This is a genomic window from Streptomyces sp. TP-A0356, from assembly GCF_001417775.1.
Lineage (GTDB): Bacteria > Actinomycetota > Actinomycetes > Streptomycetales > Streptomycetaceae > Streptomyces.
In genome coordinates this window covers 225734-282296 of the sequence record NZ_BBZJ01000013.1, presented here as the reverse complement: position 1 = coordinate 282296, position 56563 = coordinate 225734, and the positions used below count along the sequence as shown (strand labels likewise).

General features: G+C 71.7%; 51 protein-coding genes and 1 pseudogene. 16 read left to right on the top strand and 36 right to left on the bottom strand.

Going from position 1 to position 56563, the window contains the following annotated elements:
* Positions 1-146: 146 nt before the first annotated feature.
* Positions 147-1034: a RimK family alpha-L-glutamate ligase gene (locus ASC56_RS04615; RefSeq protein WP_055489887.1), complete on the top strand. Its 888-nt coding sequence runs from the start codon at positions 147-149 to the stop codon at positions 1032-1034.
* Positions 1035-1051: 17 nt separating this feature from the next.
* On the opposite strand, the gene ASC56_RS04610 is transcribed toward ASC56_RS04615, so the two are convergent.
* The 10 genes from ASC56_RS04610 to ASC56_RS04565 form a co-directional block, all read right to left on the bottom strand.
* The gene (locus tag ASC56_RS04610; RefSeq protein WP_055489886.1) at positions 1052-1666 is read right to left on the bottom strand and encodes a hypothetical protein; all 615 of its coding nucleotides are present in this window, start codon (positions 1664-1666) and stop codon (positions 1052-1054) included.
* Entirely contained in the window at positions 1614-2462 is an 849-nt protein-coding gene (locus ASC56_RS04605; protein WP_055489885.1) for an FkbM family methyltransferase, read from the bottom strand. Before ASC56_RS04605 ends, ASC56_RS04610 begins: the two co-directional genes overlap by 53 nt.
* Positions 2459-2677: a Trm112 family protein gene (locus ASC56_RS04600; protein WP_055489884.1), complete on the bottom strand. Its 219-nt coding sequence runs from the start codon at positions 2675-2677 to the stop codon at positions 2459-2461. Before ASC56_RS04600 ends, ASC56_RS04605 begins: the two co-directional genes overlap by 4 nt.
* The gene (locus tag ASC56_RS04595) at positions 2674-3582 is read right to left on the bottom strand and encodes a hypothetical protein (RefSeq protein WP_055490167.1); all 909 of its coding nucleotides are present in this window, start codon (positions 3580-3582) and stop codon (positions 2674-2676) included. Before ASC56_RS04595 ends, ASC56_RS04600 begins: the two co-directional genes overlap by 4 nt.
* A gap of 15 nt (positions 3583-3597) precedes the next feature.
* Positions 3598-4332 (bottom strand): bifunctional 2-polyprenyl-6-hydroxyphenol methylase/3-demethylubiquinol 3-O-methyltransferase UbiG, encoded by a 735-nt coding sequence (locus tag ASC56_RS04590; RefSeq protein WP_055489883.1) that lies wholly within the window; start codon positions 4330-4332, stop codon positions 3598-3600.
* On the bottom strand, positions 4329-5624 hold the full coding sequence (locus ASC56_RS04585; RefSeq protein ID WP_055489882.1) for a condensation protein: 1296 nt from the start codon (positions 5622-5624) through the stop codon (positions 4329-4331). The genes ASC56_RS04590 and ASC56_RS04585 overlap by 4 nt, the downstream gene beginning before the upstream one ends.
* On the bottom strand, positions 5621-10084 hold the full coding sequence (locus tag ASC56_RS04580; protein WP_055489881.1) for an alpha-(1->3)-arabinofuranosyltransferase: 4464 nt from the start codon (positions 10082-10084) through the stop codon (positions 5621-5623). The genes ASC56_RS04585 and ASC56_RS04580 overlap by 4 nt, the downstream gene beginning before the upstream one ends.
* The gene (locus ASC56_RS04575) at positions 10081-10806 is read right to left on the bottom strand and encodes a class I SAM-dependent methyltransferase (RefSeq protein WP_055489880.1); all 726 of its coding nucleotides are present in this window, start codon (positions 10804-10806) and stop codon (positions 10081-10083) included. Before ASC56_RS04575 ends, ASC56_RS04580 begins: the two co-directional genes overlap by 4 nt.
* Positions 10803-11954 (bottom strand): glycosyltransferase family 4 protein, encoded by a 1152-nt coding sequence (locus tag ASC56_RS04570; protein WP_055489879.1) that lies wholly within the window; start codon positions 11952-11954, stop codon positions 10803-10805. The genes ASC56_RS04575 and ASC56_RS04570 overlap by 4 nt, the downstream gene beginning before the upstream one ends.
* 302 nt (positions 11955-12256) lie before the next feature.
* The gene (locus ASC56_RS04565; RefSeq protein ID WP_079102287.1) at positions 12257-13279 is read right to left on the bottom strand and encodes a DUF3068 domain-containing protein; all 1023 of its coding nucleotides are present in this window, start codon (positions 13277-13279) and stop codon (positions 12257-12259) included.
* Positions 13280-13523: 244 nt separating this feature from the next.
* Between ASC56_RS04565 and ASC56_RS41070 the strand changes: the two genes are divergently transcribed.
* The 5 genes and pseudogenes from ASC56_RS41070 to ASC56_RS37565 all read left to right on the top strand — a co-directional run.
* Positions 13524-13676, top strand: a complete 153-nt coding sequence (locus ASC56_RS41070) for a hypothetical protein (protein WP_199835900.1) — start codon at positions 13524-13526, stop codon at positions 13674-13676.
* A 3-nt stretch (positions 13677-13679) separates the two neighbouring features.
* The gene (locus ASC56_RS04560; protein WP_055489878.1) at positions 13680-14924 is read left to right on the top strand and encodes a helix-turn-helix domain-containing protein; all 1245 of its coding nucleotides are present in this window, start codon (positions 13680-13682) and stop codon (positions 14922-14924) included.
* Positions 14925-15038: 114 nt separating this feature from the next.
* Complete coding sequence (locus ASC56_RS04555) at positions 15039-15812, top strand: IclR family transcriptional regulator (protein ID WP_055489877.1); 774 nt, start codon at positions 15039-15041, stop codon at positions 15810-15812.
* Positions 15809-16654, top strand: coding sequence for an SMP-30/gluconolactonase/LRE family protein (locus ASC56_RS04550; RefSeq protein WP_055489876.1), 846 nt, complete (start codon positions 15809-15811; stop codon positions 16652-16654). Before ASC56_RS04555 ends, ASC56_RS04550 begins: the two co-directional genes overlap by 4 nt.
* Before the next feature lie 57 nt (positions 16655-16711).
* Positions 16712-16975: pseudogene (locus ASC56_RS37565) on the top strand (alpha-N-arabinofuranosidase); the annotation flags it as partial.
* Positions 16976-17067: 92 nt separating this feature from the next.
* Here ASC56_RS37565 and ASC56_RS04545 read toward each other — a convergent pair.
* The 11 genes from ASC56_RS04545 to ASC56_RS04495 all read right to left on the bottom strand — a co-directional run bounded on the left by ASC56_RS04545 (position 17068) and on the right by ASC56_RS04495 (position 30502).
* On the bottom strand, positions 17068-18225 hold the full coding sequence (locus ASC56_RS04545; RefSeq protein WP_234376845.1) for an NAD(P)/FAD-dependent oxidoreductase: 1158 nt from the start codon (positions 18223-18225) through the stop codon (positions 17068-17070).
* 10 nt (positions 18226-18235) lie between these two features.
* Positions 18236-18943, bottom strand: a complete 708-nt coding sequence (locus ASC56_RS04540) for a TetR/AcrR family transcriptional regulator (protein WP_055489874.1) — start codon at positions 18941-18943, stop codon at positions 18236-18238.
* A 167-nt stretch (positions 18944-19110) separates the two neighbouring features.
* Positions 19111-19845, bottom strand: coding sequence for a LysM peptidoglycan-binding domain-containing protein (locus tag ASC56_RS04535; protein WP_055490166.1), 735 nt, complete (start codon positions 19843-19845; stop codon positions 19111-19113).
* A 357-nt stretch (positions 19846-20202) separates the two neighbouring features.
* Complete coding sequence (locus tag ASC56_RS04530) at positions 20203-21828, bottom strand: histidinol-phosphate transaminase (protein ID WP_055489873.1); 1626 nt, start codon at positions 21826-21828, stop codon at positions 20203-20205.
* A gap of 129 nt (positions 21829-21957) precedes the next feature.
* Positions 21958-23136 (bottom strand): aldose epimerase family protein, encoded by a 1179-nt coding sequence (locus ASC56_RS04525; protein ID WP_055489872.1) that lies wholly within the window; start codon positions 23134-23136, stop codon positions 21958-21960.
* Positions 23137-23220: 84 nt separating this feature from the next.
* Positions 23221-24465 carry a multiple monosaccharide ABC transporter permease gene (gene mmsB / locus ASC56_RS04520; protein WP_055489871.1) on the bottom strand — a complete coding sequence of 415 codons (1245 nt, stop codon included), beginning with the start codon at positions 24463-24465 and terminating at the stop codon, positions 23221-23223.
* Complete coding sequence (gene mmsA / locus ASC56_RS04515) at positions 24462-26021, bottom strand: multiple monosaccharide ABC transporter ATP-binding protein (RefSeq protein WP_055489870.1); 1560 nt, start codon at positions 26019-26021, stop codon at positions 24462-24464. The genes mmsB and mmsA overlap by 4 nt, the downstream gene beginning before the upstream one ends.
* Before the next feature lie 42 nt (positions 26022-26063).
* The gene (gene chvE / locus ASC56_RS04510; protein WP_055489869.1) at positions 26064-27170 is read right to left on the bottom strand and encodes a multiple monosaccharide ABC transporter substrate-binding protein; all 1107 of its coding nucleotides are present in this window, start codon (positions 27168-27170) and stop codon (positions 26064-26066) included.
* Positions 27171-27219: 49 nt separating this feature from the next.
* Positions 27220-28185 carry a hypothetical protein gene (locus ASC56_RS04505; protein ID WP_055489868.1) on the bottom strand — a complete coding sequence of 322 codons (966 nt, stop codon included), beginning with the start codon at positions 28183-28185 and terminating at the stop codon, positions 27220-27222.
* Between the two features lie 123 nt (positions 28186-28308).
* The gene (locus tag ASC56_RS04500) at positions 28309-29313 is read right to left on the bottom strand and encodes a zinc-binding dehydrogenase (RefSeq protein WP_055489867.1); all 1005 of its coding nucleotides are present in this window, start codon (positions 29311-29313) and stop codon (positions 28309-28311) included.
* A gap of 31 nt (positions 29314-29344) precedes the next feature.
* Positions 29345-30502, bottom strand: a complete 1158-nt coding sequence (locus tag ASC56_RS04495; RefSeq protein ID WP_055489866.1) for a mandelate racemase/muconate lactonizing enzyme family protein — start codon at positions 30500-30502, stop codon at positions 29345-29347.
* 288 nt (positions 30503-30790) lie between these two features.
* Between ASC56_RS04495 and ASC56_RS41065 the strand changes: the two genes are divergently transcribed.
* Positions 30791-31582 (top strand): hypothetical protein, encoded by a 792-nt coding sequence (locus tag ASC56_RS41065; protein ID WP_055489865.1) that lies wholly within the window; start codon positions 30791-30793, stop codon positions 31580-31582.
* Positions 31583-31715: 133 nt separating this feature from the next.
* Here ASC56_RS41065 and ASC56_RS04485 read toward each other — a convergent pair whose 3' ends face one another.
* On the bottom strand, positions 31716-32150 hold the full coding sequence (locus ASC56_RS04485) for a MarR family winged helix-turn-helix transcriptional regulator (RefSeq protein ID WP_055489864.1): 435 nt from the start codon (positions 32148-32150) through the stop codon (positions 31716-31718).
* A gap of 100 nt (positions 32151-32250) precedes the next feature.
* Between ASC56_RS04485 and ASC56_RS04480 the strand changes: the two genes are divergently transcribed.
* The 3 genes from ASC56_RS04480 (at position 32251) to ASC56_RS04470 (ending at position 35193) form a co-directional block, all read left to right on the top strand.
* Complete coding sequence (locus ASC56_RS04480; RefSeq protein WP_055489863.1) at positions 32251-33273, top strand: NADP-dependent oxidoreductase; 1023 nt, start codon at positions 32251-32253, stop codon at positions 33271-33273.
* A gap of 230 nt (positions 33274-33503) precedes the next feature.
* Positions 33504-34367: a hypothetical protein gene (locus tag ASC56_RS04475; protein ID WP_055489862.1), complete on the top strand. Its 864-nt coding sequence runs from the start codon at positions 33504-33506 to the stop codon at positions 34365-34367.
* Positions 34368-34401: 34 nt separating this feature from the next.
* Positions 34402-35193, top strand: coding sequence for an EI24 domain-containing protein (locus tag ASC56_RS04470; protein ID WP_055489861.1), 792 nt, complete (start codon positions 34402-34404; stop codon positions 35191-35193).
* Here ASC56_RS04470 and ASC56_RS04465 read toward each other — a convergent pair.
* The 3 genes from ASC56_RS04465 to ASC56_RS04455 form a co-directional block, all read right to left on the bottom strand.
* Positions 35180-36442 (bottom strand): hypothetical protein, encoded by a 1263-nt coding sequence (locus tag ASC56_RS04465; RefSeq protein ID WP_055489860.1) that lies wholly within the window; start codon positions 36440-36442, stop codon positions 35180-35182. The genes ASC56_RS04470 and ASC56_RS04465 overlap by 14 nt on opposite strands.
* A 305-nt stretch (positions 36443-36747) precedes the next feature.
* Positions 36748-37719 (bottom strand): aldose epimerase family protein, encoded by a 972-nt coding sequence (locus tag ASC56_RS04460; protein ID WP_055489859.1) that lies wholly within the window; start codon positions 37717-37719, stop codon positions 36748-36750.
* Positions 37720-37729: 10 nt separating this feature from the next.
* On the bottom strand, positions 37730-38632 hold the full coding sequence (locus tag ASC56_RS04455) for an SGNH/GDSL hydrolase family protein (RefSeq protein WP_055489858.1): 903 nt from the start codon (positions 38630-38632) through the stop codon (positions 37730-37732).
* A 239-nt stretch (positions 38633-38871) separates the two neighbouring features.
* Between ASC56_RS04455 and ASC56_RS04450 the strand changes: the two genes are divergently transcribed.
* A complete protein-coding gene (locus ASC56_RS04450; protein WP_055489857.1) occupies positions 38872-39366 on the top strand; it encodes a DUF3145 domain-containing protein in 495 nt (164 codons plus the stop codon).
* A gap of 70 nt (positions 39367-39436) precedes the next feature.
* Here the strand turns inward: ASC56_RS04450 and fabF are convergent, their stop codons facing one another.
* From fabF to ASC56_RS04425, 5 genes are all read right to left on the bottom strand, one after another.
* A complete protein-coding gene (gene fabF, locus ASC56_RS04445) occupies positions 39437-40708 on the bottom strand; it encodes a beta-ketoacyl-ACP synthase II (RefSeq protein ID WP_055489856.1) in 1272 nt (423 codons plus the stop codon).
* A gap of 120 nt (positions 40709-40828) precedes the next feature.
* On the bottom strand, positions 40829-41077 hold the full coding sequence (locus tag ASC56_RS04440; RefSeq protein ID WP_030545387.1) for an acyl carrier protein: 249 nt from the start codon (positions 41075-41077) through the stop codon (positions 40829-40831).
* Between the two features lie 102 nt (positions 41078-41179).
* A complete protein-coding gene (locus ASC56_RS04435) occupies positions 41180-42211 on the bottom strand; it encodes a ketoacyl-ACP synthase III (protein WP_055489855.1) in 1032 nt (343 codons plus the stop codon).
* 16 nt (positions 42212-42227) lie between these two features.
* On the bottom strand, positions 42228-43142 hold the full coding sequence (locus tag ASC56_RS04430) for an ACP S-malonyltransferase (RefSeq protein ID WP_055489854.1): 915 nt from the start codon (positions 43140-43142) through the stop codon (positions 42228-42230).
* Between the two features lie 89 nt (positions 43143-43231).
* Positions 43232-44437 (bottom strand): CdaR family transcriptional regulator, encoded by a 1206-nt coding sequence (locus ASC56_RS04425; RefSeq protein WP_055489853.1) that lies wholly within the window; start codon positions 44435-44437, stop codon positions 43232-43234.
* Positions 44438-44520: 83 nt separating this feature from the next.
* On the opposite strand from ASC56_RS04425, the gene ASC56_RS04420 reads away from it, so the two are divergent.
* Entirely contained in the window at positions 44521-45174 is a 654-nt protein-coding gene (locus tag ASC56_RS04420) for a pirin family protein (RefSeq protein WP_107309177.1), read from the top strand.
* On the opposite strand, the gene ASC56_RS04415 is transcribed toward ASC56_RS04420, so the two are convergent.
* Together ASC56_RS04415 and ASC56_RS04410 are read right to left on the bottom strand one after the other, a co-directional pair.
* The gene (locus tag ASC56_RS04415; RefSeq protein WP_055489851.1) at positions 45171-45989 is read right to left on the bottom strand and encodes a serine hydrolase; all 819 of its coding nucleotides are present in this window, start codon (positions 45987-45989) and stop codon (positions 45171-45173) included. The two genes, ASC56_RS04420 and ASC56_RS04415, sit on opposite strands and share 4 nt — an antisense overlap.
* A 19-nt stretch (positions 45990-46008) precedes the next feature.
* Positions 46009-46479: a GNAT family N-acetyltransferase gene (locus ASC56_RS04410; RefSeq protein WP_055490165.1), complete on the bottom strand. Its 471-nt coding sequence runs from the start codon at positions 46477-46479 to the stop codon at positions 46009-46011.
* A 93-nt stretch (positions 46480-46572) separates the two neighbouring features.
* Here ASC56_RS04410 and ASC56_RS04405 point away from each other — a divergent pair, with 93 nt between their 5' ends.
* Together ASC56_RS04405 and ASC56_RS04400 are read left to right on the top strand one after the other, a co-directional pair.
* Positions 46573-47046 carry a MerR family transcriptional regulator gene (locus ASC56_RS04405; RefSeq protein WP_055490164.1) on the top strand — a complete coding sequence of 158 codons (474 nt, stop codon included), beginning with the start codon at positions 46573-46575 and terminating at the stop codon, positions 47044-47046.
* Complete coding sequence (locus tag ASC56_RS04400; protein ID WP_055489850.1) at positions 47046-48062, top strand: aldo/keto reductase; 1017 nt, start codon at positions 47046-47048, stop codon at positions 48060-48062. The genes ASC56_RS04405 and ASC56_RS04400 overlap by 1 nt, the downstream gene beginning before the upstream one ends.
* Before the next feature lie 60 nt (positions 48063-48122).
* Here the strand turns inward: ASC56_RS04400 and ASC56_RS04395 are convergent, their stop codons facing one another.
* From ASC56_RS04395 to ASC56_RS04385, 3 genes are all read right to left on the bottom strand, one after another.
* Entirely contained in the window at positions 48123-48977 is an 855-nt protein-coding gene (locus tag ASC56_RS04395; RefSeq protein ID WP_079102284.1) for a DUF4429 domain-containing protein, read from the bottom strand.
* Between the two features lie 66 nt (positions 48978-49043).
* A complete protein-coding gene (locus ASC56_RS04390; protein ID WP_055489848.1) occupies positions 49044-50261 on the bottom strand; it encodes an alpha/beta hydrolase in 1218 nt (405 codons plus the stop codon).
* A 231-nt stretch (positions 50262-50492) separates the two neighbouring features.
* A complete protein-coding gene (locus ASC56_RS04385) occupies positions 50493-51134 on the bottom strand; it encodes a TetR family transcriptional regulator (protein ID WP_055489847.1) in 642 nt (213 codons plus the stop codon).
* A gap of 112 nt (positions 51135-51246) precedes the next feature.
* On the opposite strand from ASC56_RS04385, the gene ASC56_RS04380 reads away from it, so the two are divergent.
* Both ASC56_RS04380 and ASC56_RS04375 read left to right on the top strand, forming a co-directional pair.
* On the top strand, positions 51247-52875 hold the full coding sequence (locus ASC56_RS04380) for an MFS transporter (RefSeq protein WP_055489846.1): 1629 nt from the start codon (positions 51247-51249) through the stop codon (positions 52873-52875).
* Between the two features lie 259 nt (positions 52876-53134).
* Positions 53135-53470: a hypothetical protein gene (locus ASC56_RS04375; protein WP_055490163.1), complete on the top strand. Its 336-nt coding sequence runs from the start codon at positions 53135-53137 to the stop codon at positions 53468-53470.
* A 115-nt stretch (positions 53471-53585) separates the two neighbouring features.
* Here ASC56_RS04375 and aceE read toward each other — a convergent pair whose 3' ends face one another.
* Positions 53586-56333, bottom strand: a complete 2748-nt coding sequence (gene aceE / locus ASC56_RS04370) for a pyruvate dehydrogenase (acetyl-transferring), homodimeric type (protein ID WP_055489845.1) — start codon at positions 56331-56333, stop codon at positions 53586-53588.
* Between the last annotated feature and the right edge of the window lie 230 nt (positions 56334-56563).

Genomic DNA, 56563 nt, shown 5'->3' with positions numbered 1-56563 from the left:
GGCGGTAGGGGGGCCCGGTGCAGGGCCCCCGCCCAGCCGGTCGCTCCGGACGGTGGTGGACACAGCTGGTGGACACACTGGTCACCCAGGTCGGCCCCGCGTTGTTAGCCTGCGCGCAGCGCAGTCGTACGGACAGGAGTCCAGTCGTGCCCCGCACCGCCGCCCACGTCGCACTCGTCACCTGCCGCCCCGGTCCTGAGGTCTCGGTCGACCCCGATCTGCCGGGGCTGGTGGCGGAGTTGAGGGCGGCCGGGGCCGCGGCCGACTCCGTGCACTGGGACGACGAGGACGTCGACTGGGCGGCGTACGACCTGGCCGTGATCCGCTCGACCTGGGACTACAGCTGGCGCGCGGCGGAGTTCACCGCCTGGGCCGAGCGGTGCGGCAGGGCCACCCGGCTGGTCAATCCGGCGGACGTCGTGCGCTGGAACACCGACAAGCGCTACCTCGCGGACCTGGCCGCCGCGGGCGTCCCGGTCGTCCCCACGCGCTACCTCGCTCCCGGTGACACCGTCGAGCTGCCCGAGGACCGGGAGTACGTCGTCAAGCCCACCTCCGGCGCGGGCGCCCGGTTCGCCGCCCGGTACACGCCCGGGGAGCACGCCACCGCCGTACGGCAGCTCGCGCGGATGCACGCGGAGGGGTTCACCGCGATGGTGCAGCCCTATGTGCGGGGCATAGACGTCAGCGGGGAGCGGGCGCTGCAGTTCTTCGGCGGGCGGATCCTGCACGCCAGCCGGAAGGGCGCCGTCCTCGCGCCGGGCACACCGTACGACGAGAAGAAGATGGCTCACCCCCGTCTGGAGGCCTGGACCCCGACCCCGGCCGAACTCGCGGTCGCCGAGCGGGCCCTGGCCGCCGTACCCCACACCGGGGAACTGCTCTACGCCCGCGTCGACCTCGTGGACGGCGAAGACGGCCGGCCGTGCGTGATGGAGCTGGAACTGGTCGAACCCAACTTGTTCCTCGGCCTGCACCCGGGATCGGTGCCACGGGTGGTGAAGACGATCCTGGCCGCCGCCCGGCAGCGCTGACGAGCCCCGCCGCGCGGTCACGAGACGCCGCTCGTGTCGCTGACGCCCACCCGCTGCAGCAGCCCCCATGTGAACTCCGCCGCGCACTCGTGGCGTACACCCGACGTGTCCGGGGCCGTGAAGGCCAGGCCCCAGCGGGTGGGGGCCGTGCCCTCCAGCGGCCGGGCCGGGGCGAAGGCGCGGGCCACCTCGTCGACCGTGCAGGACCACGGGGTGAGGTCCTCCAGGGTCTCCAGCTCGGGGGCGGGCGCGCCCGGCGCCCGCACCAGCCACTCGTTCCACACCACCCCGTTCGGCGCCACCAGGACCTCGAAGCGCAGGTCCGGCCAGAGCGGCACCGGCCACCGCAGGGCGTCGCAGGCCAGGTCGCCGATCCGGCGGGGCGTCCGGGACTCGGGCTCGCCCAGGACCGAGCGGTACCGGGAGGCGGCGGAGCGGGCGTGCGGGGAGTGCAGCATGGCCTGCCAGCGGCGGTTCGCCCCGCGCATCTCGGCGATGGAGACGCCCAGCTCACGGCGGGCGTCCTCGACGAGCTCCGGGTTGTGGTCGGCCATGCGGCGCAGCAGGACCAGCTGGAAGTCAAGGGGCGTGAAGGGGCCGGTGGGGCGCTTCGCGGGCGGCATGCGGTCCATCCTCGCGTACGCCACCGACACCGGCCTCGGCACCGGGGCGGCGCCCGTCCGGCAGGAACAGCACCGAGTTGACGTACCGCGGGCCGCGCAGCGGCAGCACCCGGCGCAGCAGCCCGTGCGCGACGACGTACGACCTCCTCGCCTGGTGGGCCTCCAGGAGCCGCGGGTTCAGCGGGAGCCAGGAGCGGGACGGAAGGACCCAGCCCGCGTAGCCGAGGCCCGTGAGGAAGTCGACGACCGGGGCGATCGGCTGGATGCGGGACTCCAGCTCGACGAAGAGGAAGGGGCGGTCGCGCCTCAGGATCCCCCTGGCCCCGCGCAGGACGGCCAGTTCGCCGCCGTCCACGTCGATCTTGATGAAGCCGACGTCGCGCAGCCCCAGCCCGTCGAGGGTGACACAGGGCACCTCCACGGCACGGGCGTGGATGTCCCGGCGGACCAGGGACGACACGCCCCGGTCGCCCTCGTCGCCCGGCGGCAGCCACAGTCGGACCGTGCCGCCGCGGTCGGAGGCCGCCGCCGGGATCACCCGCACGTTGGCCGGGGACGTGGCGGCCAGCAGCCGGGCCAGATGGGGGACCGGTTCGACGGTCACCACCCGGCAGGCCCGTCTGGCCATGCGGCGCGTCCAGGGGCCGTACCAGCCGCCGACGTCCACCGCCGTGCGGCAGCCCGGCGGGCACAGCTCGGCGAGGCGGGCCAGCTCCGGCTCGAAGCGCGGGTACACGAGCCGCGCGGTCGCCGCGACCAGACGGACGGGCAGCAGCCGGGCGAGGCGGGCGGCCGTCGTCGTCACGGCGCCATCCGCTTCAGCAGCCGCTCGTGCTCGTCCTCGCTCACCTGCTCGCCCGAGGTGGGCAGCAACTGCGGGATCCCGTCCACGATCGGGTAACGGCGGTGCAGCCGCGGGTTGTAGAGCGCCTCGGAGGCGTCCTCGGTCAGGAGCAGGCGCAGCGGGCCCTTGTCCAGCGGGCACGCCAGGATCTTCAGCAGCGGGTCGTCGGGGTTCATGGCTCAGTCAACTCCTTGGCGCGGACGGGAGGTCGAGGCGGCGCGGTGTCGTGCTTGGGCATCGTCAGCAGGACCGTGACCGCGAGGGCCGTGCCCGCCAGGCGCAGGGCGAGCCGCAGCGGCTCGTGCGGCAGCGCCTCGCCGAAGGAGAGCGTGCCGAGCACCGCCGTGAACAGACACGTCACCGTGGTGCACACCGGCACGATCAGCGAGGCCCGGCAGCGCTGCAGTGCCGCCTGCGACATGACGAGCCCGAAGCCGCCGGTGAACAGGAGCAGATAGGGATAGGGGGAGCGCAGCGCACCGACCAGTGCGCTCCCGGGCCCGCCGGCGGTCAGGTAACCGGACACGCCCTTGATGGCGAGCGAGCTGACGCCGTACAGCAGCCCCACCGCCACGCCGTACTCGACGCCGGTCGTCGGCATCCGGTGCCGGTGGCGGGCGCGGCGCTCGGCGGCCCCGTACAGCCACACGCCCATCGCCAGGGACGGCACGCAGACCGTGAGGATCAGCGGGTACGGGGCGCTGCGGCTCACGGTGTCGGAGCCCTCCCGCAGCGACAGCACCACCATCAGCAGCGCGAGCAGGATGGCACCGAGCGCGTATCTCTCCCGCCCGGTCGTCTCCTCCCCGAGCAGCCGCGCCGACAGCAGCACCAGCAGCACCAGGCCGGAGACGAAGATGCCCTGGGCGGCGGCGATGGGCAGCGTGCGGTAGACGGCCAGCTGCGCCCCGAACCCGGCGGCCAGCGCCAGCGAACCGCCGATCCACAGGGGGCTGCCCAGGACCAGGCGCAGCAGCCGGGCCGGGCGGCGGAAGTCCACCTCGGGCAGTGCCGCGAGCGCCTTCTTCTCCAGGACGAACCCGGAGCTGTACAGCACGTTCGCCAGCAGGGCCGCGGTCACTCCCCACCACATGGGCTAGGTCCTCCGCGCGTGCAGCAGCAGGATGGAGGCCGCCGACGGCAGCGCGCAGGCCAGGCGGTCCAGCGGGCGCAGCGGCCCCGGTACGCCGTGGAAGGGCGCGCCCTTCAGCGCCACGACCTCGAAACCCGACGCGGCCACCAACTCCCGCAGCGCGCGGGCGGTGCACAGCCGCAGATGTCCTACGACCTCCCTGCCCGGGCGGCCGTGGATAGCACGCAGGCTCACCTCCGAGAAGACGGGCTGGACGCCCGCGAGCAGCAGGGCGCGGTTGTACCAGGCGGCGAGGTTCGGGGTGGAGAGCATGAGGTGGCCCCCGGGCCGCAGGACGCGGCGGATCTCGTCGAGGGCCGAGTCCGGGTCGACGAGGTGCTCGATGACCTCGCTGAACAGGACGGCGTCGGCGGCGCCCGTCCGGAACGGCAGTCCGCCGTCGGTGAGTTCCCCGCGGACCGCGTACGGCAGCCGGGTGTGCGCCCGTCTGAGGGCGTCCTGGGACCAGTCGACGCCGACGATACGGTGCCCGGCGAGGAAGGGGGCCGCGGTGGCGGCCGCGGTGCCGTCGCCGCAGCCGATGTCGAGGACGGTCTTCACCCCGCCGGTGGCCGGGCCGAGGGCGGCGGCCAGCGCACGGGCCTGGCGCACGCTGCGGGGCGTGCCGGAGGCGACCGGGACGGAGGGGTCCTCGTAGAAGTCGCGCAGTCCGCGGCGGGTGGGGGCGGTGGTGGTCACGGGGCCTCCTCGGTCGTGTGCAGGTAGTGCTCGAAGAGGTCGCGCAGATGGGCGCCGTCACCGTGGCCGAGCAGGGCGCGGGACCAGCGCAGGGCGAGATGGAGGCGGCCGGCGGTGGAGGCGGTGGTGACGGTGAGGCCGCGGGGCATCCGGGCGGGCGCCGAGAACCAGACGGCGTGGGCGCGGCCGGCTTCGGGGCCGAAGTCCAGGGGGTAGGGGATGCGGCCGATGTTGCTGAGCAGGGTGGTCGAGGTCCAGGGGGTGGCGGCGCGGCGGAGGGCGCGGGTGACGGCGGCGCGCCAGGCGACGGGCAGGACGGGGGCGGTGAGGAGGGCCGCGCCGTGGCCGAGTTGGGGGCGGGGGAGGGACTTGAGGGCGCGGGTCCGCCGCGCGGTGCGGCGAAGGAGGGCGGGTAGGTCGGTCGGGGTCAACTCGTCCGGTGCGAAGGGGACTTCGACGAGACGGGTGCCGTTGCCGATGGGCATGGTGGTGTCGCGGGGGCGGTCGTCCACGGGCATGGTGATGCGCAGGGGGCGGGGGCGGGCGCCCTGCTCCCTGTTCCAGTGCGCGATGGTCAGGGCGGTGGCGACCATCAGCTGGTCGTTCACCGTGTAGGGGGCGGACCTGGGGCGGCGGGGGAGGGGGAGTTCGGTGACGAGGAGGCCGTTGCCGGGGGTGGGCTCGGGGGCTCCCCGGGCCACCCGGGCGGGCGGGATCCAGGTGGAGGGGGTGTCCTGTGGCTCCTGGACGTTCTCGGGCGGGCGTACTGGGGGCGCGGCGGGGGAGTTGTCCCGGCCGCCGTACAGCTCCGCCGCGGTGGCCAGGATGCGCAGGCAGGCCGGGCCGTCCAGGGCCGTGTGGTTGACGGTGAGGACGAGGACCGTGCCCTCGCCCGCGACCGCGGGACCCGCCACCACCTCCAGGCGCACCGGCGGGGACAGGGTCAGGGGCGGAGCCTGGGACAGTGACCTCGTCCGCGCGTTCCGCAGGGCGTCCTTGCCCGGGGCCGGGAAGCTCACCACCTCCACCTCCGGGCCGGGGGTCAGCTCCCATGCGTAGCGGCGGCTGTACCAGTGGCCCGGAGCCTGGCGCATCAGGATGCGGGGATGGTGGTGCAGGGCCTGGGTGAACGCCGTGCGCAGACGGGCCGGATGGAGGCGGCCGGGGAGGTGGACCTCGATGTGGACCGTCTCCGGCTCCTCCTTCTGGAGGCAGTGCCGGGACACCTCGTCCACCACCGGGAACGGGATCCGCTCCGGGTGGCTGCGTATCGGATGCTCCACGGTGGTCATGTGGTCGTGCCTCCCCCGGTGTGGTGGGCGTCCTTCTCCCCGCCGTGCTCCTCCGGCGGTGTGGCCCGCAGCCTCGGCCGGCGGAACGGCGGGTGCGCCGTCGGTGGTTCGGGCTCCGGGCGGCCGGGACCGCGCGCCGAGATCGTGGCGCCCGAGATCGTGGCGCCCGAGGCCGGTTCGTCCGAGGCCGGTTCGTCCGAGGCCGGTTCGGGCGCCGGAGCCTCGGGCGGCTTCTCGCCGAGGCCGAGGGGGCTCGATCCCGGCCGTCGTCGCGGCAGTGGCTCCGTCGGCGCCTCCGCGGCGGCGGGCGGCCCGCCGACCCCGTCCGACGCGCCCCCGGGCACCGGTCCCGTCGGCCCCTCTGCGCTCACCAGCCCCGCGAACAGACCGATCAGCGCCAGGAGTTGGGCCGTCCGCCCGAACGCGCCCTCGCTCGCAGCCGTCGGCGCCCCCGCTCCCGTAGCCGCCGCGATCCCCGCCCCCATGAGCGCGAGGAACGCGATCGGCACGAGCAGGGTGTGCCGCTTCCGGGCCACCAGCGCCAGCAGCGGGACCAGGAGCGCGAACGGCCCCGCGATCACGGCACCGACCAGCGTCAGTGCCACCGTGCCGAGCCAGATCCCGCCGCCCGGCGGCATCGGCGAGGGCCCGTCCGGGTTCGGGGAGCGGCGCCGCCACAGCACGAAGAACGCGAGCACCGCCACCGCGGCCCCGCCGCCGATCAGCCCGGCCTGGTACGTCGTCGCGGGCGCGTACGACAGCTTGACCGTGCCGCCCGCCCCGGCCGGGATCCGCCAGCCCTGCTGCCAGCCGTCGAGCCGTACCGGAGTGAGCTTCCTGCCGTTCAGCGTGGCTTCCCAGCCCTTGTTGTAGTTCTCGTACGTCGTCAGGTACGAGGCCGCGCCCGAGCCGACCGTCACCTCGCGACGGTCGCCCAGCCAGTCGACGATCCGCAGCTCACGGCCGGCGGCCCCCGGCTCGGTGACCGTGCCCCGGGTCAGCGTCACGTCCGTCACCGTCAGCGGACCGGCGTCGCCCGCCTCCACCCGGTGGGTGCCCGGGCCGAGGTCCAGGGAGGTGTCCGCCCGGTTCCGTCGGCACAGCGTCAGGTCGATCCTCCGCCGCTCGACCAGGTCCCGTACCGTCCCCTTCGCGCTCGTCGCGTACAGCTGTCCGTCGACCGCCAGCGCCGGGCCCTGCCCGCACGGCAGCGAGAACGTCCGGGTGGCCGACGGCTGGGGCGTGCGGTACTGCTCCAGGGCCGGGATGTACGCCTCCGTGAGGCCGACCGGCAGTTGCAGGTCGTCGTCCGCGACCGGGTTGTGGACGGTCACCGGTGCCGTCTCCACGATCGTGATGTCCAGATGGTCGGTGGTGATCGGGTCGAAGCGGACCCAGCCGTTCTCGTCGACCCCGGCGACCGTCGCGCCGTCCGGGGAGCTGATCTCCACCTTCGTGGGGCGGCTCGACAGACCGCCCGCGGGAGCCAGCACGATCGAGCCCACCGGCTGCTTGTCCGGCCAGCCGAGATGGATCGTCGGCCGGTCCCCGGCGATCCACGCCGTGGTCAGGTCACCGTCGGTGAGGTTGCGCGCCGACAGGCCGGGGCCCAGGTCCGCCGTGGAGTCCGCCGTCGCGGTGATGCGGCTGCGCTGGTCGGGCGCCACCTGGTACAGCAGCTTGTCGAGCGCCTCGCCCGCGACCGGCACCGCGCTCGCCCTCACCTCGTACGTCCCCGCCGCCGCGGTGGAGAAGAGCCGGTGCAGGCCCGCCTCCGTGCCCGTCGGGGAGAGCCCGGTGGGGTCGGCGGCCCGGTGCAGCGAGACGATCTGGGCACTCGCCTCGGTCTGGTCGGCATCGGTCGGCAGCCGCAGAAGGCGGGTCACCTGGACGCCGGGGATCTTGATCTCCGAGAAGCCCGCACCCGTCAGTCCCGGCTTCCGCGCCACCGAGTCGAGGATCGTGATCTTCAGCCAGGTCGTCCTGCCCGGGCGGGCCTTGACCGTCTGTGTCATGCCGTTCGGCCGGAGCCGGCCGGTGACCGAGCCCTGCGCGGTCTCCACCCGGACCCGGGTGGCCGCCGAGCGCGCCCCTCCCTGCGGCAGCGGTGTCACCGTGAAGGACGACGGCATGTCCAGGGACCCCGTGAACACGATCCGCAGCCACTGCCCGTCCGCCGAACCCGGTGCGCCCACCGCCCAGGCCGTGTCCGGGTTGCCGTCGAAGGCGTTCACCGGGTCGTACTGGGGCAGGTGGAAGAGCCAGTTGCCGCTGGAGGACGCCGTCACCGAGCGGGCGCCGCGCAGTTCCGCGACCGTCTGATGCTCAAGTCCCGTCAACGGCAGGATCTGGTGCGGCTGTCTGCCCGCGTCCTGGACGCTGCCGGGGGCGTTCCTCTCGTCGCGTGTGTAGGTGTACGAGGTGTTGGCGTCGACCAGGCCGAATCGGGTGTCGGCGCGCCGCAGTCCGTCGCCCACGATCTGCACCCCGGAGGTGCCGAGCCCGGGGTGGTCGCCGGTGAGCACGGCGGCCCGGCCGCGTACGGCCGGGTCGGCGGCGAGCGGCAGCAACGCCTCCGGGCCGCCGGAGACGACGGCGGTGCCGGCGACCGGCATCAGCCGGGCCTGCCCCGGCCGCGGTACGTCCTTGCTCACCGGCTCGTAGATCTCCACGGCCCGGAGGCGCGGATAGAGGCCCTCGATCTGCAGGGGGGTGCCGTGCGCGATCCGGCCGCCGGTCATGACCGGTCCGAAGCCGGTCACGCGCTGGTACCCGGACTGCTCCAGCGTGCGCTTCACGGTGGTGGTCGGTACGTACCCGATCTGGCCGGGGTCGAGGTCGTTGCGGACGACGACGTAGTACAGCCCGGCCCGGCCGAGGTAGTCGGCGAGCCCCGGGACCTCGCCGCCGGTCGTCAGCGCCTGCTCGACCGCGTCCATCGCTCGCCGGTTGCCCGCGGTGCCGAAGGGTACGTAGTCACGCTCGGCCCAGCGGGAGCCGGCGAGCACGTCGAGGGGCTCGTCGACGGGGGAGCCCCAGGTGTAGAGGCCGTGCGCGGTCGCCGGCACGACGAGGGCACGGGAGTCGGGGGAGTACTTCCCCAGCCAGTCGGCGGTGGTCCGCCAGTACGCCGGGAGCCGCTGGAAGGAACCAGGCTGGAGGATCGAGCCGTTCAGGTACGGCCAGGCGAGCCCGGGCAGGACCAGGACCGCCGCGATGAGCGGGGCGAAGCGGCGGCCGCGGAGCGGGCGGGCGCCGCGGGGCTCGGCGGCGACGCCCACGACATGCGCGAGACCCAGGACCAGCGCGAGCGCCGATCCCGTCTGGAACTTGTAGATGTTGCGGAAGGGGGACAGCGGGCCGTCCAGCCACCCCTGCACGGTGCCGTGGAAGGGCGCGCCGAACGCGCCGCCGTATCCGGCCAGCGTGACGGTCGCGACGACCAGCACGGTCAGCACCAGCCAGCGCCGCTCCGGCATGTCCCGTCTCGCGAGACCCGCGAGGCCCAGCCCCGCCCCGAGCGCCGAGCACACGACGACGACCACCGAGGACACCACGGTCCAGCCCGCGGGCAGCCAGGCCTGGCCGAAGTGGAGGTAGGCCACCCAGTTCCCGGCGCCGCGCAGCGACTCGGTCGCCGACATGGTCGCCGTCGTGGTCTGCGCGTTCTCCACGTACGGAAGGAAGTTCTCCCCGTAGACGCCGAGCAGCAGCAGCGGGATCACCCACCAGGCGGTCGCCAGGACCACGCCGAGCACCCACCAGCCGATCAGCTTGCGCTGCCGTGGTCCGCGCGGGCGGGACAGCAGATACAGGCCGGCCGGGAGCAGGGACGCCAGGGTCGAGGCCGCGTTGACCCCGCCCATGAACGGCACGACCAGCGCCGAGCGGAAGGCGGCGACACGGGCGCCGTACCGCTCGTCCGTCAGTGGCAGCAGCACCCAGGGCAGGAAGGCGCCCGGCAGCGCGGCGGCCGACGTCGAGCCGACGACGATCGTGAACACCGGCCACAGCGCGTACGCCACCGCGCCGAGCAGCCGGGACGCGGGGGTTCCGACGCGCAGCCGCTCGGCCAGCCTGAGCGCGCCCCAGAAGGCGACCGACACGATCAGCGACATCCACAGCCGCTCCGCGAGCCACACCGGCAGCTGGATCAGCCGGGCCGACCCGTAGTACGGCAGCATCGGCCAGAGGTAGCCGGCGTACTGGTCCTGGAGGCCACCGAAGCCGCCCCGGTCGTGCCACAACTGGCCGAGGCCGGACAGGAACTGCCCGGGGTCGACGGTGACGCCGAGCTTGGTGTCGAAGGTCTGGCGCCCTGGATGCACGGCCAGGAACAGCACCGACACCACGGCCCAGAACCCCAGCAGCCAGCGCCGCGAGCGCGGGCCCTCCGGCGGGCCCGAGGTCGCCGCGGTGGTGCGGACGGCTGCCGGGGGAGGGGCCTGGACCGTGGTCATGGGGGACACCGCCGGAGGATGAGAAGGAGGTTCCAGGTGGCGAACTCGCGCAGCCCCGGCGCCTTGGCGACGGCGGACGCGAGGAACGGCCAGTAGCGGGAGCGGGCCGAGACGACCGTGACGTCGTCGCGGGCGCGCACCTGCCGCAGGGTGGGGCCGACGTGCACGGCGAAGAGGTTCTCGCCGAGGATGTGCTTGGCGGGCTTCCCCGTGCGGCGGAGGTAGCGGGCCCGGGCCCGCTCGGCGCCCAGGTAGTGCCAGGGCGCCCACTCGTGACCGCCCCAGGGGGAGAGCCAGTTGGTGAACGACACGTAGATCAGTCCGCCGGGCCTGGTCACCCGAACCAGCTCGCTGAGGAAGGTCCCCGGATCGGCCACGTGCTCCAGCACGTTGGAGGAGAAGGTGACATCGGCGGTGCCATCCGCCAGGGGCAGCAGATAGCCGTCGGCGACGACCGCTCCGGGGGGCGGCTTCGGGCCCAGCTCCCGCACGTCCGGTTCGAAGAGGTACGCGTGCGCGCCGCGCCGCTGGAACTCCTCGGTGAAGTACCCGCCACCGCCGCCGACGTCCACGACCGTGCGCTCGCGTACCGGGCCGTCGTACGCCTCCACCTGGTCGGCGGCGTCGCGGGCGAGGAGCGAGTAGCAGCCGACGGGGTCGTCCTGCTCGTGCCGGAAGGCACGGAAGAGGGTGAGTGAGCGGCGTATGGAGGGGTCCTTCACGGCGCGAGGCCCCTGACCGCCTCCGCCGCCACCGCCTGGAAACGGCGGACCGTACGGTCCCAGCGGTAGCGTGCCCCGTGCCCGCGGGCCGCCTCGCCCATGAGCCGGCGGCGGTCGTTGCTCAGCGCGAGGGTGCACCAGGCGGCCGCGAAGGACGACTCCCCGCGTGCCAGCACCCCCGTCTCACCGTCCACGACCGAGTCCCTGAGGCCGGGCACGTCGAAGGCGATCGCCGGGGTCTGGCGGACGGCCGCCTCCGTCACCACCAGGCCCCAGCCCTCGACCGCGGAGGGGTGCAGCAGGATCCAGGCGGCGCACAGCAGCCGGTGCTTCTCGGCCTCCGGGACATGGCCCGCGAACCGCACGCCGGGACCGGCGAGTTGTTCCAGCCGCTCCCGTTCGGGGCCGTCGCCGATGATCACCAGGCGCCCGCCGGTGACCGGACGGACCCGCTCCCACAGCCGCAGCAGCAGATCGATCCGCTTGTACTCGACGAGCCGTCCCATCGCCACGAACAGCGGCTCGGGGGCCTTCGCGGCGAGCGGCCCCGGCTCCTCGACGCCGTTGTGCACGACCCGGATCCGCTCGTGTTCGACGCCGATCGCGCCCAGCGCGTGCGCGGTCGACGGGGAGACGGCGACCACCAGGTTGTGGCGCTGCGCACCGGACAGGGCCCAGTGCTCCAGTCTTCGGCCGATCCGCGCGGCGGGCGCCAGCGGCCCGCCGAACCGCATCCGCCACAGGTCCGTGTGGACGTGGTTGACCAGGCACAGGGTCGGGCCGTCGTGCCACAGCGGGGTGAGGTACGGCATGCCGTTGCACACCTCGACCAGCAGGTCGCAGTCGCCGATCTGACGCTGGAAGGCGGGCCGGGCGCGCAGATAGTGGCCCAGGTCGCCGCCCGCGGAGACGACCCGGTAGTCGCGGTACGAGGCCGGGCCCCCGCACAGCAGGGTGACCTGGTGGCCGAGGCGGGTGAGGCCGTGGGCGAGGCGGTCGACCAGCAGTTCGGAGCCGCCCGCCGCCGGGTTGCCGAGGTCACGGCGGGCCAGGAAGACGATGCGGCGCGGCTGTGGGGGGAGCGCCTGGGGGTGCTGCGCGGCACGCGGGAGGGCGGCGCGCAGCGAGGACGGTACGTGCTGGGGCATGGGTGCTCCAACTCGTCTCGGGGTGCGGAACTCAGCGTGGGGGGGAGGGCGCGATGCGGATCGGCCGTCCGGCCGGTGCGTGCGGTGCGCGGCCCCCGGCCGGTGCGGGAGGCGGCCGGGGCCCGCGGTGCGCGGTCGGTCGGTACGGATGGTGCGGGGGTCGGGGTGGGGCGGGTGATCCGTTCGGTGCTCGCGGTGCGGTCTCGCGTGGGGGGTCTGAGCTCTTGCTGTCACGCCGGTGTGGGCAGGCTGTGCTCGGGTGGGGTTGGACAGTTTTCGCCCAGCGGTCCGCCCGGGGCTACTCACGGGGGTGACAATTTCCGGGCCTTTTGGAGCTGACGCCTCATCACATCGTGCGTCCGGTGCCGGGACGATTCGGAAGTTCCGGGCTCCGGCCGCCCTCGTACCAGCAGAACGGTGCCCGCCGCCGCGAGGATGAATCCGGTCACGGCGGCGCCGATCGGCAGGGTCCCCCCCACCAGCCGCAGCCGGCCGCTCTCCTGCCGTGCCTGCCTGACCTGGTCCTTCTGCGTGGCCGTGGTGAAGGCGATCTTCCGGCTGTCGAGCAGGACCACCGCGTCCTTCTTCGCGCCCGGCGCGCGCAGCGTACGGCGCGGACCGACCTGGGCGTAGATCACCCGCCCGGTGCGCTGGTCGACGACGAGTTCGATGCCGTGGTTGGCGTACCACTCCTCGGCCAGCACCTGGCTGCTGCCGGGCCGCCCGACGAGCGCGCCGGGCACCAGCCGCGTGCCGACCCTGGCCGGGGCGACCGTGCCGGTGAAGCGGTAGCCCGTGTATCCCTGGATGCCGCGGGTGCCGCCGTAGTGCAGCGTGACCGTGGAGCCGAGGGAGTTGTCCCACCACTGGTAGGCGTGTCGGCCCACGTCGAAGGGGAACTTCAGATACGCGTCGCCCTCGAAGTAGGGCTTCTCGTGGCAGCAGTGCACCGGCTTGTTCGTGGTGCGGTTCGTGACCCAGCGGCCCGGCACGAACTCCAGCGCGTCATGCGGGTCGGCGGCCGGCAGCGACTTGTCGGTGTCCACCGTGGTGGTCACGTCCCAGACGGCGTTCCCGCTGCGCTCGCTGTCGGTGACGTCACCGCGCACCCGCTGGGTCACGGTGATGCGCTGACCGGAGACGGTCTGGACCTTGTCCGTGGCGAAGACGCTGCCGGTGCCGGTGTACACGGCCGTGGTGTCGATGTCGATCGGATTGACGGCGGCCCGCGGTGTCACGTACCAGGCGAGCAGCGGGGCCAGCACCAGCAGGAAGGTGCCGAGACCCAGCGGGACCAGCGAGAACGGTGGGACTCTACGGCGCATCCGGGCACTCCAGTGGCGTGGGCGGCTCGACTCACGGGGCGGTGCGGGTGGGCCGACACCGAGGGGGATGGTGCGCGTGCGGTCTGGGCCGGGAACCGTAGGCCCCCCTTGACGGAGTGTCAATGCGTTGCCGAGACTGGGCACTTGCCGGTGGGGGCCGGCAGGCAGGGACCGCGTGACGCCCGACCACGTCCGCGCGGGGTGCCGGGGTGGGGACTACCTCGACAGAGAGGCTGACCCCGCGATGTCCAGAATTCTCGCCGCCGTACTCACCATGACGGCCGCGGCCCTGCTCGCCGTGGGAGCCGCGCTCGGCATCGTCGCGGCACTGGAGGCGACCCCGAAGCAGCCCGACACACCGCTGATCACGTACCAGAACGCCGGCCAGGAGCGCTGAGCCGTGACCGCCCGCCCGGGGACCGTCACGGCCCGCTCCGCCTGGCGTGACGTGCCCCGCGCCCAGGTGGGGGAGTTCGCGGCGCTGGCGATGGCCGAGGCGCCGGCGCTCGCCGAGGAGATACTGCGCGAGATACGCCGTGAGTACCCGCATCTGCCGGAGGTGCTCGACGACTCCGGCGAACCCATGGCGCTGGTCGGGATCCGCCGTGCCATCGAGGTCTTCGTCCAGCACCTGGAGTCGGCCGAGGGCGGCCCGCGGGTGCACCCCGAGGTCTTCCAGGAGTTCGGGCGGGGCGAGGGCCTGGAGGGCCGCAGCCTCGACTCCCTGCAGGCGATCTACCGGCTGGGCGTCCGGCTCGCCTGGCGGCGCTTCGCGGACATCGGACAGCGGGTGGACATCCCGCCACCGGCGATGTACGAGCTCGTCGACGCCGGATACGAATACCTGGACGGCCTCGTCGACCAGTCCGTGCGCGGCTACGCCGAGGCGGCGGCCCGGCGGGCGGGCGAGCGGCTGAGGCTGCAGCGGCGGCTGATGGAACTGCTGCTGGCCGAGCACCACCGGGGCGACCCCGCGGACGCGCTCGCCGAGCGGGCGGCGCGGGTGGGGTGGCCGCTGCCCGGCAAGGTCGCCGTGGGAGTGCTGCTGCGCCCGGCCCGGGAGGCCGTGGCGCCGGCGGTCGGGCAGGGCGTGCTCCTCGACATGGAGTACGAGCGGCCGCACATGGTCGTACCGGAGCCGGACGCGGCGGGCCGGCCCGAACTGCTGCACAGGGCGCTGAGCGGATGGGCCGGGGCGATCGGGCCGCCGGTGCCGCTGGCCGACGCGGCGAAGTCGCTGCGCTGGGCCGAGGCCGCCGTAGGCCTGATGGAGCGGGGACTGCTGCCCGGCGGGGAGGTGCTGCACTGCACCGAGCACACGGAGGCGCTGGTGCTGCTGCAGCCGGAGGAGCTGATCGACGACCTGGCGCTGCGCTGTCTGGCGCCGCTGGCCCACTGCGGGCCCACCCATGCGCGCCGGCTCGCGGAAACGCTGCTGGCCTGGCTGGAGACCCGGGGCGGAGCCCCGGAGGTGGCCGCCCGGCTGGGCGTGCACCCCCAGACCGTCCGTTACCGTCTGCGCCAGATCCGGGAGCTGTGGGGGGACGAGATAGACGACCCGGACCGCCGCTTCGAACTGGAACTGGTGCTGCGCGCCCAGCGCCTGCGAGGTGAGCTGAGAGACCCCGCAACCCGGCGCCGGTGACGGACCGCACCGCACGCCTGGCACGACCATTGCCCGGCCAAGCCCACTATGACTAGCCTGTGTTCGTCATGCCGATCGCCAGTTGAGATTTCGAACATAGAGAGGGGGCCGGTCGTGGGGCGCCTCGTACCTGCCGTGACCCGGGCTCTCGACATCCTGGAGCTCTTCCTCGACGGGGACGGGACACTCTCCGCCCCCGACATCGTGCGCAGGCTCCAGCTGCCGCGCACCACCGTGCACGAGCTGGTCACCACGCTCGCGGCACGGTCGTACATCGTCCAGGTGCCGGGGCAGCCGGGACGCTACCGGCTCGGCGTGCGCCCGTACCAGCTCGGCAGCCGCTACGCCGAACAGCTGGATCTCGCCGCCGAGGGCCAGCAGGTCGCCCGGTCCGTCGCCGAGACCTGCGACGAGACGGTCCATGTGGCCATCCTGGAGGGCACCGACGTCATCTACATCGCCAAGGTCGACTCCACGCACGCGGTGCGCATGGTGTCGGCGGCCGGCCGCAGGCTGCCCGCCCACTGCACCTCCGTCGGCAAGATGCTGCTCGCGTCCCTTCCCGAGCCGGAGCTGGCCTCCCGCATCCCGGACGGCGCCGAGCTCGTCGCGATGACCCCCAACAGCATCACCGACCCGGCGGCCCTGCGCGAGACCCTGGCCGAGATCCGCTCCCGCGGCATCGCCGTGGAGAGCCGCGAGTCCAACCCCGACGTCAGCTGTGTCGCCGCCCCGGTGCGCGACCGCACCGGGCAGGTCGTCGCCGCGCTCTCCATCTCCGTGCCGATGATCCGCTGGAGCGACGAGCGCCGAGCCGAGCTGGAGCGGCTCGCCGTGAAGGGCGCGGCCGAACTCTCCGAGCGGCTCGGCCACCGGAGCGCCGCATGACGGGGTACGAGGTCGCCGTACGGGCGCAGGCGACGCTCGGCGAGGGGCCCACGTGGGACGCCGAGGCCGGGCGGCTGATCTGGGTCGACATCCTGGGCTCCCGGGTGCACACGTACGACCCCGCCTCCGGAGGCCGCACCGTCATGGCGACCGAGCAGCACGTGGGCGCCGCCAAGCCGCGCGCCGGCGGCGGCCTGGTGGTCAACCTCCGCGACGGCGTGGGCCTGTACGGCCCACGCGGCGGCGACTTCCGCTGGCTGCACCGCGAGCCGGTCCCCGGCCGCCGCGCCAATGACGCCGCCGTGGCCCCGGACGGGTCGCTGTGGGCGGGCACCATGCGCTACGACGAGGCGCCGGGCGGCGGCACCCTGTCCCGGATCACTCCGGACGGCACGGTCCGCGCCGTGCTGGACGGCGTCGCCGTCAGCAACGGCACGGGCTGGAGCCCCGACGGCCGGCTGCTGTACTACATCGACTCGCCGACCCGGCGGGTCGACGTCCTCGACGTCGGGGACGACGGGATCCCGGTCGGCCGGCGCCCGCTGGCCCACATCAGCCGCGGCTTCCCGGACGGGCTCGCCGTCGACGCCGACGGCTGCGTCTGGGTCGCCCTGTGGGACGGCGGCGCGGTCCACCGCTACACGCCGTCCGGCGACCTGGACCGCGTCCTCGACCTGCCGGTGCGCCGCCCCACCGCCTGCGCGTTCGGCGGCGCGGACCTGGCCGACCTGTACATCACCACGGCCCGTACGGGGCTGGACGCGCCGCATCCGCTCGCCGGCTCGGTGCTCGTCGTCCCCGGCGCCGGAAAGGGCCTGGCGCAGCCCGCGTTCGCGGGCTGACCCCGCCGTCCTGTGTGCACAGCCCGCCGTCCCGCCACTCCTCCCTGCGAGGACCCCATGGCCCGCTGTGCCCGCTTCACCCTCGACCCCGCCTTCACCGTCGGCGAGGTCAACCCCCGGCTCTTCGGATCCTTCGTCGAGCACCTCGGCCGTTGTGTCTACACGGGCATCTTCGAACCCGGCCATCCCTCGGCCGACGAGGCGGCCCTGCGCACGGACGTGCTGGAGCTGGTCCGCGAACCCGGCGTCACCACGGTCCGCTACCCGGGCGGCAACTTCGTCTCCGGCTACAGGTGGGAGGACTCGGTGGGGAAGGCGGAGACCGTCGCCGCGGCCTCGTCGACAGCCGGCGCGGCGGCAACGGCGGCTACCGGCCGGCCCGTCCTGGGAGAGCCCGTGGTCCCGGGTCGCTGTCAGGAGCGGTCCCCGCTCATCATGGCGACCAGGTTCGGCACGGCGTCGGGACCGAAGAGGAGGTCCAGGTTCTCGGCCGACTGGGTGGCGGCGTCCTCGGCGCGTGGGAACAGCGCCTCTTCGTAGGCTGCCAGGGCCGTCTCGGGGGCGCCGGGGTGGGCGGCGAGCGCCGTCGCCAGTTCCGCGCCGTCCTGCAGGGCCGCGTTGGCGCCCTCGCCCGCGAAGGGGGACATCAGATGGGCCGCGTCGCCGAGGAGGGTCACGCCCGGGGTGCGGTCCCAGCGGTGACCGACCGGGAGGGCGTGGATCAAGCGGGGGGTGAGTGCGCCGTCCGCGTCGGCGATCAGCGCGCGCAGACGGGCGTCCCAGCCCTCGAACCGCGTCAGCAGGGTGTTCTTCGCGCCTTCCGTGTCCGTGAGGTCGACGCCCGACAGCCAGTCCTCGGGTGCCTTGACGGCCGCGTACGCGTGGATCGAGCCGTCCGTCTCCAGGTGGGTGAGGAGTCCCACGCCGTCGGCGAGCGCGAACGCCATCCCGCCGCCGAGGAGTTCGGCCGTCGCGGGATGCCGCACGGCCGCCCGGTGCAGGTCCGTCTCGACGAAGGAGATGCCGCTGTAGGCGGGAACGGCCGGGGAGAGCAGCGGGCGGATCCGCGACCAGGCGCCGTCCGCGCCGATCAGGAGGTCCGTGCTGAACGCCGTGCCGTCCCCGAGTGTCACCTCGTGGCGTCCGTCGCCCAGGGAGCGCGCGCCGGTCACCTTCGCGCCCCAGCGGACCGTGCCCTCGGGCAGCGAGTCCAGCAGGATGCGGCGCAGGTCGTTGCGGTCGACCTCGGGGCGGCCGCCCTCCTCGACGTCCTTGAGGCGGACCGTGCCGTCCGGGTCCAGGACGCGTACCTCCTCGCCGCCCGGATGGACGATCGCGCGGAACTCCTCGAAGAGCCCGGCGGCCCGCAGCGCGCTCTGTCCCGACTCCTCGTGGATGTCGAGCATGCCGCCCTGGTGCCGGGAGGTGGGTGAGGCGTCGCGCTCGTAGACGGCCGCCTCGATGCCGTGGACGTGCAGCACACGGGCCGCGACGAGTCCGCCGAGACCGGCGCCGACGACGGCTATGGGGTGGTGGGCGGGGGAGGCGGTCATGGGGGGTGTGGCGGTCATGGTGGTCTCCTCAGGGAGTACGCGGGGTGGTGGGCGGCTCGGGTGCCGCCTGGATGCCACTGATCAGCACCTGGAAGCCCCAGGTCAGGCGTGCCTCGCCGGTTCCGGCCAGCAGGACGGCGCCGAGCGCGGCGATCTGTGGGTGCCGGTCCGGTGAGGCGTCCAGCAGGGCCCGGGTCAACGCGTCCCAGTCGTCCTGTGCCTCGGGAGTCTCGCCCCGGGTGGAATGCTCGGCCGCGCTCGCGGTCGCGAACTGCAGCAGCAGGTCGAGGCCCCAGGAGGCCTGCTCGGGCGTGAGCCCGCCCTCGGCGAGCAGCGCGAGGATCGCCTCCACGAGCTCCAGGTAGTTCTCCCCGGAGGGACGGGCCGCCAGGGCCGCCCGGGCCAGCGCGGGATGCTCGAAGAGCACCTCGACGTACGACGTCAGCAGCCGGATGAGCCGTTCGCGCCAGTCGCCGGAGGCGTCGGCGGGGGACAGGTCGACCTCGCCGAGCAGCCGGTCGAGCACGGCCGCGTGCAGCTCCGCCGTGTTGCGGACGTAGACGTACAGGGAGGCCGGACCCGTGTCGAGCTCCTGCGCCAGGCGTCGCATGGTGACCCGGTCCAGTCCTTCGGTACGCATCAGCCCGACCGCCGTGTCCACGATCCCGTCCCGGGTCAGGGCGGGCTTGGCGGGCCGTTCGCGGCGGCTGCGGGGAGCTGGGGAGTGCGCTGTCATGCCCTCACCGTAGCGAACATGTTCGTTACGAACAATGTTCGCCACGAACATGTTCGCGCGCCCGTGGACCCCCGGGCCCCCGGACGAAGGCGGCCGGAGTGAACGGAAGGACCCGCGCCCGTCATCCGGACGCGGGTCCTTCCCGCAGATCGACCGTCGCGCGACCGTCAGTAGGCGCTGTTGACGTTGTCGATCGAGCCGTAGCGGTGGTACGCGTAGTTGCACGCGGCGGTGATGTTGGCGACGGGGTCGTAGATGTTCGACGAGGTGCCCGGCACGTGGTACGCGTTGAACGTCGGCTGGATCACCTGCAGCAGGCCGATGGAGGGGTGGCCGGCGGCGGCGTTGGAGTCCCAGTTGTTGATGGCGTTCGGGTTGCCCGAGGACTCACGCATGATGTTGCGGTGGATGCCGCTGTAGCTGCCCGGGATGCCGTTCTGCGCCATGATCGCCAGCGACTGTCTGATCCAGCCGTCCAGGTTGTTGGCGTAGGTCTGGCCGCCGGCGGGCGGCGCGGCGGGCGCGGGCGAGGCGGCGGGCGCCGACGCCGCGGCGGGCGCGGGCGAGGCGGCGGCCGGGGACGACCCGGCGGGCAGGGTCAGGACCTGACCCGGCTGGAGCGTGTAGGGGCTGGAGAGGTGGTTGGCCGACGCGATGGCCTGCCAGCCGCCGGGCACGTGGAGGGTGCGGGCGATCGAGGCGAGGTGGTCGCCGGGCTGGACGGTGTAGGTGGCCGTACCGGCGGACTGGGCCTTGGTGGCGGTGACGGCCGGAGCGGCGCTGGCGGCCTGGGCCGTGCCCAGCGCGACCGTGCAGGCCAGGGCGAACGTGCCGACGGTGACGGCGCCACCGGCGTAGAAGCGGCGCGCCCGGGAGGAGCGTTTGGCGGCGTGAAGGGGCATGGTGCGGTCCTTTTCCGGGAAATTCATCGCCCGCAGTTGCCGGTTCCCTCGACAAACAGCACCGCATTTCGATTGCGGTGCCCTGCGGCGGGGACATTCTTAGCCGCCGGGAATAACGCGACAATTACCGTTCTTACTATGCGGGCTAGTTTTTCTCCGGAGGCCGACCGAGGGTCGGTCGCGGGAAAACTGGAAGTTAAGGACCGTTTAAAGCACTAAGGCGCTTCGTAAGTGAATTGCGTCACGCACTTCGGGAAAAGAGGCCCAATGGCGGGAATAGCGACTTAGCGAGGTTTTCGGATTTTCCCGAGCAAATCAGACATAACAGGGCGACCGGCCCGTGTGGGCCGGTTCCGCTCAGCCGACCTGGTTGTACATGGCGCCCGCCGCCGGCCAGCCCGTGGGTTCGGGGACCGGGTCCGGCTGGGTGCGGCCGCGGACCTGGGCCGCCGTGAGGCCGCCCGCGGCGGGCGTCCCGCGGCGGTTCTGCGCGGCTGCCGCCAGTCCGGGCATGCCCGTCTGCGGGACCGGCTGCAGCCCGGCGGCGGGCGCCGGGGCGATGCCCGGCGGCATCGCGGGGAACGGGGGAGCCACGGGCGTGGCGGCCGCCGCCGGTGCCGGCATCGGGGCGGGGGCCGGGGCCGGCATCGGAGCGGGCGCCGGGGGCGGCATGGGGGCGGGGAACGGCGTCGCCGGGGCGGGAGCCGGCGCGGGCGCCGGGGCCGAGCCCGGGGCCAGCGGCATCGCCGCGGCCTGGGAGGCCAGCTCCCGCATGCCCGCCCCGTTGGTCTCGCTGACGAGCCGGTCCACTGCCGCCGTACCCGAGCTGTAGCTGGTCCCGGTGCCCAGCTCGGATACGGCGGCTCCCCTCCTGGTCCCGTAGAGCACCTGCTCCAGGGCGGACACCAGGCGACGCACGTCCACCTGGGGGCGCACCACGAGTCTCAGGAAGCGGCTGGATGAACCGATCTTGTTGCCGCACTCGCGGACCAGGATCCGGTGCTCGGTGAGCAGCCGGTCCCGGACCACGGTGCCCTCGGCGCCCAGGGGGAGGCGCACGAAGAGGAAGTTGCCCTGGGACGGATAGACCGTCAGGCCGGGCAGCTGGGAGAGCTGGCGGGCCATGTCCAGACGGTCCCGGCGGATCTGGTACAGGCTCTCCATGTACTCGGCACCGTGCTCCTTCAGCATGAACACCACGTGCTCGGCGAAGGAGTTGAGGTTCCACTTCGGCAGCATCGAGCGGACCCTGCCCGCGAGCGCGGGATTCGCGACCAGATAGCCGAAGCGTATTCCGTGCAGGCCGAAGTTCTTGCCGAGGCTGCGCAGCACGATGACGTTGGGCCGCATCACCGCGTCCTGCACGACACTGGGCTCGTTCTCCGCGTCGGCGAATTCCAGGAATGACTCGTCGATCACCACGAGATCGAGATCGGCCATCGCGTCCATGAACTGCACGAGCGTCTGCCGGTGCACGAATCCGCCGTCGGGGTTGTTCGGGTTGCAGACGACTGCGACACGGGTGCCGCGCTTGCGGATGAACTCGGCGTACTGGGCCAGGTCCAGGGCGAACCCGCTGGACTCCTGGAGCGGGAACATGTCGACACGCTTGCCGGTCTCCATGGGCTGGTCGGTCCAGCGGCCGAAGGTGGGGACGGGGACGGCGAGGGACTCGCGGACCAGCAGGTGGTCGATCCAGGTGATCAGCTCGGTCGAGCCGTTGCCCATGGCCACGCACTGCGGCGGCAGCTGGAGCAGGTTGCACAGCTCGGCCGTGATCGTCTCGGCGCTGCTCGGGTAGTAGGTGACGATCTCGCGCAGCCGGCCCGCCATCGCGTCGAACATGGCGGGCGTGGGGAAGTACGGGTTGCAGGGGATGCAGAAGTCCACCGGGCCGACGCCGTCGCTCTCACGTGTCAGCGCGGCCATCGAAGGGCTGTGCGCTGCCGTGCTGCGGAAGAGCGAGGTGACGTTGTCTGCCAAGGGAACCTCCGTCTGCGGGCGGCCCGTGCGGGGGAACACGGGCCACCCACTCATACGGATACGGAGGTGGCGTTGTTCAACTGGTGTGAAGGCTTTGTGACTTCCGGAGCCCGCCGCTCCGGCGGTGCCTCAGGCGCTGAACGAGTGGATCGTCGTCGTCCGGTAGGTCTGTCCGGGCCGCAGCACGGTCGACGGGAAGTTCGCGTGGTTGGGCGAGTCCGGGAAGTGCTGGGTCTCCAGGCAGAGGGCGTCGCCCTGGCGGTAGGTGTGGCCGCCGGTGCCGGTCAGGGTGCCGTCGAGGAAGTTGCCCGAGTAGAACTGCAGCCCCGGCTGGTCGGTGGCGATCTTCAGGGTGCGGCCGGAGGACGGGTCGTGCAAGGTCGCGACGTGCTCCGGCCTGCGGGTGATGCCCTTGTCGAGGGCCCAGTTGTGGTCGTAGCCCTTGGCCTGCACCTGCTGCGGGTGGCCCGCCCGGATGTCCCGGCCGATCGCCTTGGCGTGACGGAAGTCGAAGGGCGTGCCGGCGACCTTCGCCAGCTCACCGGTGGGGATCAGGCCCGAGTCGGTGGGCGTGTACCGGGAGGCGGCGATCGTGAGCTCGTGGTCCTCGATCGTGCCGCTGCCCTCGCCGGTGAGGTTCCAGTAGACGTGGCTGGTGAGGTTGACGACGGTGGCCTTGTCGGTGCCGGCCTCGTAGTCGATGCGCCAGTCTCCGTGGCGGGTGAGGGTGTAGGTCACCTTCGCCGTGAGCGTGCCCGGGTAGCCCATCTCTCCGTCGACGCTCGTGTAGTGCAGGTGCAGGCCGACCTCGGAGCCCTGGGTGAAGGGCTCGACGTCCCACACGTGCTTGTCGAAGCCCTTCGCACCGCCGTGCAGGCTGTTCACGCCGTCGTTGACGGAGAGCTGGTGGCTCTTGCCGTCGAGGGTGAACCGCCCCTTGGCGATGCGGTTTCCGTAGCGGCCGATGAGCGCGCCGAAGTACGGGCTCTTGGCGACGTAGGCGTCGAGGTTGTCGAAGCCCAGCGAGACGTTCCGGTGGCGGCCGTGCCGGTCGGGGATCTCCAGGGACTGGACGATTCCGCCGTAGGAGAGGACCTTCAGGCGGGTGCCGCCGTTCTCCAGGGACCAGCGGTGGACCCTGGTGCCGTCGGCGAGCTTGCCGAAGAGTTCCTTCACGGGCCTCCTGCTCCCCGCAGCGCTGCCCGAGGTGCCGTCCGCGGCCTGGGCCGGGCCGGCGGTGCCGACGGTGGCGGCGGCGAGGCCCGCGGCCGCTGCCCCCGCGATGACCGTGCGTCTGCTCATATCCATCTGCGGCTCTCCCCTTCTTCGGGTTCTTCGGGTTCTTCGGTGATGAAGGTCGGGCCCCGCCTTCGTGGCGGGGCCCGAGCTGACTCACGAACCGGACTTGCGCTTGTTCCACACGTCGAAGCCGACCGCCACCAGCAGGGCCAGGCCCTTGATGACCTGCTGCCAGTCGGTGCCGACGCTGAGGAGGTTCATGCCGTTGTTCAGCACGCCGAGGACGAGACCGCCGATGATGGCGCCGAGGATGGTGCCGACACCGCCGCTCATGGACGCGCCACCGATGAACGACGAGGCGATCGCCTCGAGTTCGAAGTTCACGCCCGCCTTCGGCGAGGCCGCGTTCAGGCGGGCGGCGACCACCAGACCCGCCAGGGCCGCGAGCACGCCCATGTTCAGGAAGACCTGGAAGGTGACCCTCTTGTCCTTGACGCCGGACAGCTTGGCCGCGGGCAGATTGCCGCCGATCGCGTAGATGTGGCGGCCGAAGACGGCGTTGCGCATGACGTAGCCGTAGCCGACCACCAGAGCGCCGAGGATGATGAGGACGATCGGCGCGCCCTTGTAGCTGGCGAGCAGCATGGTGAGGACGATGATCGCGCAGACCAGGGCGACGAGCTTCAGCGCGAACAGCCGCCCGGGCAGCACCGTGAGCGCGAACTCCTGCTGCCGGCGCCGGTCCCGTACCTCCTGCCACACCACTGCGGCGATCAGCACGAGGCCGAGGAGCAGCGTGAGGTTGTGGTAGTTGGTGGTCGGGCCGACCTCGGGCAGGAAGCCGTTGCCCATCTTCTGCAGCCCGTCCGGGAACGGGCCGAGGGTCTGCCCCTTGAGCAGGATCTCCGTCAGTCCGCGGAAGAGCAGCATCCCGGCGAGGGTGACGATGAACGACGGTATGCCGAGATACGCGATCAGGAACCCCTGCACCGAGCCCGCCACAGCGCCCACCAGCAGGCACACCACCAGGGCGATGGGCCACGCCACGTGGTGGCTGACCGTCAGCACGGCCGCGAAGGCGCCCACGAACGCCGTCAGCGAGCCGACCGACAGGTCGATGTGGCCCGCGATGATCACCAGCATCATGCCGATCGCGAGGATCAGGATGTAGCTGTTCTGCAGCACCAGGTTGGAGACGTTGCGCGGCAGCAGCAGGTCCCCGCCGGTCCACACCTCGAAGAGGATCACGATCAGGCCGAGCGCGATCAGCATGCCGTACTGCCGCATGTTGCGGCGCAGGCCGTTCACCATCAGCCGGAGCAGGCCCTCGCCCGCGGCCGACCCGCTTCCGCCCGGCGGCGCGGGGGCCGGGGTCCTGGCGGTCACATCCGTGCTCATCGGGTTACCTCTTTGTCCTGTGTGTCCTTCGTCATCCGGCGCATCAGCACTTCCTGCGTGGCCTCGGCCCGCGGAACCTCGCCGGTCAGCCGCCCCGCGGCCATGGTGTAGATGCGGTCGCACATGCCGAGCAGCTCGGGCAGCTCGGAGGAGATGAAGACGACCGCCTTGCCCTGCGCGGCCAGCTGGTCGATGACCGTGTAGATCTCGTACTTGGCGCCCACGTCGATACCGCGGGTCGGCTCGTCGAGGATCAGCACGTCCGGACCCGCGAAGATCCACTTGCTGAGGACGACCTTCTGCTGGTTGCCGCCCGACAGCTTGCCCACCGGCTCGAAGACGGTCGGCGCCTTGATGTTCATCGACTTCCGATAGCCCTCGGCGACCTGCCGCTCCTCGTGCTCGTCGACCACGCCCCGCCTCGCGACCTTCTTCAGGGCGGTCAGCGAGATGTTGCGGTTGATGGTGTCGATGAGGTTGAGGCCGTAGTGCTTGCGGTCCTCCGTGACGTACGCGATGCCGTGTTCGACCGCCTCCGCGACGGTCTTCGTACGGATCTCCCTGCCGTCCTTCAGTACCGTGCCGCCCGCGTAGCGGCCGTAGGTGCGCCCGAAGACACTCATCGCCAGCTCGGTGCGGCCGGCGCCCATCAGCCCCGCGATACCGACGATCTCCCCGCGCCGGACCTGGATCGAGACGTCGTCGACGACCTTGCGCTGCTGGTCGATCGGGTGGTGCACGGTCCAGTTGCGGATCTCCAGCGCCGGAGCCGCGTCCGCCTCGGCCTCGTGCGGGGTGCGCTCGGGGAAGCGGTGGTCGAGGTCACGGCCGACCATGCCGGCGATGATCCGCTCCTCGGTCGTCTCCGGCGCCTTCACGTCGAGCGTCTCGATGGTGCGCCCGTCGCGCAGGATCGTCACCGAGTCGGCGACCCGGCGGATCTCGTTCAGCTTGTGGGAGATGATGATCGAGGTGATGCCCTGGTTCTTCAGCTCCAGGATGAGATCGAGGAGTTTGCCGCTGTCCTCGTCGTTCAGGGCCGCCGTCGGCTCGTCGAGGATGAGCAGCTTCACCGACTTCGACAGCGCCTTCGCGATCTCCACGAGCTGCTGCTTGCCCACGCCGATGTCGGCGACCCGGGTCTCCGGGTGCTCGTCCAGGCCGACGCGGCCGAGCAGCTCGGTGGCGTGCCTGAGGGTGTCGTTCCAGTTGATGAAGCCGCGCGTGGCGTGCTCGTTGCCGAGGAAGATGTTCTCCGCGATGGAGAGGTACGGCACCAGCGCCAGCTCCTGGTGGATGATGACGATGCCGTGGTGCTCGCTCGCCCGGATGTCCTTGAAGTGGCAGACCTCTCCGTCGAAGAGGATCTCACCCTCGTAGGTGCCGTGCGGATGGACGCCGGAGAGCACCTTCATCAAGGTGGACTTCCCGGCGCCGTTCTCCCCGCAGATGGCGTGGACCTCGCCCTGGCGAACCGTCAGCGTGACGTCCGACAGCGCTTTGACACCGGGAAAGGTCTTGACGATCGAGCGCATTTCCAGGACGGGTCCCGCCATGGTCGTGCCTTCCAGTCGGTTGCGGTCGGTGGGATGCGGCGGTTACTTGAGCTGGGCGTCGGTGTAGTAGCCGCCCTTGACCAGCACGTCCTCGTAGTTGGACTTGTCGACGCTCACCGGCTGCAGCAGGTAGGCGGGGACGACCTTCGTGCCGTTGTCGTAGGTCTTGGTGTCGTTGACCTGCGGCGTCTTCTTGTTGAGCACGTCGTCGATCATGGTCGCGGCGACCTCGGCGAGCTTGCGGAGGTCCTTGTAGACGGTCTGCGTCTGCTGACCGGCGATGATCGACTTCACCGAGGCGAGCTCGGCGTCCTGGCCGGTGATGACCGGCAGCGGCTTGCTGCCGGAGCCGTAACCGTCCGACTTCAGCGAGGACAGCACGCCGATGGAGATGCCGTCGTACGGCGACAGGACCGCGTCGACCTTGGCGCTCTTGTACGCGGACGTGAGGACGTCGTCCATGCGCCGCTGCGCGGTGGCGCCGTCCCAGCGCAGGGTGGTGACCTGGTTGAGCGCGGTCTGGCCGGACTTGACGACCAGCTTCTTGCTGTCCATGTACGGCTTCAGGACGCTCATCGCGCCGTTGAAGAAGTACTTGGTGTTGTTGTCGTCGTTGGAGCCGGCGAACAGCTCGACGTTGAACGGCCCCTTGCCGTTCTTCAGGCCGAGCTTGTCGACGATGTAGTTGGCCTGGAGCTCGCCGACCTTCGTGTTGTCGAAGGAGGCGTAGTAGTCGACGTTCTTGGTGCCGAGGATCAGCCGGTCGTAGGAGATGACCGGGATGTTGGCGTCGGCGGCCTGCTGGAGCACGTTGTTCAGGGACTTGTTGTCGATGGCCGCGATGATCAGGCCCTTGACGCCCTGGGTGATCAGGTTCTCGATCTGCGAGACCTGGGTGTCCGGGTTGTCCTCGCCGTAGACCAGCTTGGTCTTGTAGCCCTTGGCCTCCAGGTCCTTGACCACGTTCTTGCCGTCGGAGATCCAGCGCTCGGAGGACTTGGTCGGCATCGCGATGCCGATGGTGCCGCCCTTGGCGGCGCCCTTGTCCTCCTTGCTGCCGCCCGAGCTGTTCTGACCGCAGGCGGTCAGGGTGAGCGCGAGGGAGGCGGTTGCGGCTGTCGCGGCGAGAGCGGCTCTACGAGTGCGCATGGTGATCAGTCCTTGTTCTTCTCGGCGTTGAGAGGGTGCGGTCGGCGGTTCAGGCGCCGGTGGGGAAGCGGTGGAGAGGGCCGGGCAGCCGGGAGCCGAGCGGCGCCATGTCGCCGTCCGCTCCGTGCCGGGCGAGCAGGTCGAGAGCGAGCCGGCCGCGCCGCACCCGCTCCCGGGCGGTGTCCAGGGTCACGTCCCGCAGGTGCGCGCCGTAGGGGTAGATGCCGGGTGCCTTGGACAGGCCGAACTTCAGATACAGCGGTGCGCCGCGCCGGATCAGCTCGGCGACCTCGTACATCCGCACGTACCCGCCGAGGTCGTCGGGGGCCTCGATGTACATGTCCATGGGGGCGGCGGAGACCCGCCGGATCTCGGTGAGGTGATCCAGCGTCAGATCACTGGGCACATTGAGCGAGTCGGCGCCCAGGTGCTCGTAGACGGCGTACGAGGCCGGGTTGACGGGCCCGATCAGTGCGGACACCTTGAGCGTGGTGTCGGCCGGGACGATGCCTGCCTCGCGCGCCCGGTGCAGCGTCCACAGCACACCCTCGTCGGCCACCAGCAGGCACTTGACGCCCAGTTCCGTGGCCCGCAGGGCGTCCTCGACGCAGCCCGCGACGGCGTCGTGGCCCCGCGCCCTGAGACCGGCGCCGCGCGAGTCGGAGCGTACGGAGCCGCCGATGTCCCAGGTGCCGCGCGGGCCGGTGAACAGGCACAGCTCGATGTCCCGCGCGGCGGTGGCCTCGACCATCTCGGTGATCTCGGCGTCGGTCAGCATCCATACGCCGCTGCCCTGGCTGATCCGATGGATCGGCACGTCGAGCCGGGAGGACTCCTTGAGGACCACTGCCAGCGCCTCCGGTCCCTCGCACGAGGGGATCTCGGTGCGCCAGCGGCCGCCTCCGGGGAAGGTGTGCGGCGAGGCGTCGGCGGGGGAGAGGGCGGGCGTGCCCAGGCCGAGCGCGGCGAGCGCCTGCTCACCGGGCCTGCGGGCCGCCGTAGCGGAGTCGGTCACAAGGCGTCCTTCACGTTCGGTATTTCGGACAAGGTTCGCGGCTCAGGGTGTGGAAGGGCTTGGTGGTACGCCGGCACGGAGCTCGTCAGGCAACTCCGTACCGGCGTACGGTTCGAGGGGGTGTCACGGCCGCAGCAGAACCTTTCCGACCTTTGGATCCCCGGCCCCCACCAGCTCGATGGCCTGCGGGAACTCGGCGAGTGGCAGCTCGTGCGTGACCAGCGGCAGCGGATCGAGCAGCCCGGCGCCGAAGACCCGCACCGTGTGCGCCCAGGCGTCCGGCGGCGCCCCGAACACGGTGTGCACCTCCAGCTGCCGCACGACCAGATCGGTGGGGTCGAGGCCGTCCGCGCCCGGTGCCGGGATGCCGGTGAGGACGAGGCGTCCGCCGCGCCTGAGCAGGGAGGCGGCGGTGCGCGCGGCGGACGCGGACCCGGCGGTCTCGATGACGACGTCGAAGTCGGCGGGCAGATCCTGGTCCTTGGTACGGAAGCCGGTGGCGCCGAACCGCCGGGACAGCGCCTCGCGGTCGGTGCGGGTGCCGACCACCAGCAGTTCGGCCGGGGAGAGGGCCTTCAGGAACTGCACGGCGAACATGCCGAGTGTGCCGGTGCCGACGACCGCGACCCGCTCGCCGGGCCGCGCGTTCCCCTTGAGCACGGCCGCCGCGACACAGGCGGCGGGCTCCAGGAGGGCCGCCGCCGTCAGGTCGGCGTCGTCCGCCAGGACGTGCAGCAGCCGGGCCGGGAGCGTGAGGGTGGTGGCCATCGCGCCCGGCTGGGTGAAGCCCGTCTCCTCGTACCCCGAGGTGCACAGGGTCGTCTCGCCCGCGTGACAGCGGTCGCAGACCTGGCAGTTGCGGAAGCCCTCGCCGACGGCCTTGCGGCCGACGAGCGCCTCGGGGACCCCGGCGCCCACCGCCTGCACCGTGCCGGACCACTCGTGGCCGGGGGTGAGCGGGTAGCGCACATAGCCCTCGGGCCGGTTGCCCTGGTAGACCTCGCGGTCGCTGCCGCAGATGCCCACGGCGTGGACCCGCACGAGCGCCTCGCCGGGGCCCGGCGCCACGGCTTCGCGGGGGACCAGACGGTGCGCGCCCGGCGCCTCGATGACGACCGCCGTGCTCACCACGTCTCCTTCGGGCCGCGCCGCCGGGTGCTCACTTCGTCCCTTTCGGCTTGCGCTGCTCCCAGCCCTCGGCCCACAGGTCGAACCGGGCCTGCTGCTGTGGGAACTCGGCCGCCGCGTCGGTGTCCAGCTCGACGCCGAGGCCCGGCGCGTCGGAGAGGTGGAAGTAGCCGTCGACGACCTCCGGCGCGCCCTTGACCACCTTCTTGATCTCCGCGTCCGCGAAGTCGTTGAAGTGCTCCAGGATCTTGAAGTTCGGGGAGGTGAAACCGACCTGGAGGGAGGCGGCGGTGAGGACGGACCCGCCCACGTTGTGCGGCGCGACCAGCATGTAGTGGGTCTCGGCGGTGGCGGCCAGCTTCCGGGTCTCCCAGATGCCGCCGATGTGGCCGACGTCCGGCTGGATGATGTCCACGGCCTGGCTCTCGAAGAGCTCACGGAACTCGATGCGGTCGTGGATGCGCTCGCCGGTGGCGACCGGGAGGTCGACCTTCGCGGCGACCTTCTCCAGCGCCTTGAGGTTCTCCGGCGGCACCGGCTCCTCCAGCCAGGCCGGCTTGAACGGCGCGAGCTCCCGCGCGAGGCGCACGGCGGTGGCGGGGGAGAAGCGGCCGTGCATCTCCAGCATCAGCTCGGCCTCGGGCCCGATGGCGTCGCGCACGGCTTCGATGAGGGAGACCGAGTACAGGGTCTGCTCGTGGTCGAGCTCGAAGTGACCGGTGCCGAACGGGTCGATCTTCAGGGCCTTGTAGCCGCGGGCGATGACCTCCTGGGCGGCCTTGTGGTACGCCTCCGGGGTCCGCTCGGTGGTGTACCACCCGTTGGCGTACGCCTTGACCCTGTCGGTGACCCTGCCGCCGAGGAGCTGCCAGACGGGGACGCCGAGGGCCTTGCCCTTGATGTCCCAGCAGGCCATCTCGACGACCGCGACCCCCGACATGACGATCTCTCCGGCGCGCCCGTAGTCGCCGTACTTCATCCGGCGTACGAGGTCTTCCACGGCGAACGGATCGCTGCCGAGAATGTGGTTGGCCTCTGCCTCCCGCAGATAGCCGATCAGCGCGTCGGTGTGGCCCAGCATCCGGGTCTCGCCGACTCCGGTGATGCCCTCGTCGGTGTGCACCTGGACGTACGTCAGGTTGCGCCACGGCGTCCCGACCACGTGTGTGCTGATTCCGGTGATGCGCACGGCAGTTGCCCCTTGCTGCTTCGTCGGTGCTTCGTCGGCTCAGGCGATGTGTTCGAAATTTCGTCACACGTTCGAAATGCTGGCGTGACAGTAAGGATGGCGCGGCGGGAGTGTCAATGGGTCGAACGCACAACGGTTTCGGCAAAGGTTTCGACACCGTTTCGGGGGTGGCGGTGAACCCTTGGTGAGCAGCACTCGACTCGCCGCACCGGAACGGCCGCTTCCCCACACAACCTTCACAGCAGTGCCTAGGAACGTGACCGATCAGGAACTTAGTCTTCCCGCGTCATGGACTACTGCCACCCGTGCCGAAGGCACCTCAACGGCGCCCTCGCCTGCCCGGGGTGCGGCACACCGGTCGAAGAACCGCGCGCGTACGCCGACCAGAGCGACGTGCGCACCGTCGATGACGGCTTCGGGGATTCCGAGGTCTCCCCGGGTCCCGGCGCATCCGGCGCATCCGGCGCACCCGATGTGGAGGAGTCGTCGTACGCGGACGAGCCCGTACGGCCGGGGCGGGCGCAGAGCCGGCGACGCGCGAACGGACGCGGGGCGTCCGCCGACCGTGACGGCGGGCCCGGGACGCGGGCCGCGCGTCGCGACCGCAAGGCGGCCGCGCACCGCAGGCGCCGGCGGCGGGTGCTGTTCGCGGGGACCGGGCTGTTGCTGGCGGCGGGTGCGCTGAGTCTGGCCGAACTGGGCATCGAGGCGCCGGGATCCGCGCCGAAGGCGGCGAGCGCCGGGGGTGCGACGGCGGACGGGTCGGCCTCCGCCGGGGCGACGGCCGGGACGACCGGTGGCGCCGGGAGCGGGGGTGTCACCGGCGCGACCCGTGTGTCGGCCTCGGCCTCCGCCTCTCCGTCGGCGTCCAAGTCCGCGAAGGACAAGAAGCCCGGCAAGAAGAAGGCCGGGCCCACGCAGTCGGCGACCGCGACGGAGGCTCCCGCGCCCCCGGCACCGGCCCCGACGGAGACGGCCACCACGGCACCGAGCGCGAATCCCGCGCCGACGCACACGGCCCGGCCCCCGGCCCCGTCGCCGACGAAAACGTGCAATCGCTTCCTGTGGTGGTGCACGTAGCGCTCCGCGAGGTGGCGGCCCGTCACGGGGTCCCCGCATGAGCGCGGCCGAGAGTGGGGGAGCTTGGCGGCAAGGCCGTCCCGGCCGATGGGGGATCGGGTGGAGCCCGGGGTGGCGAGCGGCGCCGACGGGGTCACGCCTCCAGCATCCGGCGCAGCAGATCCCGCAGGGACAGCCGTTCGTCGTCGGACAGCCCCGCCAGGGGCTCGCGGGCGAAGTTCAGGGAGTCCCGCAGGCCGCGGGCCACCCGGCGGCCCTCCTCCGTCGCCGCCGCCAGCTTCACCCGGCGGTCCGCCGGGTCCGGGCGGCGTTCCACCAGGCCCCGCGCCTCCAGCCGGTCCACGATCCCGGTGACGTTGGACGGCTCGCACTTCAGCTTCTGCGCCAGCCGCCGCATGGGCAGCGGCTCCAGTGACAGCAGACTCAGCAGCCGTGCCTGCGCGCCGGTCAGCGTGTGCTCGGCCGCGGCCTCCTCGTACTCCTCGTGGTAACGGGCCACGACCGTGCCGATGAGCTCTACGACCTCCAGGGTCAGGGGGTCCATGCGGGGCGTGTTCTGCGTGGCCATGGGATCCAGACTACCCGTTTACTTGACATCCTGAAATATTCAGGAGCATGGTTGTTTCAGGTACTGAAGTATTTGCGCAGCAGCACGTGAGGAAGGCGCCATGACCGACACCCCCACTCTTCCCGCCGTCAGCCGCGAGTGGCACCTGCTCAGCCGCCCGGTGGGCTGGCCCAAGCCCGAGGACTTCGCCCTCGTCGAGGCGGAGGTCCCGCAGCCGGGTGAGGGCCAGGTGCTCGTGCGGAACGAGTACGTCTCCGTCGACCCCTACATGCGCGGCCGGATGAGCGCCGCCAAGTCGTACGTCGCCCCCTTCGAGCTGAACAAGCCGATGCAGGGCGGCGCCGTCGGCGAGGTCGTCGTCTCCAACGCCGAGGGGATCGAGCCCGGCGACCACGTCCTGCACTTCCTCGGCTGGCGCGAGTACGCGGTCGTGGACGCCAGGCACGCCGTCAAGGTCGACCCGGACGCCGCGCCCCTGTCCGCGTACCTGGGCGTCCTGGGCATGACCGGGCTCACCGCCTACGCCGGTCTGCTGCGCACCGCCGCCTTCAAGGAGGGCGACTCCGTCTTCGTGTCGGGCGCCGCGGGGGCCGTCGGCAGCCAGGTCGGGCAGATCGCCAAGCTGAAGGGTGCCTCGCGGGTGATCGGCTCCGCGGGCTCCGACGAGAAGGTCAAGCTCCTGGTCGAGGAGTACGGCTTCGACGCGGCCTTCAACTACAAGAACGGCCCCGTCGCCCAGCAGCTGCGCGAGGCCGCCCCGGACGGCGTCGACGTGTACTTCGACAACGTCGGCGGCGACCACCTGGAGGCCGCCATCGGCTCCCTCAACGAGCGTGGCCGCATCGCCGTCTGCGGCATGATCTCGATCTACAACAACACCGAGCCCGCCCCGGGTCCCAGGAACCTCGCCCGGCTCATCCAGACCCGTGGCCGTATCGAGGGCTTCCTGGTCGGTGACCACTACGACCTGCAGCCGCAGTTCGTCGAGGAGGTCGGCGCCTGGGTCCGCTCCGGCGAGCTGAAGTACCGCGAGACCGTCGTCGAGGGCATCGAGAACAACCTGGAGGCGTTCTTCGGGGTCCTGCGCGGCGACAACGTGGGGAAGATGGTCGTCAAGCTCTGAACATCACCGTGACGCACGCCTGACGTGCGTCGTTGCGTACGACGGAGGCCGCATCCTTGGACGTGGGGTGCGGCCTTCGGCGTCGCCGTGAGCGGCGGTCGCCGACATGGCCTCGCGGTGACGGATGGGTGAACGGCCCGTCCACCGTGGGCCGGAGAGGGCATGCTGGAGGCGGCTGCCTCGGCCCGTTCGAGGCCCTGTGACGCTTCGTGCGAGGCGAGGAGGGCTCCATGTCCCCGATACCGTCGCTCCCCAGCAGGGACGACATGGTGCGCATGGCGCGCAGCACCACCGAGATCGCCGGCCAACTCCTGGACACGGCAGGGAACATCACGAGGATCGCCGTCAACACGCTCGACCCGCGGGACGGGTCCGGCGCCGAGGCGCTGCGCGTACTGCGGCAGACCACGGCGGACCTGGCGGAGGCGAGCGCGTCACCGCAGGCGCAGGAGGCGTTCTACCGGATCGTCGACACGCTGACCCGCCTCGGCACGACCGGTGCACCGCTGGCGGTGCACCCGGTGAGCGAACCCGCCCAGGCGCTGCTGGCCGCGCTCGGCGACGGTCTGCTGCCGGTGCTCGACGCGGTGGAACCGGCGGTGGAGGAGGTCGCGGCGGTCCTGGGGGAGCTGGTGGAGGCCACCTCGCCGTTGCTGCCCACGGCGGCGGGGCTGGTGGCGGGCACGCTCCTCGCCCTGACGCCGCTGATCCGGGCCGCGGCGGAGGTGCTGCGGGACTCGGCGCCCGAACTCGGGCGTATCGCCGACGCGTTGACGGCGGCGCTGGCGCCCCTGATGCCGCTCCAGGTGGGCCTTGTGGAACGTGCGGCGGCAGCGGGAGCGACGGTGGCCCGGGCGGCCCTGCCGCCCCTGGCCGACCTCACGGAAGCGGCGGCGGCCACGACGCAGGCGGCCCGGCCGGTGCTGCTGGCGGGCGAGGAGATCCTGGTGGCGACCCTGGAGCAGATCCAGCCCCTGCTCCTGGCCTCCGCGTCCCGGGCGGGCCGCCTCGCGCGAGCGACGGCGGTACGGGTGTCGGCGGCGGTCAGCCCGGCGGCGGACCAGGGGGTCGTGGTGGCCGTGACACCGGCGTGACGGTGCGGCGCAGCGGCACCGTAAAGTTTTCCCCATGCGTGATCTCGGGGCGGGATTCGGTCATCTGCTCAAGGGCCAGCGATGGGTGGCCCGGCACGGCAAGCAGTACCGCTTCGGGCTGCTCCCGGGGTTGATCACCCTCGTCCTGTACGCCGCGGCGCTCATGGCCCTCGCCCTGTGGGGCGCGGATCTCGTCACCTGGGCCACCCCCTTCGCCGACACCTGGCCGAGCCCCTGGCCCGGCCTCTTCCGCGGCTTCCTGACCGCCGTCCTCTTCGCCCTCGCCCTCCTTCTCGCCGTCCTCACCTTCACCGCCGTCACACTCCTCGTCGGCCAGCCCTTCTACGAGAGCCTCTCGGAGGACGTGGACCGCGACGTCTCCCCGGACGGCACGGCCCCCCGGTCACAGTTGCCCCTCCACCGCGAGCTGTGGATCTCGGCCCGCGAGGGCCTGCGCGTCCTGGTCCGTGCGACGCTCTGGGGCGTCCTCCTCTTCGCGCTCGGCTTCCTCCCGTTCGTCGGCCAGACCGTGGTCCCGGTGCTCGGCTTCTTCGTCACGGGCTTCTTCCTCACCGAAGAACTCACGGCCGTGGCCCTGCAGCGCCGTGGCGTCGAACTCCGCGAGCGCCTCGCCCTGCTGCGCTCCCGCAAACTGCTGGTCTGGGGCTTCGGCACGCCCCTCGGCCTGGCCTTCCTGGTCCCCTTCGTCGCCGTCTTCCTGATGCCGGGCGCGGTCGCGGGCGCCACCCTGCTGGCCCGGGACCTGTTGGAGGAGGAGACCGGCGAGGACTCGTACGAGGAGCACGAGCAGGTCAGCCACCCCTGACGGCCGTCGCCCGCGCCCCGAACGCCACCGTCACGATCGCCCGCACCTGCGCGATGATGTCCAGCCGGTTCCGTACGAACTGGGGGTCGGTGATCGCCCCGGTCGCCGGATCGGTGTTCCCGGGCCCGAACTGCAGGACGGGCGTGTGCACATGCCCTCCCGGCAGCGTGTCGCGCAGCCCGAGCCGGTCCCGCAGCAGGGTCGCCCGGTAGGCGATCTCGTTGGAGAGGTAGTTGCCGCCGCCCCCGGCCCGGGCCGTCGACCCCGGGGTCGGTCCGTCCGGCCGTACCACGGGATCGGTGCCGGACGCCGGGATCTCCGTCACCTCCGTGTGGTCGTACACGGGGAAGCGCCCGGTGTCCGCGGCCACGATCGCCCGGTGAGGGAGGGTCGTCGAGGTCCACTGCGGCTGCGTGGCCGGGTCGCCGACCGGGATGGTCCCGGTCCGGCCGATGTTGTCGTTGTCGGGGTAGCCGCCCCGCCAGGCCCCGTTGGTCCGCTCGATGTCGAAGCGGCCGACCCGTCCCTGGCTCACCGTCGCGAAGAGGTCCACGCGCGGCAGCTGTCGCCGCAGCGCGCGCTCGACGGTTCCGTCGGCGAAGTCCTGCCAGCGCACCGGGAAGACGAGGGTCTCGATGCGCGCCGGACCGTCCGCCGTCTCGATCGTGGTGCCGTCGAGCGCGAGCGCCGTGGCCCCCGACGGGTTGGAGATCCGTATGTCCCGGTCCAGTGTGAACGGGTCGAACCCGGTGACCAGGATCCGCTTCACACCGTTGCCGCGGGGACGGCGGACGGCGTCCTGTCCGCGCGAGGTCACCTCCAGCTGGGACAGCAGCCCCGCCCGTTGGGCGTCGGACAGCCCGAACTCCGGCTCCCAGGCCCGCAGCTGCCGGGTCATCCCCAGGCGCGCCCAGTACAGCGGCCGGTCGTCGTCCCGGCTGAGGTCGCCGCCCGCAGGCCCCCGTCCCTGGGCCCGGTCGACGGCCCGTCGCCACAGCCGGGACCCCTCCCGGGCGACGACACGCCGGGCCTGGTCGTACGAGCCGGTCCTCGCCAGCGCGCGGGCGAACCGCGGTGCCACGGAGTCGAATCCGGAGCGCTCCAGGATCTCCTGTGGCACGGCCCGGTCGAGCCGCTGCTCCTCGACGGTCACGACGGGGGCCGACCGCGCCGTCGCGGTCTGCGGGGCCGCGAGCCCCGCCAACAGGGTCAGTCCCAGGATGCCTATGCGAACGCGTATGGAATTCAAGGGAGTTCAGGTCCTTCCGCCGCGGTGGGGAGCGTGGTGCCGGACGGCGGCAGTATGGCGTGACGGAAGGGACGCGGGCCATGGTGCGTGGCTCAGGAGGGCCCCGGAGGCGCCGCCGCGCCGTCGGCATCCGGGACGCGAAGACGGGCGCGTGGTCGTATGTGAAGGGTTCGTACGGGATCCAGGCGAGCCGCTCGATCGCGGGCCGCCGGGGCACGGCGACGATTAACGTCGGAGCCGGGACGAGTTCCCCCCTCGAACAGCCCCGGTCCGGGACCTGACGACCGGACCGGGGCTCGTCCCCGTCAGCGCACCGAGAAGCCGTAGATCGTCTCCGAGCGGTACACCTCGCCCGGCCGCAGCTGGGTGCTCGGGAACTCCGGGCGGTTCGGGGAGTCCGGGAAGCGCTGTGTCTCCAGGGCGATCCCGTCGCCCGGGGCGAACGGGTCGGCGAGGTGGTCCGCGGTGTAGAGCTGGATCCCGGGCTCGGTCGTCGCCACGGTCAGAACCCGCCCGGACGCCGGATCGCGCAGCACCGCGACCTCGACCGGGGCCTCGGTCACGCCCTTGTCGAGCACGTAGCTGTGGTCGTAGCCGGAACCGACCTTCCGCTCCGCCCGGAAGTCGAAGCGCGTGCCGTCCACCTCGCCGAACGCCCCGGTCGGGATCAGGTCGCCGTCCACCGGAGTGAACCGGGAGGCGGCGATCCGCAGTTCGTGCCCGCCCGCGTTCCCCGCGCCGGCCAGGTTCCAGTACGAGTGGTTCGTCAGGTTCACCACGGTCGGCGCGTCCGTGACCGCCTCGTACGCGATGCCGAGCGCGCCGTCCGCGTCGAGGGTGTACGTGACCGACACATCGAGACGGCCCGGGAAGCCCTCCTCGCCGTGCGGGCTCACCCGGGACAGCCGTACGCCGTGCTCGACCGGCTCCACGTCCCACACCCGCTTGTCGAAGCCCCGCGCGCCACCGTGCAGCGAGTTCGGCCCGTTGTTCGGTTCGAGCGCATAGATCCGGCCGTCGAGCGGGAAGCGGGCGCCCGCGATGCGGTTGGCGTACCGCCCGACCAGCGCTCCCAGGTACGGCTCCGGATGGCGCAGATAGCCGTCCAGGCCGGGGAAGCCCAGCACCACGTCCGCCGGGCGGCCGTCCCGGTCCGGGACCTCGGCCGACTGCACGATCCCGCCGTACGACAGAACGCGCACCCGCACCCCGCCCCGCTGCAGCGTCCAGCGGTACACCGGTGCGCCGTCGGGAAGCGTGCCGAACAGTTCGCCCATGTGGGAAACCCTAGGTCACGGGGTCCTTCGCCGTGATGGCGCGGTAGGCGATCTCGGCGAGTCGCGCCTGCCCGTTCCTGCTCGGGTGGAACCAGTCCCATTGGCTCAGCTGTTCGGTGCCGAAGCGGAACCCGAAGACCGCGTCGCCGTCGGTACGGCACCGCCGGTCCTTGACGCACACCTCCTTCAGGATCTGGTTGTACGCCTCCACCCGGGCCTGCACGGCGGCACGCCGCGCCGTCGCCGCGGCATCGAGCCGGTCCGCGTCGCCCAGCATCGACGGGCAGATGCCGAGCTTCCACACCTGCTTGCCGAGCGGGCTGGTCCGGCCCTGCGACCACAGACGCTTCAGGTTCGGCACGCTCGACACGTACACCTGCGTCCTGGGCAGCGACTGGCGCAGGGTGTTCATCGCATCCTGGAACTGGGAGCGGAAGTCGGCGACCGAGGTCATCGCGGAGACGGAGGAGCGGCAGGCGTCGTTGGCGCCGGCCATCACCGTCACCAGCTCCGGCTTCTTCTGCGCGGCCTGCGCGATCTGCCCGGCCAGGTCCGACATCCGGGACCCGGTCACCGCGTAGTTCCAGCTACGCTCAGCGGCCCCGGTCACCCCGAGCAGCCGTACGGCGAGGCTGTCGACCTTGGCGTCGCTGCCCGTCGCCCATGACACCTCGGGGCAGTCGGACAGCACCGTGCAGGCGTCGAAGCCGCGTGTGATGGAGTCACCGACGGCGGCGATCGAATCGGGGAAGCGGTCCCAGACCGGGGTCGGCCTCGGCGACGGCCGGGACGTCGCGGTGGTGGCCCGCGGCGCCGCCTCGTCGCCACCGGAGGCGTCGCACCCGGCGAGCCCCAGGACGGCCGCCGCCGCGAGCGCGACGGCGGCCCGCGCTCGGTGCTTTCGCTTCCGCATCCCCTGATCCCCTGTTCGTCGTACACGGCTGGTCGGTCCGTGTGGCAGTCGTTCGGCAGCGCTTCGAACACGCTGGGTCAGCCCCGCGTCCCCTTGGGTGAAACCTGGGCGTTTGGGGGCGGCGGGACCGACGGTACGTCACACTCCTTGCGCCGCCGCACGGTAGCCTCGCCCCGTGGCCGCCCCGCCACCCCCGTTCCGTAAAGTTACAAGATGTCGCGGTCTGCCCGGAGGTTCAGGTGACGACACGTGGAGTCCTGTACGTGCACTCCGCGCCACGCGCACTGTGCCCGCACGTCGAGTGGGCAGTCGCGGGCGTGCTGGGCACGCGCGTCAACCTCGACTGGATCCGGCAGCCCGCCGCACCCGGCACCTGGAGATCCGAGTTCTCCTGGCAGGGCGAGGCCGGCACCGCCTCCAAGCTCGCCTCCGCGCTGCGCGGCTGGCAGCTGCTGCGCTTCGAGGTCACCGCGGAACCGTGTCCGACCGCCGAGGGCGAGCGCTACAGCTGCACCCCCGACCTCGGCATCTTCCACGCGGTCACCGGCATCCACGGCGACATCCTGATCCCCGAGGACCGGCTGCGCGCCGCCCTGGTCCGCTCGCAGCGCGGCGAGACGGAACTGGAGGCCGAACTCGCCAAGCTGCTGGGCAAGCCGTGGGACGACGAGCTGGAACCGTTCCGGTACGCGGGCGAGGGCGCGCCGGTGCGGTGGCTGCACCAGGTCGTCTGACAGCGCCTCAAGAGTGCTGAAGGGCCCCCACCGAGCGGTGGGGGCCCTTCCTGTGTCACAGAGGCTGCCGTCAGACCGAGCGGAACGCCAGCACCACGTTGTGCCCGCCGAACCCGAACGAGTCGTTCAGCGCGGCGATCCGGCCCTCGACCGGCAGTTTGCGGGCCTCGCCACGGACGACGTCGGCGTTGGCCTCGGCCTCCGGGTCGAGGTTCTCGACGTTGATCGTCGGCGGCGCGACGCGGTGGTACAGCGCGAGCACGGTCGCCACCGACTCCACGCCGCCCGCACCGCCAAGCAGATGACCCGTCATCGACTTGGTCGCCGAGACCGCGATGTGGTCCGTGTCGTCGCCGAAGACCTTGCGCAGCGCCTTCAGCTCGGCCACGTCACCGGCCGGCGTGGAGGTGGCGTGCGCGTTGACGTGCACGACCTCGGCCGGGTCCAGACCGGTGTTGTCGAGCAGGTTCTGCAGGGCGTGGGAGATGCCGCGGCCCTCCGGCTCCGGCTGCACGATGTCGTGGCTGTCGGCGGAGATGCCCTGGCCGACCGCTTCCGCGTAGACGCGGGCGCCGCGCTTGGCGGCGTGCTCGGCCGACTCCAGGACCAGGACACCGGCGCCCTCTCCGAGCACGAAGCCGTCACGGGCCGTGTCGTAGGGACGCGAGGCACCCTGCGGGTCGTCGTTGTTCTTGGACATCGCCATCATGTTGCCGAACGCGGCGATCGGCAGCGGGTGGATCGCGGCCTCCGTACCGCCGGCGACGACGACGTCGGCGCGGCCGGTGCGGATCATCTCGATGGCGTAGCCAATGGCCTCGGCGCCCGACGCGCAGGCGGAGACCGGGGTGTGCACACCCGCGCGGGCGCCCACGGCGAGGCCCACGTTGGCGGACGGGCCGTTCGGCATCAGCATCGGCACGGTGTGCGGGGAGACACGGCGGACGCCCTTCTCCTTCAGCACGTCGTACTGATCGAGGAGGGTCGTGACACCGCCGATGCCGGAGGCGATGACCGCGCCCAGCCGGTCGGGATCGATGGCCGGGTCCTCGCCCGCCTTGTCGGTGAAACCGGCGTCGGCCCAGGCCTCCTTGGCCGCGATCAGCGCGAACTGCGCCGAGCGGTCCAGACGGCGGGCCTGCGGCCGGGGGATGACCTCGGACGGATCCACGGCGATCTGCGCCGCGATGCGGACCGCCTGCTCGGCGGCCCAGTCCTGCTCCAGGGCACGGACACCGGACTTGCCGGCGATCAGGCCCTCCCAGGTAGAGGCCGCGTCGCCACCCAGCGGTGTGGTTGCGCCGATACCGGTGACGACCACGGTGCGATTGGTCGAGCTCACGGGAATTCTTTCTCCAACGGATACGAGGATTAAGCGGCGCCACCGCCGGGTGGCGGGGCAACGGCCCCACGACCGGGCCCAGGGCCCGGCGTCGGGCTGTCTGCCCAGGTGATCGGTCGATCAGGCCTGGTGCTTGAGGATGTAGTCGGCGGCGTCACCGACGGTCTTGAGGTTCTTGACGTCGTCGTCCGGGATCTTGACGTCGAAGCGCTCCTCGGCGGCGACGACCACCTCGACCATGGACAGCGAGTCGACGTCCAGGTCGTCGGTGAAGGACTTGTCCAGCTGGACGTCCTCGGTGGGGATCCCGGCGATCTCGTTCACGATCTCCGCGAGACCGGCGACGATCTCTTCCTGAGTGGCGGCCATGTCAGGCGCTCCTTCGTAGATATCCAGAGGGTGTGGCGCCCGCCGCGTCAGCGGCAGGTGTCTGCGGTGCCCGTGCCGGACGCATGATCCGGCACGGAGTGCCTAGGGGAGAGTAACGACCGACGCGGCGTACACGAGACCCGCCCCGAAGCCGATGACGAGCGCGGTGTCGCCGCTCTTCGCCTCGCCGGTCGCCAGGAGCCGCTCCATCGCGAGCGGGATCGAGGCGGCCGAGGTGTTGCCGGTGGTACGCACGTCCCGGGCGACCGTGACGTGTTCCGGCAGCTTGAGAGTCTTCACCATCGAGTCGATGATCCGCACGTTCGCCTGGTGCGGGATGAAGACGTCCAGGTCGTTCGCGGTGATCCCGGCCGCGTCCAGCGCCTGCTGGGCGACCTTCGCCATCTCGAACACGGCCCAGCGGAACACCGCTTGGCCCTCCTGCGTGATCGCGGGGAACTTGACGTTGCCCTCGCTGTCGAGCGGGAGGTTGGAGACATCGCCGAGCCGGAATTCGTTCCACGGCACGGTCTGCTTGATGGTCTCGGACTTGTCGCCCTCCGAGCCCCACACGGTGGGGCCGATGTGCGGCTCCTCGGAGGGGCCCACCACGACGGCGCCCGCGCCGTCGCCGAACAGGAAGGCGGTGGCCCGGTCCTCCAGGTCGGTCAGGTCGGACAGGCGCTCCACGCCGATGACGAGCACATACTCCGCCGAGCCCTCGACGATCATGCCCTTGGCGAGCGTGAGGCCGTAGCCGAAGCCCGCGCAGCCGGCCGAGATGTCGAAGGCCGCGGCCTTGTTCGTACCGAGCTTGTCGGCGATCTCGGTGGCGATGGCCGGGGTCTGGCTGAAGTGCGAGACGGTGGAGACGACGACCGCGCCGATCTGCTCCGCGGTGATCCCCGCGTCGGCGATCGCCTTGCCGGCCGCCTCGATCGACATCGCGGCGACGGTCTCCTCGTCGTTCGCCCAGTGCCGGGTCTCGATGCCGGAGCGGGAGCGGATCCACTCGTCGGAGGAGTCGATCTTTTCCAGGATCACGTCGTTGGGAACCACCCGGACCGGGCGGTAGCCGCCGACGCCGAGGATCCGCGCGTACGGAGCGCCCTTCCGTGCCTTGATCTTCGACATGCTCTCGGGCTCCTAATCAGGCGCTGTGCTCGGCGATGAGGTCGCGAGCCGCGTCGAGGTCGTCGGGGGTCTTCAGTGCCAGGGTCGCGACACCCGGCAGCGCACGCTTGGCGATGCCGGTCAGGGTGCCGCCGGGGCACACCTCGATCAGCGCGGTCGCGCCCAGCTTCTCGAAGGTCTCCATGCACAGGTCCCAGCGGACCGGGTTCGCGACCTGGCCGACCAGGCGCTGCAGCACCTCGGGGCCGGTGGTGACGGCCTGCCCGTCCTTGTTCGAGACGTAGGTGACCCTCGGGTCGGAGGGCGTCAGCGCCTCGGCGGCCTGTGCGAGGGTGTCGACCGCGGGAGCCATGTGATGGGTGTGGAACGCCCCGGCCACCTTCAGCGCGACCACGCGGCGCACGCCCTCGGGCTTGTTCCCCTCCAGATCGGCGAGCTGCTCCAGGGTGCCGGCGGCCACGATCTGCCCGGCGCCGTTCACGTTCGCCGGGGTCAGGCCCAGCTTCTCCAGGTGCGGGATCGTCGTCTCCGGGTCGCCACCGAGCAGGGCCGACATGCCCGTGGGCGTGATGGCGGCGGCGTCGGCCATGGCCACGCCCCGTCGGCGGACGAGCGTCAGCGCTGCCGTGTCGTCGAGGACCCCCGCGAACGCCGCGGCGGTGATCTCACCGACGCTGTGACCGGCGACCGCGCCGGGGACGATGTCACCGAGTGCCGCGGCGGACAGCAGTCCGGCGGCGACCAGCAACGGCTGGGCCACGGCGGTGTCCCGGATGGCGTCGGCGTCGGCCTGCGTGCCGTAGTGGGCGAGGTCGAGCCCGATGGCGTCCGACCAGGCGGCGATGCGGTCGGCGGCACCGGGGAGATCGAGCCAGGGGGTCAGGAAGCCGGGCGTCTGGGCGCCCTGGCCGGGAGCGACGAGTACGAGCACTCTCACACTCTCTCTTGGGGACGGCCGACGCCGCCCGTGGGGACAGGGACGAAGAACAGCAGGGGGTTTTGTGGGCCCCCGACAAAAGACTAGGTCTGGGGATCGCCCTCGGTCAGCCGCCCCAGGATCAGGGCGATCCGCAACGTGAACGCGGAGCGTACATCAGACGGCGACCAACCGGTGACGTCAGTCACACGTCGGAGCCGGTAGCGCACGGTGTTCGGGTGAACGAAGAGCATCCGGGCCGCCCCTTCGAGACTGGACGCCTGCTCCAGATACACGCTCAGGGTCTCCAGGAGTGCCGAGCCCGCCTCCTCCAGCGGTCTGTAGATCTCCTCCACCAACTGCTCGCGTGCGCCCGGATCACCGGCGATCGCGCGCTCCGGGAGCAGATCGTCGGCCAGCACCGGCCGCGGTGCGTCCTGCCAGGCAGAACACGCCTTGAGGCCCGCGGCGGCGGCCTGCGCGGAGCGGGTCCCGGCGAGCAGATCGGGCACGATCGGACCGGCGACGACGGGTCCGGCGGCGAACGGCCCGATGAGGGACCTGGCGACGGCGAGCGGGTTGTCGCTGCCCCCGGCGATCACGACGAGCCGGTCCCCGAGCACGCCCGTGAGGACCTGGAGCTTGGCGTGCCGGGCGGCCCGCCGGATGGCCTCGACCGTCAACTCGCTGTCACCGTCGGGCGCCGTACCCAGCACCACACACACATGTTCGGGTGAGTTCCAGCCGAGTGCGGCGGCCCGGCTGACGGCCCCCTCGTCGGCCTCCCCGCTCAGCACGGCGTTGACGACGAGCGACTCCAGCCGGGCGTCCCAGGCGCCCCGCGCCTCGGCGGCCTGGGCGTAGACCTGGGCGGTGGCGAAGGCGATCTCACGGGCGTAGACGAGGAGTGCCTCGCGCAGTACGGACTCGTCGCCGGGAGCGGCCACCTCGTCGATGGCGGATTCCATGACCTCGATGGTCGTCCGCACCATCTCCACGGTCTGGCGCAGGGTGATGGCCCGGGTCAGCTCCCGGGGGGCCGTACCGAACACATCGGTGGAGATGGCCTGGGGCGCGTCCGGGTGCCGGAACCACTCCGTGAACGCGGCGATGCCCGCCTGGGCCACCAGCCCGATCCAGGACCGGTTCTCCGGTGGCATCGCCCGGTACCACGGCAGCGTCTCGTCCATGCGCGCGATGGCCTGCGCGGCGAGACTCCCGGACGACTTCTCCAGCCGCTTCAGGGTCGCGGAGTGCGGATGGAGGGAGTGCGCTGCGTGTTCGGTGTTGCTGGCTTCGGGTTCGGGCACGGGGACAAGACTGCCTTATCGGGCCGGGACCGTGCGCCGCGGGTCCCGGAGGGGGACGGACGCGGGGTTACGGTGGGGGCGTGATGGACGTACGGAGCGCCGGCGAGCGCTACCGCGGAGGGGACCCGGCCGCCGGGATCGAGTCCCTGCACGCCCTCAGCTTCGGCCCGCACTACGACCCGGACAACCTCCGCTTCGGCGCGGTGATCGCCTGCAACGAGGAGCGGCTCGCACCCGGGGTCGGCTTCGACGAGCATCCGCACAGCCATACCGAGATCGTCACATGGGTGGTGGAGGGCGAGCTGACCCATCGCGACTCCACGGGCCACACGTCGGTGGTCCGCCCCGGCGACGTCCAGCGCCTGAGCGCGGCCGGCGGCGTGCGCCACGTGGAGCGCAACGACGCCGACGTGCCGCTGGTCTTCGTCCAGATGTGGCTGGCCCCCCTGCGCCCGGGCGGCGACCCCGGGTACGAGGTGGTCCACGGCATCGCGGACTCCACGCCGTACGCGGTGCCGGAGGCGGGCGCGATGCTCCACGTGCGCCGTCTGGCGCCGGGGGAGCGCACGGCGGTGCCGGACGCGCCGTACGTCTACGTCCATGTGGTGCGCGGCGAAGCGCGGCTGGACGGCGAGGAGTTGGGGCCGGGGGACGCGGCGCGGATCACGGACGCGAAGGACATCGAGGCGGTGGCGGTGACAGGGGCGGAGCTGTTGATGTGGGAGATGGCCGCCTAGGGCAACTCCGCCAGCACCGCGTCGGTGAACAGCGGCCACGCCTCGATCGCCCACGGCCCGAACGCCCGGTCCGTCAGTGCCACACAGGCCGCCCCCGCGTCGGGGTCGAGCCACAGGAACGTACCCGACTGCCCGAAGTGGCCGAAGGTCCTGGGCGAGGAGGAACCCCCGGTCCAGTGCGGCGACTTGGCGCCGCGGATCTCGAAGCCGAGCCCCCAGTCGTTGGGGCTCTGGTGCCCGTAGCCGGGCAGCACGCCCTTCGTGCCCGGGAACTGCACGGTCATGGCCTCGGCCACCGTCCGCGGATCCAGCAGCCGCGGGGCCTGCACCTCCGCGGCGAACCGCACGAGGTCCGAGACCGTCGAGACGCCGTCCTTGGCGGGGGAGCCCTCCAGGCTCGTGGCGGTCATGCCGAGCGGTTCGAGGACCGCCTGGCGCGCGTACTCGGCGAACGGGATGTCGGTCGCCTTCGCCACGTGGTCGCCGAGCACCTCGAACCCGGCGTTCGAGTACAGCCGCCGCTCACCTGGCGCCGCCATCACCCGGTGCTCGTCGAAGGCCAGCCCCGAGGTGTGCGCGAGGAGGTGACGGACCGTGGAGCCGGATGGCCCGGCGGGCTCGTCCAGCTCGATCGCGCCCTCCTCGTAGGCGACGAGCACGGCATACGCGGCGAGCGGCTTGGTGACCGAGGCCAGCGGGAAGCGCTGGTCCACCGGACCGTGGCTGCCCAGCACGGTGCCGTCCGCGCGGACGACCGACGCGGCGGCGGTGGGGACGGGCCAGTTCTCGATCAGCGCCAGGCTCTGCAGGGACATGTGTACGAGCCTATGCGGCTCACAGCTGCAGGCGCATCGAGGGGTCGGGCTTGCGGACGAAGCCCAGCGACGCGTACAGCGGCTCGGCCTGCGCCGACGCGTTCAGGTCGACCTGCCGGACGTCCTGCTCGCGGAACCAGTCCAGCAGCGTCTCCATACAGGCGCGGGCGTAGCCGCGGCGGCGCGCGTCGGGGTCGGTGGCGACGCTGAAGACGTGCCCCACCCTCCCGTGCGGATTGCCCGTCCTGCCGATCCGGTACTCGATCGTCCCGGCCACCAGCGCCGCCAGCGCCGCCGGCCGCTCGGGATGGTCGATCACGAAGGCCGCGAAGTCGCCGTCCGGATCGGCGAGCCGACGGCGTACCGTCGGCAGGGACTCCGCGTGCCACTGCGTGCCGGAGCTCGCGGAGAAGACGGAATCGAGCATCACCTGGCGCAGTCGCAGCACTTCTTCCGCGTCCTCGGGCACCGCCCGGCGTACGAGACTCATGGCGCGCATGCTAGGGCCCTTCTGTGCGCGGCCCGGTATTTTCACCTGATTCCGCTTGCTTGGAGTGCACTCCAAGGTTTTAGCGTGGTGGTCATGACGGTGATGGAGACCTTGACCGAAGCGGCCGGAAACGGGACCGACGTCTGCTCCGCCACGCCCCAGCCGCACCCCCGCCCCGACGGGCAGGACAGCTACACGATCAGCGAGGTCGTCGCCTTCACCGGTCTGACGGCGCACACCCTGCGCTGGTACGAGCGGATCGGGCTGATGCCGCACGTGGACCGCTCGCACACCGGCCAGCGCCGCTACTGCAATGCCGACCTGAACTGGCTCGACCTCGTCGGCAAGCTCCGGCTCACCGGCATGCCCGTCGCCGACATGGTGCGCTACGCGGAGCTGGTCCGCGCCGGAGACCACACGTACCGCGACCGGTACGAACTCCTGGAGGCGACCCGTCGGGACGTGCTCGCCCGGATCGCGGAGCTCCAGGACACGCTCGCGGTGCTCAACCGCAAGATCGATTTCTACGCGGACGCCGGGCACGCCCTGGCGTCGGAGAGGCCCTGATGACGGACAGCAGGATCGCGAAGGTACAGCTCGGCGGCGAGGGCCCCGAGGTGGGCGTGCAGGGACTCGGCTGCATGGGCATGAGCTGGGCGTACGGCCCCGCGGACGCCGGGGAGTCGCGCGCCACCCTGGAGCGAGCGCTGGAGGCGGGCGTCACGCTGTACGACACGGCGGACGCGTACGGCGCCGGGGAGAACGAGAAGTTCCTGTCGCCGTTCTTCAAGGAGCACCGGGACGAGGTGGTCATCGCCACGAAGTTCGCGATCTCGACCTCGCCGGACGACCCGATGAAGCGGATCATCCGCAATGACCCGCCGTACATCCGGCAGTGCGTCGAGGCGAGCCTCAAGCGCCTGGACGTCGACGTGATCGACCTCTACTACATGCACCGCCGCGATGTGAACGTGCCGATCGAGGAGGCCGTCGCCGCCATGGCGGAGCTGGTGCGCGAGGGCAAGGTCAAGCACCTCGGGCTCAGCGAGGTCACGGCCGGCGAACTGCGCGCGGCCCAGGCCGTCCACCCGATCGCCGCCGTGCAGTCGGAGTGGTCGCTGTTCAGCCGGGACATCGAGGCGCACGTGGTGTCGGCCGCCAAGGAGCTGGGTGTGGCGCTGGTGCCGTACTCGCCCCTCGGCCGGGGCTTCCTCACGGGCTCCTTCGCCAACGCGGACACCGACCTCACGGACCAGGACTTCCGCCGTACGATGCCCCGCTTCACCGGCGAGAACGCGGCCGCCAACGTGGTGCTCCTGGAACCGATCCGGGCGGTGGCCGAGGCCCATGGCGCCTCTCCGGCGCAGATCGCGCTGGCGTGGGTGCAGCAGCAGGCCACGGTCCACGGCCTGCCGGTCGTCCCGATCCCGGGCACGACCAAGCGCTCGCGGGTCGAGGAGAACGTGGCGGCGACGCGGATCGTCCTGACGGCCGAAGAACTGGCCCTCCTGGAACCGATCGCGGCCAAGGTCGCAGGCGACCGCTACCCGGACATGACCTTCGCGTCGGCGGGACGGGAGTAGGACCCCGCGGGACCTCATCGGGCGCTCATGGTGCATCGGGCGCTCACAGTGCAAGGACCCCTAGAGCTCCGCCAGCAGCTCCGCCTTCTTGGTGGAGAACTCCTCGTCCGTGACGAGCCCCGCCTCGTGGAGCTCGCCGAGGTGCCGGATCCGCTCGGCGATGTCGGCCGGATCGCGGCGGGGCCCTGGCACCGACGCCAGGGGCCCTGCCCCGGCGGCCCGCACCGCAGCCAGCACCGCCGCGGCGAACGGCAACGACTCGTGCACGGGCCCGTAGCCGAGCCCGAAGACCACGGCGGCCGGATCCTGGTCCGGCTGCCCCGGCCGCGCACCGTTCGTCTCACGGCGCAGCAGCCGCAGATGCCCCTCGAACAGTTCGGGGGAGCGCCACTCGACCCCGCTGAGGCCGGCGACCGGGAAACTCTGGTCGCCGGCCTTCCACTTGGCGGACGACGCGCCCGTCCAGAACCAGCGGAAGGACACCGCCTTGCCGTCGAAGGACGCCTTGCCGTCGTACGCCTTGAACTGCCGTGGCGCCTCGGGCGGCGCGACCAGAAACCCCTCGGCCGGGGTGTCGTCCCCGGTGAGCCGGGCACGCAGTTCGTCCGCGTAGTACTCGGCGAGGGACTCGCGGTCGGCGGGCAGCACCAGGCGATAGGGGTCGGAGGTCTCCTTGAGCTGCCCCGCCGCCGCCTCCATCAGCGGATCGGCCCCGGGCCTCGGCACCGCGTGCAGCACGACGGTTCCGCGCTTGCCCTGAGTCAGCGTCACCCCCGCGATCGCCTCCAGGGGGACACGGCGTTCACCGAGCGCCTGGAACAGCTTCGGTGTACGAATCCCCCGTTCGAAGCGGATGAGCACGGAGTCGGACTCGAACTCCCAGGCGGCATGAAATCCGGCCAGTACGTCACCCATGCGGCTCATCGTATGCGGCACGCGCTCCTCCGTCGCCTCCCCGGGCAGACCGCAATTCCTGTCTCTCTACGCGCGTCCGACTGACGCCGTGCCGGACAAACCCGTCCGGCACGCGTCGTCGTCGCGGGCGCAGTCCACCGAGTGATACGCGCCGACGCCGATCTCGGCGAAGTTGCGCAAGCTGTCGGTGCCCGGCTCGAAATAGCCGGCGTGACCCTTCGCTCCCCGCGCCGACAGCACCCGCGCCCCGAAGCCGAGGGCGACCGGGTCGGCGCCATGGCCCAGGCCGCCGACCTCCAGGTAGGGCACATCCTTGATCCAGTCGTCGGCGTCCCGCATGGCCCACACACGGGCCGTGGTGTGCAGCCCCGCGGTGGTCTCGGTCCGCATGCCGGGGCTGCCCGCCACCGCGATGTCGGACACCCGTGGGGGCAGCGCGTGGGCGGCGACCCCGCACAGCACCGAGCCGTAGCTGTGGCAGTAGAGCTGGACGGGCGAGCCGCCGGGCAGGGCGCGGACGAGGGCGTTCAGCCGGACGGCGCCCTCCTCGGCGCGCATCGCCGTCGCCGCCTCCACACCGAGCCCGCCGGGCGCGGTGTAGTCGGCCCAGGCGATCACAGCCGTACGGGTCCGGGGGCTGGCCGCCTGCTCGGCCGTGTACAACGACTGGGCCATGCCGACCGGCGCGGAGTACTGGCGGAAGGTGCGCTGGAAGGTCAGCAGGTCGGTGTCGACACCGGGCACGACGACCGAGATCCGCTGGGCCTTGTCCAGGTTGCCGAAGACCTCCGCGATTCGGCCCGAGCCCTCCGGGTCGAAGGCGAGGATCTGCCGGCCCGGGTCCATCAGCGCCTCGAAGCGGTGCATGAGGCGGCCCGCGTCCTGCTGGCCGACGGGCGACAGCCGGTCGTCGTGCATCCGGGCGCGCTCGATCCTGCGCTGCTGGTCGAGGGCGGTGCGGTTGGCCTCGTAGCGCAGCCGTACGGGCGCCCCGTTCATGTTGCCGACCGCGAGCGGGTAGCGGTGGGCGAGCCGGGCGCGCTGATGGGCGTCGAGCGAGGCGAAGAAGTGGGCGAGCCGGACCGGGGAGCCGTCGGGGGACGGCAGCTTGTGCCCGTCGATCCGGCCGTGCTCCCACGCGGAACGCGACGCCTCCAGGGGCGTCGCGCCACGGTGGCTGCGCACGGCGGTCCAGCCGGTCGTCGCGAGCATCACGAAGACCACGGCCAGCGCGAGCAGTGCGCGCCAGACGTTGAGTTGCGGGGAGGTGTCGAAGGAAGTCACTGAAAGGACACACTAGGAGAACGAGAGTGTCTCGCGTTAACCGAGTGACGCGTCTCACGTTTCCGGACCGCCAATTGCGGCAAATCGGATGGGCCTTGCGTTCGATCGTCACGGTAAGTCGATGAGGTGTGCGTCACTTGACACGCCGTGTGACTCGACCTTCACTCCCGCGACCCTGCTCGGCCCGGGTGCACCCGGAATTCATTTGACGCCAGGGGGGTCGACGGGCCGTCACTCCGTGCGCCACTGCTCCGCCAACGCGGGGCGCACCGCGTCGAGATAGGAGGCGGTCAGCTCCCGGATCGCGGCCACGCTGACGTCCTCACGCGCACACCACAGCCGTTCTGTGACGCGGATCACCCCGCCGAACACCGCCACCGCGACACGCGGCCGCGGGTCCGTGTCGATGTCGAGTCCCTCGCGCTCGGCGATCACGCGGGCGATCTCCTCCTCCAGCTCCGCCGAACGGCGCAGATGGGTGGCGAACAGGGCCGGTGTCGACTCGATCAACCGGTAGGTGCGCAGATGGAGTTCGAGCGGGACGATCCGCTCGACGGCCTCTCCGATGCCGTCCCAGCCCTCCAGGACCGCCTGCCGCAGCGCCTCCAGCGGCGCCTCGTGGGGAGGTCGCCCGCGCACCGCCTCCACGAACTGCGACTGCGCGACGGAGTGGGCGAAGAAGACGGCCTCCTCCTTGCCGGCGAAGTACCGGAAGAAGGTGCGCTGCGAGACGTCCACGGCCTCGGCGATCTCGTCGACGGTCGTCCGCTCGTACCCCTGCGCGAGGAACAGTTCCAGCGCGGCGCGCAGCAGTGCGTCCCGGGTGCGCTGCTTCTTGCGCTCACGCAGCCCTGTTCGCGGCGCCGTCCCCATGCGTCCTCATCTCGTTCATCCCCCTGGTGCACCCTATCGGCGAGTTGCGTGACAGTTACCGACTTGTGAATTGGTTTGTCAATTGTCAGTGGCTGTCACTAGCCTCGAACGCATGACTAGTCAGACCACCGTCGACGCGACGGAACCGGGGGACAAGACGTCCAGAACGTCGACGGCCCCGACCGCGGGGGCGCCGGAGCGCGGACTGCGCGGCCACCCGTGGCTCACCCTCGTCTCGGTCGCCATCGGCGTGATGATGGTCGCCCTCGACGGCACCATCGTGGCCATCGCCAACCCGGCCATCGCCAAGGACCTCGGCGCCAGCTTCGCCGACGTCCAGTGGATCACCAACGCGTACTTCCTGTCCCTCGCGGTCACCCTGATCACCGCGGGCAAGCTCGGTGACCGCTTCGGCCACCGCCAGACCTTCCTGATCGGCGTGGTCGGCTTCGCCGCCGCCTCCGGGGCCATCGGTCTGTCCAACAGCATCGCCTTCGTCGTGACCTTCCGGGTCTTCCAGGGGCTGTTCGGCGCGCTGCTGATGCCCGCCGCGCTCGGCCTGCTGCGGGCCACCTTCCCGGCCGAGAAGCTGAACATGGCGATCGGCATCTGGGGCATGGTCATCGGCGCCTCCACCGCGGGCGGCCCGATCCTCGGCGGTCTGCTCGTCCAGCACGTCAGCTGGCAGTCCGTCTTCTTCATCAACGTGCCGGTCGGCGCCCTCGCGCTGATCCTCGGCCTGCTGATCCTCAGGGACCACCGCGCCCAGAACGCGCCGCGCTCCTTCGACCTGCTCGGCATCGGGCTGCTGTCGGGCGCCATGTTCTGCCTGGTCTGGGCGCTCATCAAGGCCCCGGCCTGGGGCTGGGGCGACGGCAGGACCTGGCTCTTCATCGGCGCGTCCGTGCTGGGCTTCGCCCTCTTCTCCTTCTGGGAGAACAGGATGAAGGAACCGCTGATCCCCCTGGCGCTGTTCCGCTCGGTGCCGCTGTCGGCGGGCGTCGTGCTGATGGTCCTCATGGCGATCGCCTTCATGGGCGGCCTGTTCTTCGTCACCTTCTACCTGCAGAACGTCCATGGGATGACCCCGGTCGACGCGGGCCTGCACCTGCTGCCGCTGACCGGCATGATGATCGTCGGCTCCCCGCTCGCGGGCGCCGTGATCACCAAGGCCGGACCGCGCATCCCGCTGGCCGGCGGCATGGTGCTCACCGCGGTCGCCATGTTCGGCATGTCCAGGCTGGAGGCGGGCACGGGCAGCGCCGTCATGTCGATCTGGTTCGCCCTGCTCGGTCTCGGTCTCGCCCCGGTGATGGTCGGCGCCACCGAGGTCATCGTGGGCAACGCGCCGATGGAGCTCTCCGGCGTCGCGGGCGGCCTCCAGCAGGCCGCGATGCAGATCGGCGGCAGCCTCGGCACGGCGGTCCTGGGCGCGGTGATGGCCTCCCGCGTGGACGGCGACCTCCCGGGCAACTGGGCCGCGGCCAAACTGCCGCCGCTCACCCCCGCCCAGCTCGACATGGCCTCGCAGGCGGTCCAGCAGGGCGTCGCCCCGGTGCCGAAGGGCGTGCCGACCGCGATCGCCGCGAAGATCACGGGCGTCGCGCACGACACTTTCATCTCCGGTATGAGCCTGGCCTGTCTGGTCGCCGCCGGTGTCGCCGCGGTCGCGGTGCTGGTCGCGCTGCTCACCAAGCGCGGCGAGAACGGGGAGGCGGGCGCGGGGGCGGCGCACATCTGACGCCGTCCGGCCCCGACGAGGCGCTCGGGCCGGGGTCGCTCTCGGGCCGAGTTCGCCTATCCGGGTGAAGGCGCTCAAGATCCCTCCCACCCGGCACGCGCCGCAGGTCACAGTGGGTCACGTCCTCCGTACGGCATGGGGACGGCAGGACTGCGGCGCGCTGCCGGAGGGGGGCAGCGCGCAGGCAGGTCTGAAGCGGCACACCGGGGGTACCCGCCCCATCGAACCCGAACTGACCGCACAGTTCCTGGAGTTGACGATGGCGAACTTCGGACATGGCACGCGCGGGTACCCCCGTTCACGAGGCCGGACGTGGTCGCGATGGGAATCCCCCCTGTTCGAGCGAAGCCGAGAACTCGGGGGAGGGCCGGACCGGGCGACGCTCGGGATCGTCGGAGTCGTCTGTGCGATCGCGGGATTCTTCGTCCTCGGCATCATTCTGGGGCCGGTCGCGGTCGTCTGCGGCTGGCTGGCCATGGGCCGAACCTGGGCGGGCACCCGCCCGGTCCCGGCCCTGGTCGCCCTGGTCCTGGGAGCGATAGACACGCTCCTGGCGATCATCTGGCTGGCGGGAGCATCGCCCGCGTTCTCCTAGGCGTTCTGTCCACGGAGGCTGGTGACAGCGATCACTGACGGGCGATCCTGAAACAGACGACCGGGCGGTGGGGCCACGGCCCCACCGCCCGGTCGCGGCTCACGCCACGCTCGCCCTATGCGTCGCCGCCCGGCGCGCCCGGGGCGGCCGCCGCCACGTCGAGCAGCTGGTAGCGGTCGATCGCCTGCTTCAGCACCGAGCGATCGATCCGGCCCGCCGTGGCCAGCTCGGTGAGCACCGCGACCACGATCGACTGCGCGTCGATGTGGAAGAAGCGGCGGGCCGCGCCACGCGTGTCGGCGAATCCGAAGCCGTCCGCACCCAGGGACTGATAGGCACCCGGCACCCAGCGCGCGATCTGGTCCGGAACCGAACGCATCCAGTCGGACACCGCCACGAACGGACCCTCGGCGCCGCTCAGCTTCTGCGTGACGTACGGGACGCGCTGCTCCTCCTCCGGGTGGAGCAGGTTGTGCCGCTCCACCTCGACGGCCTCGCGCCGCAGCTCGTTCCAGGAGGTCGCCGACCAGACGTCGGCCCGCACGTTCCACTCCTCGGCGAGGATCCTCTGCGCCTCCAGCGCCCACGGCACGGCGACGCCGGAGGCCATGATCTGCGCCGCAACGGTGCCGGACGTGCCCTCGCTGATGCGGTGGATGCCCTTGAGGATGCCCTCGACGTCCACGTTCGCGGGCTCGGCCGGGTGCTGGATCGGCTCGTTGTAGACGGTGAGGTAGTAGAAGACGTCCTCACCCTTGGGGTGCTCGGGCGAGGAGCCGTACATCCGGCGCAGACCGTCCTGCACGATGTGCGCGATCTCGTAGCCGTACGCCGGGTCGTACGCCACGCACGCCGGGTTGGTCGAGGCGAGCAGCTGCGAGTGGCCGTCCGCGTGCTGCAGGCCCTCACCGGTCAGCGTGGTACGGCCGGCGGTCGCGCCCAGTACGAATCCACGCGCCAGCTGGTCGGCCATCTGCCAGAACTGGTCGCCGGTGCGCTGGAAACCGAACATCGAGTAGAAGACGTACACCGGGATGAGCGGCTCGCCGTGGGTGGCGTACGCCGAACCCGCCGCGATCAGCGATGCCGTGCAGCCCGCTTCCGAGATGCCGTCGTGCAGCATCTGCCCGGTCGGCGACTCCTTGTACGCGAGCAGCAGGTCACGGTCCACGGCCTCGTACTGCTGGCCGAGCGGGTTGTAGATCTTCGCGCTCGGGAAGAACGAGTCCATGCCGAACGTGCGGTACTCGTCCGGCGCGATCAGCACGAACCGCTTGCCGAGCTCCTTGTCCCGCATGAGGTCCTTCAGCAGCCGGACGAACGCCATGGTCGTGGCGATCGACTGCTGGCCGGAGCCCTTCTTCACGGTCGCGTACGTCTTGTCGTCCGGCAGCTGGAGCGGCTTCGACCGCACGACGCGCGTCGGGACGTACCCGCCGAGCGACCTGCGGCGGTCGTGCATGTACTGGAGCTCCTCCGAGTCCCGGCCCGGGTGGTAGTACGGCGGCAGGCCGGACTCCAGTTCCTTGTCGGAGATCGGCAGGTGCAGACGGTCGCGGAAGTGCTTGAGGTCGGCGACCGTCAGCTTCTTCATCTGGTGCGTGGCGTTGCGGCCCTCGAAGTTCGGCCCCAGCGTCCAGCCCTTGATCGTCTTGGCCAGGATCACGGTCGGCTGGCCCTTGTGGGCCTTGGCCGCCGAGAACGCCGCGAAGATCTTCCGGTGGTCGTGACCGCCACGGCCGAGGTGCAGGATCTGGTCGTCGGTCATGTGCTCGACCATCGCGCGCAGCCGGTGGTCGTCGCCGAAGAAGTGCTCACGGATGTAGGCACCGGACTCGGTCGCGTACGTCTGGAACTGGCCGTCCGGCGTGATGTTCATCTTGTTGACCAGGACGCCGTCCCGGTCCTGGGCCAGCAGCGGGTCCCAGGAGCGGTCCCAGATCAGCTTGATCACGTTCCAGCCGGCGCCCCGGAACACCGACTCCAGCTCCTGGATGATCTTGCCGTTGCCGCGGACCGGACCGTCCAGGCGCTGCAGGTTGCAGTTGACCACGAAGGTCAGGTTGTCGAGCCCCTCGCGGGCGGCGAGGGTCAGCTGTCCGAGCGACTCCGGCTCGTCCATCTCGCCGTCGCCGAGGAACGCCCAGACATGCGACCGGGAGGTGTCCGCGATGCCGCGCGCCTCCATGTAGCGGTTCATGCGCGCCTGGTAGATCGCGCCGATCGGGCCCAGGCCCATGGAGACCGTCGGGAACTCCCAGAAGTCCGGCATGGAGCGCGGGTGCGGGTAGCTGGAGAGCCCGTACGGCGCCTTGGACTTCTCCTGGCGGAACCCGTCCAGGTGCTGCTCGGTGAGCCGGTCCAGGAGGTACGCGCGTGCGTAGATGCCCGGCGAGGCGTGGCCCTGGAAGAAGACCTGGTCACCGCCGTCGCCCTCGTCCTTGCCGCGGAAGAAGTGGTTGAAGCCCACGTCGTACAGCGAGGCGGAGGAGGCGAAGGTGGCGATGTGGCCGCCGACCCCGATGCCGGGGCGCTGGGCCCGGGAGACCATGACGGCGGCGTTCCACCGCGTGGCGTTGAGGATCTTGCGCTCGATCTCCTCGTTGCCGGGGAAGAACGGCTCGCTCTTGGTGGGGATGGTGTTGACGTAGTCCGTGCTGCGCATCTCGGGCACGGCCACGCGCCGCTCGCGGGCCCGCTCGATCAGACGGAGCATCAGGTAGCGGGCCCGCTCACGGCCGCGCTCGTCCACGGCGGCATCGAGGGAGTCGAGCCACTCCTGGGTTTCCTCGGGGTCGAAGTCAGGAACCTGACTCGGAAGGCCGCCAATGATGATCGGATTGCGATCGGATCCGGAAGCCACGCTGTTCCTTACCTGTCAGAGGGCCACTTTTCCAATGTGCCTGCACCGATCCCCATCGTGTACCTCGGGGAAGCGAAACGTCATCTCTACCGTGAGGTAACCACGAGGTGGACGGATGATCAGGGGGCGGGCCCGGCCGAAACGTAACGATACGCCCAGTGCATGACGCGTCCCGCAAAGTCATTCGAGTCTCGTACCCGCGAAGGATTCCAGAATGCGCAAACCGGGCA

Bases quoted from the DNA above. Each gene is read 5' to 3' on its own strand.
- ASC56_RS04610 (WP_055489886.1), bottom strand. From the start codon at position 1,666: ATGGACCGCATGCCGCCCGCGAAGCGCCCCACCGGCCCCTTCACGCCC.
- ASC56_RS04600 (WP_055489884.1), bottom strand. From the start codon at position 2,677: ATGAACCCCGACGACCCGCTGCTGAAGATCCTGGCGTGCCCGCTGGAC.
- ASC56_RS04585 (WP_055489882.1), bottom strand. From the start codon at position 5,624: ATGACCACCGTGGAGCATCCGATACGCAGCCACCCGGAGCGGATCCCG.
- ASC56_RS04580 (WP_055489881.1), bottom strand. From the start codon at position 10,084: ATGACCACGGTCCAGGCCCCTCCCCCGGCAGCCGTCCGCACCACCGCG.
- ASC56_RS04570 (WP_055489879.1), bottom strand. From the start codon at position 11,954: ATGCCCCAGCACGTACCGTCCTCGCTGCGCGCCGCCCTCCCGCGTGCC.
- ASC56_RS04565 (WP_079102287.1), bottom strand. From the start codon at position 13,279: ATGCGCCGTAGAGTCCCACCGTTCTCGCTGGTCCCGCTGGGTCTCGGC.
- ASC56_RS41070 (WP_199835900.1), top strand. From the start codon at position 13,524: ATGTCCAGAATTCTCGCCGCCGTACTCACCATGACGGCCGCGGCCCTG.
- ASC56_RS04550 (WP_055489876.1), top strand. From the start codon at position 15,809: ATGACGGGGTACGAGGTCGCCGTACGGGCGCAGGCGACGCTCGGCGAG.
- ASC56_RS04545 (WP_234376845.1), bottom strand. From the start codon at position 18,225: ATGACCGCCACACCCCCCATGACCGCCTCCCCCGCCCACCACCCCATA.
- ASC56_RS04540 (WP_055489874.1), bottom strand. From the start codon at position 18,943: ATGACAGCGCACTCCCCAGCTCCCCGCAGCCGCCGCGAACGGCCCGCC.
- ASC56_RS04535 (WP_055490166.1), bottom strand. From the start codon at position 19,845: ATGCCCCTTCACGCCGCCAAACGCTCCTCCCGGGCGCGCCGCTTCTAC.
- ASC56_RS04525 (WP_055489872.1), bottom strand. From the start codon at position 23,136: ATGGATATGAGCAGACGCACGGTCATCGCGGGGGCAGCGGCCGCGGGC.
- mmsB (WP_055489871.1), bottom strand. From the start codon at position 24,465: ATGAGCACGGATGTGACCGCCAGGACCCCGGCCCCCGCGCCGCCGGGC.
- mmsA (WP_055489870.1), bottom strand. From the start codon at position 26,021: ATGGCGGGACCCGTCCTGGAAATGCGCTCGATCGTCAAGACCTTTCCC.
- chvE (WP_055489869.1), bottom strand. From the start codon at position 27,170: ATGCGCACTCGTAGAGCCGCTCTCGCCGCGACAGCCGCAACCGCCTCC.
- ASC56_RS41065 (WP_055489865.1), top strand. From the start codon at position 30,791: ATGGACTACTGCCACCCGTGCCGAAGGCACCTCAACGGCGCCCTCGCC.
- ASC56_RS04485 (WP_055489864.1), bottom strand. From the start codon at position 32,150: ATGGCCACGCAGAACACGCCCCGCATGGACCCCCTGACCCTGGAGGTC.
- ASC56_RS04480 (WP_055489863.1), top strand. From the start codon at position 32,251: ATGACCGACACCCCCACTCTTCCCGCCGTCAGCCGCGAGTGGCACCTG.
- ASC56_RS04475 (WP_055489862.1), top strand. From the start codon at position 33,504: ATGTCCCCGATACCGTCGCTCCCCAGCAGGGACGACATGGTGCGCATG.
- ASC56_RS04470 (WP_055489861.1), top strand. From the start codon at position 34,402: ATGCGTGATCTCGGGGCGGGATTCGGTCATCTGCTCAAGGGCCAGCGA.
- ASC56_RS04460 (WP_055489859.1), bottom strand. From the start codon at position 37,719: ATGGGCGAACTGTTCGGCACGCTTCCCGACGGCGCACCGGTGTACCGC.
- ASC56_RS04455 (WP_055489858.1), bottom strand. From the start codon at position 38,632: ATGCGGAAGCGAAAGCACCGAGCGCGGGCCGCCGTCGCGCTCGCGGCG.
- ASC56_RS04440 (WP_030545387.1), bottom strand. From the start codon at position 41,077: ATGGCCGCCACTCAGGAAGAGATCGTCGCCGGTCTCGCGGAGATCGTG.
- ASC56_RS04435 (WP_055489855.1), bottom strand. From the start codon at position 42,211: ATGTCGAAGATCAAGGCACGGAAGGGCGCTCCGTACGCGCGGATCCTC.
- ASC56_RS04420 (WP_107309177.1), top strand. From the start codon at position 44,521: ATGGACGTACGGAGCGCCGGCGAGCGCTACCGCGGAGGGGACCCGGCC.
- ASC56_RS04415 (WP_055489851.1), bottom strand. From the start codon at position 45,989: ATGTCCCTGCAGAGCCTGGCGCTGATCGAGAACTGGCCCGTCCCCACC.
- ASC56_RS04410 (WP_055490165.1), bottom strand. From the start codon at position 46,479: ATGAGTCTCGTACGCCGGGCGGTGCCCGAGGACGCGGAAGAAGTGCTG.
- ASC56_RS04405 (WP_055490164.1), top strand. From the start codon at position 46,573: ATGACGGTGATGGAGACCTTGACCGAAGCGGCCGGAAACGGGACCGAC.
- ASC56_RS04400 (WP_055489850.1), top strand. From the start codon at position 47,046: ATGACGGACAGCAGGATCGCGAAGGTACAGCTCGGCGGCGAGGGCCCC.
- ASC56_RS04395 (WP_079102284.1), bottom strand. From the start codon at position 48,977: ATGGGTGACGTACTGGCCGGATTTCATGCCGCCTGGGAGTTCGAGTCC.
- ASC56_RS04385 (WP_055489847.1), bottom strand. From the start codon at position 51,134: ATGGGGACGGCGCCGCGAACAGGGCTGCGTGAGCGCAAGAAGCAGCGC.
- ASC56_RS04380 (WP_055489846.1), top strand. From the start codon at position 51,247: ATGACTAGTCAGACCACCGTCGACGCGACGGAACCGGGGGACAAGACG.
- ASC56_RS04375 (WP_055490163.1), top strand. From the start codon at position 53,135: ATGGCGAACTTCGGACATGGCACGCGCGGGTACCCCCGTTCACGAGGC.